The organism is Pseudomonas sp. 1912-s, assembly GCF_029269205.1.
In the GTDB taxonomy this organism is placed as follows: Bacteria; Pseudomonadota; Gammaproteobacteria; order Pseudomonadales; family Pseudomonadaceae; genus Aquipseudomonas.
In genome coordinates this window covers 168,380-226,050 of sequence record NZ_JARIXR010000007.1, presented here as the reverse complement: position 1 = coordinate 226,050, position 57,671 = coordinate 168,380, and the positions used below count along the sequence as shown (strand labels likewise).

At 61.3% G+C, this 57,671-nt stretch carries 49 protein-coding genes, 1 tRNA gene and 1 pseudogene (2 of these 51 running past the window's edge); 23 read left to right on the top strand and 28 right to left on the bottom strand.

The window, feature by feature from the left end; all coding sequences use genetic code 11:
• The 3 genes from P3C29_RS11825 to P3C29_RS11815 all read right to left on the bottom strand — a co-directional run.
• A protein-coding gene (locus P3C29_RS11825) for an NAD(P)/FAD-dependent oxidoreductase (RefSeq protein WP_169386331.1) crosses the window boundary here: on the bottom strand, positions 1-498 show its start. 801 nt of this gene lie to the left of the window's left edge; only the first 498 of its 1,299 coding nucleotides appear in the window; the start codon lies at positions 496-498; the stop codon falls past the left edge of the window.
• Between the two features lie 60 nt (positions 499-558).
• Positions 559-732 carry a DUF3094 family protein gene (locus P3C29_RS11820; protein ID WP_010174986.1) on the bottom strand — a complete coding sequence of 58 codons (174 nt, stop codon included), beginning with the start codon at positions 730-732 and terminating at the stop codon, positions 559-561.
• A gap of 89 nt (positions 733-821) precedes the next feature.
• On the bottom strand, positions 822-1,451 hold the full coding sequence (locus tag P3C29_RS11815; RefSeq protein WP_008437312.1) for a DUF1780 domain-containing protein: 630 nt from the start codon (positions 1,449-1,451) through the stop codon (positions 822-824).
• Between the two features lie 103 nt (positions 1,452-1,554).
• Between P3C29_RS11815 and P3C29_RS11810 the strand changes: the two genes are divergently transcribed.
• The 3 genes from P3C29_RS11810 to P3C29_RS11800 all read left to right on the top strand — a co-directional run bounded on the left by P3C29_RS11810 (position 1,555) and on the right by P3C29_RS11800 (position 2,989).
• Positions 1,555-2,022, top strand: coding sequence for an FAD/FMN-containing dehydrogenase (locus P3C29_RS11810; protein WP_275964591.1), 468 nt, complete (start codon positions 1,555-1,557; stop codon positions 2,020-2,022).
• Entirely contained in the window at positions 2,019-2,708 is a 690-nt protein-coding gene (locus P3C29_RS11805) for an energy-coupling factor ABC transporter permease (protein ID WP_010174991.1), read from the top strand. Before P3C29_RS11810 ends, P3C29_RS11805 begins: the two co-directional genes overlap by 4 nt.
• A gap of 65 nt (positions 2,709-2,773) precedes the next feature.
• Positions 2,774-2,989, top strand: a complete 216-nt coding sequence (locus P3C29_RS11800) for a hypothetical protein (protein WP_003215917.1) — start codon at positions 2,774-2,776, stop codon at positions 2,987-2,989.
• Here the strand turns inward: P3C29_RS11800 and yacG are convergent.
• Genes yacG through P3C29_RS11780 form a run of 4 tightly spaced genes read right to left on the bottom strand, consistent with a single transcriptional unit; the run spans position 2,986 to position 5,886 of the window.
• The gene (gene yacG / locus P3C29_RS11795) at positions 2,986-3,186 is read right to left on the bottom strand and encodes a DNA gyrase inhibitor YacG (protein WP_010174995.1); all 201 of its coding nucleotides are present in this window, start codon (positions 3,184-3,186) and stop codon (positions 2,986-2,988) included. The genes P3C29_RS11800 and yacG overlap by 4 nt on opposite strands.
• A complete protein-coding gene (gene coaE / locus P3C29_RS11790; RefSeq protein ID WP_275964590.1) occupies positions 3,183-3,806 on the bottom strand; it encodes a dephospho-CoA kinase in 624 nt (207 codons plus the stop codon). Before coaE ends, yacG begins: the two co-directional genes overlap by 4 nt.
• Positions 3,803-4,669 (bottom strand): A24 family peptidase, encoded by an 867-nt coding sequence (locus P3C29_RS11785; protein WP_275964605.1) that lies wholly within the window; start codon positions 4,667-4,669, stop codon positions 3,803-3,805. Before P3C29_RS11785 ends, coaE begins: the two co-directional genes overlap by 4 nt.
• Before the next feature lie 8 nt (positions 4,670-4,677).
• Positions 4,678-5,886 carry a type II secretion system F family protein gene (locus P3C29_RS11780; protein ID WP_275964589.1) on the bottom strand — a complete coding sequence of 403 codons (1,209 nt, stop codon included), beginning with the start codon at positions 5,884-5,886 and terminating at the stop codon, positions 4,678-4,680.
• A 201-nt stretch (positions 5,887-6,087) separates the two neighbouring features.
• On the opposite strand from P3C29_RS11780, the gene P3C29_RS11775 reads away from it, so the two are divergent.
• The 4 genes from P3C29_RS11775 (at position 6,088) to P3C29_RS11760 (ending at position 8,551) form a co-directional block, all read left to right on the top strand.
• Entirely contained in the window at positions 6,088-6,501 is a 414-nt protein-coding gene (locus tag P3C29_RS11775; protein ID WP_201126238.1) for a pilin, read from the top strand.
• Positions 6,502-6,587: 86 nt separating this feature from the next.
• Positions 6,588-7,997: an O-antigen ligase family protein gene (locus P3C29_RS11770; protein ID WP_201125397.1), complete on the top strand. Its 1,410-nt coding sequence runs from the start codon at positions 6,588-6,590 to the stop codon at positions 7,995-7,997.
• A 39-nt stretch (positions 7,998-8,036) separates the two neighbouring features.
• Positions 8,037-8,109, top strand: a tRNA-Thr gene (locus P3C29_RS11765).
• Positions 8,110-8,245: 136 nt separating this feature from the next.
• Positions 8,246-8,551: a DUF6388 family protein gene (locus P3C29_RS11760; RefSeq protein WP_010175007.1), complete on the top strand. Its 306-nt coding sequence runs from the start codon at positions 8,246-8,248 to the stop codon at positions 8,549-8,551.
• Positions 8,552-8,727: 176 nt separating this feature from the next.
• Here P3C29_RS11760 and nadC read toward each other — a convergent pair whose 3' ends face one another.
• Complete coding sequence (gene nadC, locus P3C29_RS11755; protein WP_275964588.1) at positions 8,728-9,576, bottom strand: carboxylating nicotinate-nucleotide diphosphorylase; 849 nt, start codon at positions 9,574-9,576, stop codon at positions 8,728-8,730.
• A 282-nt stretch (positions 9,577-9,858) separates the two neighbouring features.
• Here nadC and P3C29_RS11750 point away from each other — a divergent pair, with 282 nt between their 5' ends.
• The 5 genes from P3C29_RS11750 to P3C29_RS11730 all read left to right on the top strand — a co-directional run bounded on the left by P3C29_RS11750 (position 9,859) and on the right by P3C29_RS11730 (position 16,213).
• Positions 9,859-12,018: a DUF1631 domain-containing protein gene (locus tag P3C29_RS11750; protein WP_275964587.1), complete on the top strand. Its 2,160-nt coding sequence runs from the start codon at positions 9,859-9,861 to the stop codon at positions 12,016-12,018.
• A gap of 61 nt (positions 12,019-12,079) precedes the next feature.
• Positions 12,080-12,643, top strand: coding sequence for a 1,6-anhydro-N-acetylmuramyl-L-alanine amidase AmpD (ampD, locus tag P3C29_RS11745; RefSeq protein ID WP_010175013.1), 564 nt, complete (start codon positions 12,080-12,082; stop codon positions 12,641-12,643).
• Complete coding sequence (gene ampE, locus P3C29_RS11740) at positions 12,640-13,476, top strand: regulatory signaling modulator protein AmpE (RefSeq protein ID WP_275964586.1); 837 nt, start codon at positions 12,640-12,642, stop codon at positions 13,474-13,476. Before ampD ends, ampE begins: the two co-directional genes overlap by 4 nt.
• A gap of 154 nt (positions 13,477-13,630) precedes the next feature.
• Positions 13,631-15,661, top strand: a complete 2,031-nt coding sequence (locus tag P3C29_RS11735) for a methyl-accepting chemotaxis protein (protein ID WP_275964585.1) — start codon at positions 13,631-13,633, stop codon at positions 15,659-15,661.
• Between the two features lie 120 nt (positions 15,662-15,781).
• The gene (locus P3C29_RS11730; protein ID WP_029616075.1) at positions 15,782-16,213 is read left to right on the top strand and encodes a hypothetical protein; all 432 of its coding nucleotides are present in this window, start codon (positions 15,782-15,784) and stop codon (positions 16,211-16,213) included.
• On the opposite strand, the gene P3C29_RS11725 is transcribed toward P3C29_RS11730, so the two are convergent.
• Together P3C29_RS11725 and cra are read right to left on the bottom strand one after the other, a co-directional pair.
• On the bottom strand, positions 16,160-16,936 hold the full coding sequence (locus tag P3C29_RS11725; RefSeq protein ID WP_275964584.1) for a TatD family hydrolase: 777 nt from the start codon (positions 16,934-16,936) through the stop codon (positions 16,160-16,162). The genes P3C29_RS11730 and P3C29_RS11725 overlap by 54 nt on opposite strands.
• Before the next feature lie 5 nt (positions 16,937-16,941).
• Positions 16,942-17,937, bottom strand: coding sequence for a catabolite repressor/activator (gene cra / locus P3C29_RS11720; protein WP_201125390.1), 996 nt, complete (start codon positions 17,935-17,937; stop codon positions 16,942-16,944).
• A gap of 293 nt (positions 17,938-18,230) precedes the next feature.
• Here cra and ptsP point away from each other — a divergent pair, with 293 nt between their 5' ends.
• Genes ptsP through P3C29_RS11700 form a run of 4 tightly spaced genes read left to right on the top strand, consistent with a single transcriptional unit; the run spans position 18,231 to position 25,328 of the window.
• Positions 18,231-21,089, top strand: a complete 2,859-nt coding sequence (ptsP, locus tag P3C29_RS11715; RefSeq protein WP_275964583.1) for a phosphoenolpyruvate--protein phosphotransferase — start codon at positions 18,231-18,233, stop codon at positions 21,087-21,089.
• On the top strand, positions 21,090-22,010 hold the full coding sequence (pfkB, locus tag P3C29_RS11710; protein WP_275964582.1) for a 1-phosphofructokinase: 921 nt from the start codon (positions 21,090-21,092) through the stop codon (positions 22,008-22,010).
• Positions 22,011-22,021: 11 nt separating this feature from the next.
• Complete coding sequence (locus tag P3C29_RS11705; protein WP_275964581.1) at positions 22,022-23,731, top strand: PTS fructose-like transporter subunit IIB; 1,710 nt, start codon at positions 22,022-22,024, stop codon at positions 23,729-23,731.
• Positions 23,732-23,786: 55 nt separating this feature from the next.
• Complete coding sequence (locus P3C29_RS11700; RefSeq protein WP_275964580.1) at positions 23,787-25,328, top strand: alkaline phosphatase D family protein; 1,542 nt, start codon at positions 23,787-23,789, stop codon at positions 25,326-25,328.
• A gap of 61 nt (positions 25,329-25,389) precedes the next feature.
• Here the strand turns inward: P3C29_RS11700 and P3C29_RS11695 are convergent.
• Positions 25,390-25,668, bottom strand: a pseudogene (locus tag P3C29_RS11695) (endonuclease domain-containing protein); the annotation flags it as partial.
• Between the two features lie 350 nt (positions 25,669-26,018).
• Between P3C29_RS11695 and P3C29_RS11690 the strand changes: the two are divergent.
• The 3 genes from P3C29_RS11690 to P3C29_RS11680 all read left to right on the top strand — a co-directional run bounded on the left by P3C29_RS11690 (position 26,019) and on the right by P3C29_RS11680 (position 29,980).
• Positions 26,019-26,537, top strand: coding sequence for a sigma-70 family RNA polymerase sigma factor (locus P3C29_RS11690; RefSeq protein ID WP_201125385.1), 519 nt, complete (start codon positions 26,019-26,021; stop codon positions 26,535-26,537).
• The gene (locus P3C29_RS11685) at positions 26,534-27,487 is read left to right on the top strand and encodes a FecR family protein (RefSeq protein ID WP_201125384.1); all 954 of its coding nucleotides are present in this window, start codon (positions 26,534-26,536) and stop codon (positions 27,485-27,487) included. Before P3C29_RS11690 ends, P3C29_RS11685 begins: the two co-directional genes overlap by 4 nt.
• 78 nt (positions 27,488-27,565) lie before the next feature.
• Complete coding sequence (locus P3C29_RS11680) at positions 27,566-29,980, top strand: TonB-dependent siderophore receptor (RefSeq protein WP_275964579.1); 2,415 nt, start codon at positions 27,566-27,568, stop codon at positions 29,978-29,980.
• Between the two features lie 182 nt (positions 29,981-30,162).
• Here the strand turns inward: P3C29_RS11680 and P3C29_RS11675 are convergent, their stop codons facing one another.
• A complete protein-coding gene (locus P3C29_RS11675; protein ID WP_275964604.1) occupies positions 30,163-32,688 on the bottom strand; it encodes a sulfite reductase flavoprotein subunit alpha in 2,526 nt (841 codons plus the stop codon).
• A 135-nt stretch (positions 32,689-32,823) separates the two neighbouring features.
• Positions 32,824-35,118, bottom strand: coding sequence for a TonB-dependent siderophore receptor (locus tag P3C29_RS11670; RefSeq protein ID WP_275964578.1), 2,295 nt, complete (start codon positions 35,116-35,118; stop codon positions 32,824-32,826).
• A 219-nt stretch (positions 35,119-35,337) separates the two neighbouring features.
• Between P3C29_RS11670 and P3C29_RS11665 the strand changes: the two genes are divergently transcribed.
• Complete coding sequence (locus P3C29_RS11665; RefSeq protein WP_010175048.1) at positions 35,338-36,018, top strand: Fe2+-dependent dioxygenase; 681 nt, start codon at positions 35,338-35,340, stop codon at positions 36,016-36,018.
• A gap of 2 nt (positions 36,019-36,020) precedes the next feature.
• Positions 36,021-36,770 carry a tetratricopeptide repeat protein gene (locus P3C29_RS11660; protein ID WP_275964577.1) on the top strand — a complete coding sequence of 250 codons (750 nt, stop codon included), beginning with the start codon at positions 36,021-36,023 and terminating at the stop codon, positions 36,768-36,770.
• Between the two features lie 50 nt (positions 36,771-36,820).
• Here the strand turns inward: P3C29_RS11660 and P3C29_RS11655 are convergent, their stop codons facing one another.
• The 5 genes from P3C29_RS11655 to P3C29_RS11635 all read right to left on the bottom strand — a co-directional run bounded on the left by P3C29_RS11655 (position 36,821) and on the right by P3C29_RS11635 (position 41,843).
• Complete coding sequence (locus tag P3C29_RS11655) at positions 36,821-37,984, bottom strand: type III PLP-dependent enzyme (RefSeq protein ID WP_010175053.1); 1,164 nt, start codon at positions 37,982-37,984, stop codon at positions 36,821-36,823.
• 408 nt (positions 37,985-38,392) lie between these two features.
• Positions 38,393-39,550, bottom strand: a complete 1,158-nt coding sequence (locus P3C29_RS11650) for an ABC transporter ATP-binding protein (RefSeq protein WP_003215971.1) — start codon at positions 39,548-39,550, stop codon at positions 38,393-38,395.
• Positions 39,547-40,200, bottom strand: coding sequence for an ABC transporter permease (locus tag P3C29_RS11645; RefSeq protein ID WP_010175055.1), 654 nt, complete (start codon positions 40,198-40,200; stop codon positions 39,547-39,549). Before P3C29_RS11645 ends, P3C29_RS11650 begins: the two co-directional genes overlap by 4 nt.
• An 11-nt stretch (positions 40,201-40,211) precedes the next feature.
• Complete coding sequence (locus P3C29_RS11640) at positions 40,212-41,105, bottom strand: glycine betaine ABC transporter substrate-binding protein (RefSeq protein ID WP_010175057.1); 894 nt, start codon at positions 41,103-41,105, stop codon at positions 40,212-40,214.
• A 21-nt stretch (positions 41,106-41,126) separates the two neighbouring features.
• Positions 41,127-41,843 carry an ABC transporter permease gene (locus P3C29_RS11635; RefSeq protein WP_010175058.1) on the bottom strand — a complete coding sequence of 239 codons (717 nt, stop codon included), beginning with the start codon at positions 41,841-41,843 and terminating at the stop codon, positions 41,127-41,129.
• 331 nt (positions 41,844-42,174) lie between these two features.
• Here P3C29_RS11635 and P3C29_RS11630 point away from each other — a divergent pair, with 331 nt between their 5' ends.
• Positions 42,175-43,758, top strand: coding sequence for a peptide chain release factor 3 (locus P3C29_RS11630; protein ID WP_010175060.1), 1,584 nt, complete (start codon positions 42,175-42,177; stop codon positions 43,756-43,758).
• 168 nt (positions 43,759-43,926) lie between these two features.
• Positions 43,927-44,202, top strand: a complete 276-nt coding sequence (locus P3C29_RS11625; RefSeq protein ID WP_010175063.1) for a hypothetical protein — start codon at positions 43,927-43,929, stop codon at positions 44,200-44,202.
• Between the two features lie 113 nt (positions 44,203-44,315).
• On the opposite strand, the gene P3C29_RS11620 is transcribed toward P3C29_RS11625, so the two are convergent.
• From P3C29_RS11620 to P3C29_RS11575, 10 genes are all read right to left on the bottom strand, one after another.
• Complete coding sequence (locus tag P3C29_RS11620) at positions 44,316-45,287, bottom strand: peptide ABC transporter ATP-binding protein (RefSeq protein ID WP_003215987.1); 972 nt, start codon at positions 45,285-45,287, stop codon at positions 44,316-44,318.
• Positions 45,287-46,255 (bottom strand): ABC transporter ATP-binding protein, encoded by a 969-nt coding sequence (locus P3C29_RS11615; protein WP_008437263.1) that lies wholly within the window; start codon positions 46,253-46,255, stop codon positions 45,287-45,289. Before P3C29_RS11615 ends, P3C29_RS11620 begins: the two co-directional genes overlap by 1 nt.
• Before the next feature lie 10 nt (positions 46,256-46,265).
• Positions 46,266-47,177 (bottom strand): ABC transporter permease subunit, encoded by a 912-nt coding sequence (locus tag P3C29_RS11610; RefSeq protein ID WP_010175067.1) that lies wholly within the window; start codon positions 47,175-47,177, stop codon positions 46,266-46,268.
• Positions 47,178-47,187: 10 nt separating this feature from the next.
• Positions 47,188-48,198, bottom strand: a complete 1,011-nt coding sequence (locus P3C29_RS11605) for an ABC transporter permease subunit (RefSeq protein WP_003215992.1) — start codon at positions 48,196-48,198, stop codon at positions 47,188-47,190.
• A gap of 74 nt (positions 48,199-48,272) precedes the next feature.
• The gene (locus P3C29_RS11600) at positions 48,273-49,871 is read right to left on the bottom strand and encodes an ABC transporter substrate-binding protein (RefSeq protein ID WP_010175069.1); all 1,599 of its coding nucleotides are present in this window, start codon (positions 49,869-49,871) and stop codon (positions 48,273-48,275) included.
• An 81-nt stretch (positions 49,872-49,952) separates the two neighbouring features.
• Positions 49,953-51,350, bottom strand: coding sequence for an OprD family outer membrane porin (locus P3C29_RS11595; RefSeq protein WP_177043415.1), 1,398 nt, complete (start codon positions 51,348-51,350; stop codon positions 49,953-49,955).
• A gap of 172 nt (positions 51,351-51,522) precedes the next feature.
• Positions 51,523-53,127 (bottom strand): ABC transporter substrate-binding protein, encoded by a 1,605-nt coding sequence (locus P3C29_RS11590; RefSeq protein WP_275964576.1) that lies wholly within the window; start codon positions 53,125-53,127, stop codon positions 51,523-51,525.
• A 300-nt stretch (positions 53,128-53,427) separates the two neighbouring features.
• Positions 53,428-55,056, bottom strand: a complete 1,629-nt coding sequence (locus P3C29_RS11585; protein WP_010175075.1) for an ABC transporter substrate-binding protein — start codon at positions 55,054-55,056, stop codon at positions 53,428-53,430.
• Positions 55,057-55,314: 258 nt separating this feature from the next.
• Positions 55,315-56,916, bottom strand: a complete 1,602-nt coding sequence (locus P3C29_RS11580; protein WP_275964575.1) for an ABC transporter substrate-binding protein — start codon at positions 56,914-56,916, stop codon at positions 55,315-55,317.
• A gap of 100 nt (positions 56,917-57,016) precedes the next feature.
• Positions 57,017-57,671: the final stretch of a hypothetical protein gene (locus tag P3C29_RS11575; RefSeq protein WP_275964574.1), read on the bottom strand. It continues 2,066 nt past the right edge of the window; 655 of the gene's 2,721 nt are visible here — the last part of the coding sequence; the start codon falls outside the window, past its right edge; it ends in the stop codon at positions 57,017-57,019.

Here is a 57,671-nt window from a genome sequence, read left to right as displayed (position 1 = left end):
CACCACATCCGTCTGCCCGGCATGGGCCCGCAGATAGTGGTTGAGCAATTGCTGGTGGAAACGCTCGGCCTGTTTGCGGGTGTCGAGGAACAGGCAGTGCTGCGCCGCGCCCTCGGTGCCGAAGTCATTGGTGGTGCTGCCGACCGCGATCACCAGGCTGTCATAGCCCAGCACGCGTGCAGGCACCAGTTCTCGGCCTTCTTCGTCGAGGGTGGCGGCCAGCTGGATTTTTTTCTGCTCACGATCGAGCCCGCTCATGCGCCCCAGCTGGAACTCGAAGTGGTTCCATTTGGCCTGGGCAACATAGTTGAGTTCGTCTTCCGAAGAGTTCAGCGAACCGGCCGCCACTTCGTGGAGCAAGGGTTTCCAGATATGGGTCAGGTTGGCGTCCACCAGCGTGATGCTGGCGGTGCCGCGCTTGCCCAGAGTCTTACCCAGGCGGGTAGCCAACTCCAGGCCGCCGGCGCCGCCGCCGACGATAATAATACGATGGGTCATGGGGATATCTCGCAAGGCTAAAAGAAATCGGTGCGGTTACCCGAGCGAGCGCAAGGCAGCTCATAGCGTCAGGTAACTCAAAAGGCGGCTCAGCAAACCCAGGCCGATCACTGCAACCAGCACCACGGCAAGGAGCAGCCAGGGCCGGAAAGGCTTGCGCTCGACTTGGTTCTGGGACAGTTGCAGGTACTCTTCGACATGCTGTTGGTCGTCGGGGTTCAGGCGGCTGGTCATAAAGGCCTCGTCAGGTAGACGTTGCTGATGGGCGCCACGTTACAGTCGTGTGATTGGCGGCATTGCCAGAAGCATAGTCGCCAACCGGATCACAGGCTGATGCCCACATCAAACACTATGCTGCGCCCCAGATTGTTGCGCAAGAAGTCCGGAGCGTCCGGATGAGCAAACAATACGCGCGCAAACGTCGGGCCCACGAGGGACAGTGAGCGCCAGCCCTGGCGCAGGTACTCGGTGGGTGGCGGAAAATGGCTGTTGAGGTCCAGTACTTCGCGCTTGAGGCTGGCGAAGGCGATGAGGTCCAGCTCCCCCAGGTCCATCCCGCGCTCTTTATAGTTGTGCGCCTTCTTGCGCAGTGTGGGCGCCAGGCGCAGCAGGAATTCGTGAGCGGGAATGCGCCGGGGTTTGGCTTCTCGTCGAACCAATTGGCTCAGGGAAAAGGCGCTGCGCCGACGCAGCAGTTCGTCGCGCCACTCGTCGTTCAGGCGCCGGCCCTCATCGAGTACGAAAAACACCTCGAAACTGGCATCGCGAAACAGCACATCCGGCGGCTCTTGCCCGGCGGCGTGGAATTCTTCGGCGCGGTAGGGCACGTTCAAACCTTGCAACAGGCGCTGGCAGACCCAACGCTCACGCTCCCATTTGCGGGCATTGGACAGGAACGCATTGGCTTGTTCGGCCGCTACGGTGAGCAGGCGCAAATAATCTGAGTCATCCATGTCACCAGCTTAGCGTCCAAATGATGACCGCAGGAAGTCCCGCGTCAAAAGGTCGGTGTAGACTGGCTATTCGACAGTTTCCCCCTGGCATGAGGAATGTGCAGTGAAGTTTTTTGTGGTGCTGTTCTTGAGTCTTTTACCCGTGTGGGCCCAGGCCGTCGAGGTGGGTGAGAGTGTTGCACCCTGGACGTTGCTTGACCAGTTCGACCAGGCCTACACCCTGGATGACCAGGTGCAAACCTTGCTGGTAGCCCGCAGCATGGACGCCGCCAAAATCGTCGACGCAGCGCTGCAAGGCCAGCCTAAGGGCTATCTGGAGGCGCGACACACGGTGTTTCTCGCGGATATCCAGCGCATGCCGCGGCTGATTGCGAAGATGTTCGCGGTGCCGGCCATGCAGGCCTACAACTATCGGGTCATGCTTGATCGCGATGCGCGTATAAGCCCGCGCTATCCGGCGGCTGTGGATAAAGTACTGTGGCTGCAACTGGATCACGGCAAGTTGGTGGCACAGCATGAATACGACTCCGCCGCTGAGTTGCGCCAGGCCCTGGAGCAGGTGCAGCCGTGATCAGCGCCGCGGTGCTGGCGCCGGAAACCCTCAGCATCGGCTGGCTGCTGTACGCGCCGGTGGTGATGTGGGCGCTCCTGCGTTCGCCGTGGGTCGAGCTGTTTGCTGACCGACGGCGCCAGCATTTGCTGTTTGGCACGGTGTTCGCGCTGTTTATGTTGTGGCTGGTACGCCGGGATTTCGACACGGGGGTGTCCTACCACTTCATCGGCATGACCGCCGTGACCTTGCTGCTCGATTGGCCCCTGGCGATCGTCGGTGGCTTGGCCGCGCAGCTCGGCCTGGTGTTGCTCGGCCGCCAGGACCTGGCCGCCGTGGGCGTCAATGGCATGCTGCTGATCCTGTTGCCGGTACTGGTCACCGAAGGCTGTGCGCTGCTGGTGGAGCGGGCGAAGCCGCGCAATCCCTTTGTGTATATCTTCTGCTCGGGATTTTTCGCGGCCGCACTGTCGGCCTTGTTGTGCCTGCTGGTGGGCCTGGGGTTGTTGTGGTTCGACGGCCGTTTTGCGATGCCGGAGTGGATCGAGGATTTTGTCGGCTATTTGTGGCTGATCATTTTTCCCGAGGCCTTTATCAACGGCATGGTGATCAGCGCCCTGGTGGTGTTCTGCCCGGAGTGGCTGGAGACATTCAACCGCACCCGCTACCTCTCGGCGCCCTGGAAGGATGACGATCCACGGCCTTGATCCAGGTCAAATCCTGCACGCGCAAGTGGTCGCATGCTCTGCAAAATTTCCAGGAGCACGGAATCATGAGTGTGTACGAGTGGGCGCGGCAGGAGTTACGCAGAAGCCAGGACGCGGCGCAGGAAATCGGCTTTGACCCGGGCTTGACCCTGCGGGCGATGCTCAGTGCGGTGGTGCAGCAGAGCAAGGGCGTGCGCAGTTTTGAAGACCTGGCCGACGAGCTGCAATACCTTGCAGAGAATCTCGACGACCAGCAGGACTATGGCTTTATGCGGCCTTAGTGTTTGGGCTGAAAGTCTTCGGAGAACAGTTCGTCTTCGGCGTCCGGGCTGACCGGGATCTTGTGTTCTTCCGACGCCCAGGCGCCCAGATCGATCAGTTTGCAGCGGTCCGAGCAAAACGGGCGGTTGGGGTTGGTCGCTTTCCATTCCACGGGTGCACCGCAGGTTGGGCATTCGACGGTCAAGGGTTGGCTCATGATCGGCCTCCACGCAAAGTAAGGTAAAAGTGGTGCAGTCGCTCGACCTCGGCATGCAGCCGGGCCAGGTCCTGGTCATTGACCAGCACGTCATCGGCGTGGCGCAGGCGGTCTTCACGGGTGGCCTGGGCCTTGAGAATCGCCTGCACTTGCTCTTCGCTGATGCCGTCGCGCTGCAGGGTACGCTGAATCTGCAACGATTGCGGCACGTCGATCACCAGCACGCGCTGGGTCATGGTGTACTGGCCGGACTCGATCAGCAACGGTGACACCAGGATCGCGTACGGCGATTGGGCGCGCGCCAGGTGGCTGCGAATCTCCTCGGTGATCAGCGGGTGCAGCAACGCCTCCAGCCAACGGCGCTCGTCAGGCACTTCGAAGATCAGCTTGCGCAGCGTCCCACGGTTCAGTTGCCCGTCAGGCTGCAGCACGCTCGCACCGAAATGTTCGGCGATCTGCGCCAGGGCAGGGCGCCCGGGCTCGACTACCCAGCGCGCGGCGTGGTCGGCGTCAATCAGGTCCACGCCAAGCCGTACGAAGTGTTCGGCTGCCGCGCTTTTGCCACTGCCGATACCGCCAGTGAGGCCGAGAATCCAGGGTGTTGCAACAGAAGTGGTCATCTGAAACCGACAGACTGCAAATAGAAGTCGGTTATTTGACCACCCCAGAGCAATGCAATCCAGCCGGCAATTGCCAGATACGGACCAAAAGGCATTGGAGTGGAGGCTTGGGCTTTGCGCAGGCGCAATAGAACCAGGCCACCCATCACGCCCACCAGGGATGACAGCAACAGCGTCATCGGCAGGATTTGCCAGCCGCCCCAGGCGCCGAGCATTGCCAGCAGCTTGAAATCGCCGTAACCCATACCGTCCTTGCCGGTGATCAGCTTGAACAGCCAGAACACCGACCACAGGCTCATGTAACCGGCTACCGCCCCCCAGAGCGCATCGGGCAATGACACCAAAACGCCAACACTGTTGAGGATCAGCCCCAGCCACAGCAGCGGCAGCACCAGCGCGTCCGGCAGCAGTTGGTGATCGACATCGATCAGGCTCATCGCCAGCAGTCCCCAGCTCAACACCATCACCGCACCGGCTGCCCAGCCAAAACCGAAATGCCAGGCGACAACCGCAGAGATCAACCCGCACGCCAATTCGGTGAAGGGGTACCGCGCGCCGATAGGGTGATCGCAACTTGAGCAGCGCCCTTTGAGCAGTAAATAGCTGACCAGCGGAATATTCTCCCGGGGACGAATCGGGTGGCTGCAGTTCGGGCAGCAGGAGTTGGGCCGCATCAGGTTATAGGGGGCGGCAGCGGGCTCGGCGGGAAGGCCAAGGACTTCATGGGCCTGGGCTCGCCATTCACGCTCCAGCATCTTTGGCAGGCGCCACACCAGCACGTTGATAAAGCTGCCGACAATAAGCCCCAGCACCAGTGCGCCTGATACAAACACCCAGGGCTGATAAACAAGGATTTCAGTCAGTGGCGTGCTCAAAAGGCCGTACCGAGCTGGAAGATCGGCAGGTACATGGCGAGCACCAGAGCCCCGACGATGCCCCCCAGTACCACCATGATCAGCGGTTCCATCAGGCTGGTGAGGTTGTCCACCAGGTGATCGACGTCTGCCTCGTAATGGTTGGCGACTTTTTCCAGCATATGGTCGAGCGTGCCCGACTCCTCGCCGATGGCGGTCATCTGGATCGCCATGCCGGGAAACAGGCCGCTGACAGCCATGGATTCATTCAGTTGGGTTCCGGTTGATACGTCGTGGCGCATACGATTGATTGCCTGTTTGAACAGCCCATTCCCCGTGGCGCCTGCCACTGAATCCAGTGCTTGCACCAGCGGTACGCCCGCAGCAAAGGTCGTCGAGAGCGTGCGGGCGTAGCGGGCGACCGCCGATTTTTTCAGCAGTGTGCCTGCCACGGGTGCTTTCAACAAACTGGCATCGAGCCAGTGACGAAAGCCTGTCGATGAGCGATAGGCTTTGCGCAGGCCCGCAAAACTGGTGCCCGCGACCAGGATCAGCACCCAGCCGTTATGCCGCATGAACTCCGACAGGCTGATGACCCCGAGGGTAAAGCCCGGCAACTCGGCATCGACGCCGGCAAACAGACCCTGGAACTGCGGCACGACGTGAATCAGCAAGATTGCACTGACCAGGGTGGCGACTGCCAGAACGGTCGTGGGATAGGTCATGGCCTTTTTGATTTTGGCTTTCAACTGTTGGCTTTTTTCCAGGTGAATGGCGACCCGTTCAAGCAGTGCTTCGAGTGCGCCCGCCTGTTCACCCGCTGCAATCAGGTTGCAGTACAGCTCATCAAAATAACGTGGCTGTTTCTGCAAGGCGGCGGTCAGGCTGCTGCCGGCGGCGATCTCCTGTTTCAAGCCCTGAACCATGGCACGCAGGTGCGGGTTGTCGACGCCTTCGGTGATGATGTCCAGTGCCTGCAAAAGCGCGATGCCGGCCTTTAACAGCGTTGCCAGTTGGCGGGTGAAGAGGGCGATCTCTGGCGGCTTGACTGGCGCAGCAAGGCTTGGCCAGCCGGTGAATTTTTTCCGTATACGCCCGGGGCTGATCCCTTGTTGGCGCAACAGGGCCTTGATCAGCGCAGGATTATGGCCGCTGGTTTCCCCAGACACTTTGCGCCCTTTGCGGTTGACGCCTTCCCAGGCATAGATCGCTGAAACATCATTCATTTCGCAGTTCCGCACACAGACAGTGGAAGATTTATAGCTTAGTCAGGTGACGGATTCGGGCAGGGGCGTCTTGAGCGAAAAAATGTCAGTTTGTGCGTCTTGTACAGGATTGGTTGCGCGGGGGTGAGTACACTGGCGCGGTTACCGAGACGGGGTGCAGGATGCGCCTTGCGACAGGTTTTATTCTGGAGAGTGAATGTGATGCGTCAGAAAGGCTTTACCTTGATCGAGTTGTTGATCGTCGTGGCGATCATCGGCATTTTGGCCACCATCGGCCTGCCCATGTACACCAAGCACCAGGCCAAGGCCAAGTTCACCGCAGGGCTGGCTGAAATCTCCGCGCTGAAGGCGGGTTTCGAAGACACGCTGAACCAAGGCACGCCGCCAACCCTGGCGTTGATTGGCGGGACCAGTCCCACGGCCAACTGCAAGATTGACGTGACCGGCGACGTGGCCACTGGCACGGGTACGATTGCCTGCGAAATCCTCGATGCGCCCGCGCCGGTCCTGGGCAAGACCATCACCTTGACCCGTAGCGCCACGACCGGCTGGAAGTGCACCACCACGGCAGAAGACCCATTCGCTGCCAAGGGTTGTGCCTCCGGCGGCGCCTGATAGCAAGGTCGTCTACTGTTTACGCAACAATGGAGAGCGTATGCGTAAATCGCTCCCTATCCGCCACAAGGACGTAGAGGTTGCCGATGACGTTGTCCGTTCAGCAGCGGGGAAGCACATTCCTTGTGGTGGTTATGTGTTTGCTGACGCTGGCGATTTGCGCGCCCTTCAGCAGCCACGACTGGCAGCGTGTGGTGCAGATATCGGTGGCGCTGTGTGCGGTGGTGTATGGGCTTAGCTCACCACGGGCAAAGCAATGCGTCGATAGGCCGACAGCGCTCGGGGTGGCGCTGGTTGGGGTGATGGGCCTGGCTTCCGCCGTGTTGGCTCATCAGCCACTCTGGGCGTTTATCGAACTGGCGCTGCTCATCAGTTGCGGCACCATTGCCGTTGTTTTCAGCCGGGTCAGGCGCAGCGGTGATGAGTCGCTGGACCGTGTCCTGATTCTGTTCGTGTTGCTGCTGTGCCTGATCAAAAGTGTTCAATATCTTCACGTTGTCATTCTCGCCTTTACCAGTGGTGACGCGTTGGTAAACACCGATTTGCTGTTTTCCGGGTTTTCCAACAAACGCTTCTATGGTCAGTTCCAGACCTTTACCCTGCCGCTGCTGGCACTTCCCTTGCTGCTTTCAACGACTTCGCGTACTGCGCGGGCGATGGTGTTTGTGCTGCTCTGTGTCTGGTGGTTGATTGCGATCAGTAGTGGTACTCGCGGCACCTGGCTGGGTATCGGCGTTGCTGGCTCCGTTCTGGCGTTCCTGGGGCCGCAGGGGCGCCGCTGGCTGGCCTGGCAATTGGCAGCGCTGGCGTGCGGCTTGTTACTGTACTGGCTGGTGTTCACCGTGCTGGCAGGGCATTTGGGGATTGAGATTTATAACGATGCCGTAGACCGCCTGACGACCAGCTTGTCTGGGCGTGGGCCCATCTGGTGGCAGGCCTGGAACATGATTCTTGAGCGTCCCTGGCTGGGCTTCGGGCCGATGCATTTCGCCGATATTGCCAACGACATTGCCGCTCACCCTCACCAGGCCATTCTGCAGTGGGCCAGTGAATGGGGTGTTCCGTCCACGCTGTGTGTGATCGCGCTGGTTGCGTGGGCGGGTTGGGCAACCGTGGGCGTATTGCGTGAACGTGCGTTGTCGTTGGCGCCCGTGGATCTGCTGCGGCTGTGCCTGTTTGCCTCGCTGATTGGTGCGCTGACCCAGGCCCAGGTGGATGGGGTGATCGTGATGCCGGTTTCGCAACTCTGGCTGGCGCTGGTGGCCGGATGGCTGATGGCGTTGCATGTGTGGCGAGCTCCACCGGTCGCCCCGGCGCCGATCTTGTACAAGACCTGGATCGCGGCGAGTATCGTGGCCGTCGGCTTGCTGGTGTTTGTCGCGATTCGTGATGTGCCCCGCCTCACGGAGCGTAGCGAGCACTACATGACCCTGAGCAACGGTCACCTGCAGCCACGCTTCTGGGTGCAGGGTGTGATTGCCCTCGAAAAGCAGTGAGTTGCCGGACGTCCAATGCAGTGCTAGCTTTAGCCCACCGCCCGTGTAGCTCAGCCGGTAGAGCAGCGCACTCGTAACGCGAAGGTCGCAGGTTCGATTCCTGTCTCGGGCAAAAAGGCAACACAGTTTTCAGATGATCCCAGAATGGTTCTGAAGGCCAGACGAACCGGTATTCATGCCTGTTCTTTTGTATCTGCGCGACCTTGATGACCCAGATGCATCCCCATTCCTCGATCTAAGAGAACGACATGACCACACAAGAAATGACCCAGGAAGCGCGGCACGAAGCAGCCCTCAAAAAGTACGTCGCGGAGTCGCCGGAACTGCTGGATGAGATCAAGGACCTGAGCGCCGATGATCAAAGGGACCAGATCCAATGGTCATTTGAGGATGAGGCCGAGGCCCAGGGCTTGCAGCCATGGGAACTGACCCTGAAGTACACCTCCACCCCCGAAGAGTTCGAGGCTGCGCGCCTGGCGTTGCACAAGGAGGCCGCCGAGGTGCTGGGTGTCGACTGGAATGAGTATTGCGGGATGAATAACCTCGCGATCTGACACGTAACCGAGCGAGCTTTTGTGGTGAGGGGGCTTGTCCCCCGTTGGGCTGCGAAGCAGCCCTTAAACCTGCTCCCCAGTTCTTGCTGGCAGAATGCGGCGATCTCTTGGGGCTGCTGCGCAGCCCAGCGGGGGACAAGCCCCCTCGCCACATAGGTGTGCTCCTGCGGGTTACTTTACAGACTCAGCCGCATCGACAAATCCACCGCCTTCACATCCTTGGTCATCGCTCCGATGGAGATGTAGTCCACACCGGTTTCAGCGATGGGCAGCAGGGTGCTTTCGTTAATCCCCCCACTGGCTTCCAGCTTGGCTTTGCCGCCGTTCAGGCGCACTGCTTCGCGCATGTCATCCAGGCTCAGTTCATCCAGCATGATGATGTCGGCGCCCGCCGCCAATGCTTCGCGCAACTCCTCCAGGCTTTCCACTTCAATTTCCACCGGCTTGCCCGGGGCGATCTTGTGGGCGGCAGTGATGGCCTGGGCAATGCCACCGCAGGCCGCGATGTGGTTTTCCTTGATCAGGAACGCGTCATACAGGCCGATGCGATGGTTGTGGCAACCGCCGCAGGTCACCGCGTACTTCTGCGCCAGGCGCAGGCCTGGCAGGGTCTTGCGGGTGTCCAGCAGCTTGACCTGGGTAGACGCGACAAAGTCCGCCAAATACTGGGCGCGGGTGGCAACGCCTGACAGCAGTTGCAGAAAATTCAGCGCGCAACGTTCGCCACTGAGCAGCGATCGGGCCGGGCCTTCCAGGTGAAACAGCACCTGGTTCGGGCTGACGCGCTCGCCGTCGCGCACCTGCCAATGCACGGCAACGCGCGGGTCCAGTTGGCGAAACACCGCTTCCACCCAGGCCGTGCCGCTGATAACGGCGGCATCGCGGGTGATGATCGTGGCCTTGGCCAGGCGTTCGGCCGGGATCAGTTGTGCGGTGATATCCCCACTGCCGATGTCTTCCAGCAATGCGCGACGCACGTTGGCTTCGATTTCGGCGGTCAGGTCGGCTAGACGAAGATTGGGCATAACAGGCTCCACAAACAAAGTGCCTGGATTATAGGGGCAGGGCGGGCGTTAACCCAAGGCAGCAGGTGCCACTGACGCGGCTTGCGGTGCTCATTTACACAGCAATCACAGAGTTTGCTGGCGCAACAACCCCCATTTGCAAGATAATCTCGCGCCTTGCAATTGGCGTCATAGCTTTGACGTCACAGTGATAGTCCGATTTTCGCAGTGCTCCGGGGCGTTTTGCTCCGTGACTGCACCGATCTTTCACAACATCGAATACCGCCGTTTCAGGAGGCCAGGATGCACAATGACGGGAAGGTGGTGCCGATCAATAAGGCACGGGCGACGCCGTCGCCGCTTGCCCGCCTGCCGGTGGTGTTGCTCCAGGTCCGTGACAAGGCGGCACAGCAGCTCAAACAGGGGTTGCAGGAGCTGTTTGATAACGCTGACGACACCCTGTTCGAAATGGCCGACAAGACCCGCAGCAACGTCGACCACGGTATTTTCTTTGAAGCCATGCGCGATCTGCGCCTCAAGCGCAAGAATTTCGAGCGCGGTTTCATGGAGCAGCTCTACGAGGCGTTTGCCAACCTTGGCAATGTGGAGCGCGGCGAGCTGCAACTAATTCCGGTGGTGTCCTACACGGCGGTGCCCGGTGTCTCGGGTGACGAACTGGAAAAAGCCGTCGCTCTTGAGGCCATGCTGGGCAAGGTGCTGCGCCGGGACGGCTTGGCCCTGGGGCAGTTGACGGCCCGGCTGAGCGCGTTGCTCGACAAACGCCTGGATGATCGGGATAACCCCCTGGGCCCGGCGATGTTGTGCGCGTTCTTTCTGCAGGCGGGGCGCAGCCTTGGCGTGGAAATCCGGGTCAAGCTGATCATTCTCAAGCTGTTTGAAAAGTACGTGCTCAGTGACGCCGATCTGTTATACGGCGAAGCCAATCAATTATTGATCGCCACCGGCGTATTGCCTGAACTCAAGGCCGTGCCGTCACGCCGCGCCATTGCCACCGTGGATTTGCCCGAAGACGCCCCGCCCATCGCCAGCCATCCCGCCGACGACAGCGGGCAGGAAGTCTTCGCGGCCTTGCAGGAGTTGCTGTCTGCGGTGCGCGGCAGTGTGGCGCCCACCCTTGAGGCCAGCGCCGAGACCCAGCCAATTTCCACCCGTGACCTGCTGCGCCTGCTCTCCCATTTGCAGCAATATGTGCCTGCGCCCGAGGTCGAGGATGATTTCGACCTGCGCAACCAGCTTGAACAGCTGCTCACCCGGGTCAGCGTCAAGAGTGGCAAGTCGCGGGTGGTAGAGGACGCGGACGAGGATGTGATCAACCTGATCGCCATGCTCTTCGAGTTCATCCTCAATGACGGCACGGTGCCCGAGTCCCTCAAGGCGTTGATCGCCCGCCTGCAGATTCCGATGCTGAAGGTGGCGGTGCTGGACAAGAGCTTCTTCAGTCGTGCCAATCACCCGGCGCGACGCCTGCTCAATGAAATCGCCGCAGCAGCCATGGGCTGGAGCCGGCGCGATGACTATCAGCGCGACAGCCTGTACCTGCACATCGAGCAAGTGGTGCAGCGGTTGTTGAACGATTTTGTCGATGACCCGGCGATTTTTTCCCAACTACTGACGGAGTTCACCGCGTTTACCCATGACGAGCGGCGCCGCAGCGAGTTGCTGGAGCAACGCACCCGTGATGCGGAAGAAGGGCGCGCCCGTACCGAAATCGCCCGTCAGCGAGTGGCCGAGGCGCTCAATCAGCGGCTGCTGGGCAAAGTGCTGCCCGAGGTCGTGGTGCAGTTCCTGCAGCAGGCCTGGAGCCAGGTGCTGTTGCTGGCCTGCCTGAAGCATGGTGAACACTCGCCGCAATGGGCGGCCGGGCTGCGCACCATGGACGAGTTGATCTGGAGTGTCGGCCTGAGCGAAGACACCGAAGCCGGCCGGCACTTGCTGGAGCAGTTGCCAGGCCTGCTCAAGGCCTTGCGCGACGGCTTGAGCGGCGCGGCGTTTGACCCCTTCATCACCCGGGAATTTTTCACCCGGTTGCAAACCCTGCATGTCCAGTCATTCCGGGGCAATGCCGACGACCCGCCGTCGGTGTCGCAGATCGAGGTGCGCGAGGCGTTCGTCCTCAGCCCTGCAGCACCGGCTATTACGGTGAGCCTGCCGGAAGATGATCCCGACCTGCTCAAGGCCCGCCAATTGCGCGTCGGTTGCTGGGTCGAGTTCCAGGAAGACCCTGAAAACACCCTGCGCTGCAAGCTGACGGCGATTATTGCGCCGGGCGATACCTGCATTTTTGTCAATCGAACCGGCCTCAAGGTTCTGGAAAAAAGCCCGGTCGAACTGGCGTTGGAGTTCAAGCGCGGCGCGGTGCGAACCCTGGATGATGCACTGCTGTTCGACCGGGCCCTGGCCTCGGTGATTGGCAACCTGCGTCAACTTCATCGCGCCAAGTGATCGCAACCGGGCAGTGGAACGCGGCATACTGAGTCACCCCAGCCTCGTTCAAGGAACCTGTATGCAGTTGGACCCCGCCAGCGGTTGGTGCCAGGGCATTCGTCATTGCCCCTCGCCCAACTTCAACGAGCGCCCCGGTGGCGAGATTTCCCTGTTGGTGGTGCACAACATCAGCCTGCCGCCTGCGCAATTCGCCACCGGCAAGGTGCACGAGTTTTTCCAGAATCGTCTGGATGTCACGGAACATCCCTACTTTGAAGGCATTGCTGACCTACGGGTTTCTGCGCATTTTCTGATTGAGCGTGATGGCGCGGTGACGCAGTTTGTCTCGTGCCGGGACCGGGCCTGGCATGCCGGTGTATCAAGCTTCGAGGGGCGTGAGACGTGTAACGACTTTTCCCTGGGGATCGAGCTGGAAGGCACTGACGACCTGCCTTTCACCGATGCCCAGTATCAATCCCTGATTACCCTGACGCGCCAGTTGCTGGCGGCGTACCCGGGCATTACCCGCCAGCGCATTTGTGGCCATAGCGATATCGCCCCGGGACGCAAGACCGACCCCGGACCCGCTTTTGATTGGGCGCGCTTTCGCAGCGCCTTGCAGGATGGAGGACACGCACAATGAGTTTTCTGGTGTTGGTGCTGGCGGTATGGATCGAGAAATTCTCGGCCCTGCGCCAGCGTATTCAACGTGATGGCGGTTGGCTGCGGGAACTGGCCAAGCTGGAATCGAGCGCCAGCCTCGGCAAACAGCCCTGGCTGATCCTCGCGCTGCTGGTGCTGTTGCCGGTGGCCTTGCTTGCGCTGTTGCTGCTGGTGCTGGAGCCAGTGGCGTATGGCCTGTTGGCGCTGCCGGTGCACTTGCTGGTGGTGATCTACAGCCTGGGCCGTGGCGATCTATTGGCCGGGTTGGGACCGTTTCGGGATGCCTGGCGCCGGGGTGACCTGCAAGCGGCCGAGCATGTGGCCGAGCGCGACTTGAGCATCAGCGCCGACAGCGGGGAGCAGTTGCTGGAAAGGGTCCAGGGCCATCTGCTGTGGCAGGCCTACCAAAGTTTCTTTGCGGTGATTTTCTGGTATTTCCTCCTCGGCCCTGTAGCGGCCCTGGCCTACCGGCTGCTGGCGCTGGCGACCGAGAACAGCCAGAACCCGCTGGTGGCCGAGCGCGCCGGGCAATTGCGCCACGCGTTCGACTGGTTGCCGGTACGCCTGCTGGCGGCGAGCTTTGCCCTGGTGGGCAACTTTGTGGCGGTCGGCCGGGTGATGCTGCATGAGCTGCTGAGCTGGGACATCACGGCGGCGCAACTGGTGGACAAGGTCGGCCTGGTGGCCGCTGAAATCCCGYCGCCGGTGGTGGGGCCCGAGGGTATCAACAGCCTGGATCGAATCTGGGAATTGCTGCTGCGCGCCGCCGTGCTGTGGTACGCCGGCTTCGCCATCTGGACCGTGCTGCCCTGATCGGCATCGGCAGGCGCGAGCCACTCGCGCCTGCCGTTAACCTTAAGTTACAAACCTCCTTTTCGAATTGAGCTATACAGACAGAGCGCCAAATAGTGGCTATCTGCCGCCGCCCTGCGCCCTCAATAAAAATAAAAGAAAAGGGAGTTCACCTGTGAAGAGCTTGCTCTATCCCGCCGTCGCGTTCATGAACCGCCTGACCTTCGGCATGAAGTTCAGCCTTATCAGCGTGCTGTTCCTGTTGCCCATGCTGGCCACCAACTATTACCTGGTGCGCGACTCCTGGCGTGAATTCCAGGGCACCCGCGTCGAGTTGCAAAGCCTCGACCTGCTGACCAGCAGCCTGGCCCTGCGCCGCGACCTGGAGACCCTGAACAACCAGGTGCAGATCAACGCAACCCTCGGTCAGTCAGGCAAGGCCGGCGATATCGAAAGCAAGATCGGCGCCCTCGAACAGAGCCTGCTGCAGCGCCTGCAAAGCTTTCACGCCCTGTCCACCGACCCCGAGCAGGCCGCCGCCTTCGACGCCAAGCGCGATGAAATGGTCGCCGCCTTCAAGGCCCAACAACAGGAAACCTCGCTGCTCAGCAAAAGCGCGCTGATCGGCAAACTGCTCAACAAGGCGCAGATGCTCAGCCAGATCATCGCCAGCCAGTCGGGCTTGAGCCGCGACCCCCAGGGCGATCTGCGTCAACTCAGCGAACTGATCACCAGCGTCACCCCGCAAGTCACTCAAACCCTGGGCGAAGGCCGGGCGATGGGCGCGTATTCGTTGGGCCAGGGCTTTCTCAACTCATCTTCCAGCACCCGCTTTGATGAATTGCTGCAGCAATTGGAAAAGCTCCAGGCCGAATACGGCCTGAAACTGCAAGACGCCCTCGGCGCCAGTCAGCCCGCCCACGCAGCACTGGCGAGCCTGGCGGACGCGAGCCGGGCCAGCCTCAAGCAAGGCAGCGAGGTGTTCGAAGAACAGGTGGTGATGGCCGAAACCCTCGACGCCCCATGGCAAGGTTTCTACGACGAAGTCAGTGCATTGATGGCCAAGACCTATCAGCTAGACGAAGCCACCCTGACGTTTCTCGAACAACAACTGGAGCAGCGCCTGTCAGAAAACCGCACGCACATGATCGGATTGGTCGCGGCCCTGGCGTCGGTGTTTTTGCTGATCTTCTACCTGTACGCCGGCTTCTACGCGTCCACCCGCACCACCCTGCGCCGTCTCGGAGCGATGATGGACAAGGTGGCAGCGGGCGACATGACCGTGACGTTCGTCGCCCACAGCCGCGACGAACTGGGGGACTTGGGCCAGGTGTTCAACGGCACCGTGGCCAAAATCCATGACTTGATCGAGCGGGTAGGGCACACAGTCAACCAGGTCGAACACCAGGCCGGGCAAGTGGAGTCGGTCTCGACCAGCAGCAACCAGGCCGTGTCCGGCCAGCGCAGCCAGATCGAACAAGTGGCGACCGCCATGAACCAGATGTCGTCCACCGCCCAGGAAGTGGCGCGCAGCGCGGCGGCGGCGGTCAGCAGCGCTCATAGCGTCAACGATGAAACCGTCAGCGGCCGCGGCCTGGTGCAATCCCAGCAAGGCAGCATTGCAGCATTGGCTTCGGAGATCGATCAATCGGTGCGAGTGATCAACCAGTTGGCCCTCGACAGCCAGTCCATCAGCCGCGTGCTCGAGGTGATCAAGAGCATCGCCGAACAAACCAATCTGCTGGCGTTGAATGCCGCCATTGAAGCTGCGCGCGCCGGCGAGCAAGGGCGCGGTTTCGCCGTGGTGGCCGATGAGGTGCGCACCCTGGCCCGGCGCACCCAGCACTCCACCGAAGAAATCGAGCAGATGATCGCCAAGCTTCACAGCGGCGTCGGCGCAGCCGTGAAGGCCATGGGCACCAGCCACGAGATGGCCAATGGCACGGTGGGGCAGTCGGAAAAAGTCCAGCAGGCCCTGGAGAATATCCTCGGTGCCGTGGGCATGATCGTTGACCAGAACCAGCAGATTGCCGCCGCTGTCGAGCAGCAGACCGCCGTGGCCCACGACATCGACCAGAACATCGTCGAAATCAACCGTGCCGGTGAACACGCAGCGCAGGGCGCACACCAGACCGAAGAGGCCAGCCGGCAATTGTCGTTGCAAGTGATCGAGCTGAAGCAGTTGATCGGTGCGTTTCGGGTGTGAGGTTTGGCTGTAGGATTTCTTCGTAGGTGGCGTGGCACTTGTCTTGTTTTTGGCGTTGATCTTTTCCGGCTGCCAAAATGGGCGAGAATTTGTGCCATCCATTTTCGCGGAGGTTCGGTTATGACCGCTGCCATTGTCGGCGTCAGAGGGCATTGCGTTCTGTGCAAGGTGTCCTTTGAGCTCAAGCCCTGGCAACTCAACGCCATTGCCATCAACGAACCCTTTGAATGCCCGTACTGCCACAAAGGTGTGGAGCCGAGTTGCCCCAAACAGTTGAAGCAGTTCAAGTCCCTGGACAATCTTGGCCTGCTGCGTCCGAGCATGATCGTGCTGACCAGCGCGGCGCTGCTGGTGGCGCTGGTCGCCGAGTGGATAGGGCTGATCAGTGTGGCCGGGCAGCTCAACGTCTCGCTGATGGCGGTACTGATTTACTTCATGACGTTGCGCTATGCCCGTCACCGGCAGCGGATGACCCTGACACTGCGTGAGGTAAAACCCCTACCAATTGAACAGCTCGCAGGCATTGCGAGTGCTCGCCTCAGCCAACACTGAAGGGCTGATGCCCATGCGCTCCGCCAGTGCGGCACAGATGTCCGGCAGGTGTTCGGGGCTGTTGCGCTGGCCGGGGTACATCACGGGCGCCATGTCCGGTGAGTCGGTTTCCAGCACCACGGCTTCCAGCGGCAAGCGTGCAATCACCTTGTGCATGCGCAGGGCCTGGGGCCAGGTCGCCGCGCCGCCCAGGCCCAGTTTGAAACCGAGCTTGATGTACTCGCGGGCCTCTTCATGGCTGCCGGCAAACGCGTGAATGATGCCGCCCCGTGGCAGGCGAATGCGCTTGAGCGTGGCGATCACGGCGGCGTGGCTGCGGCGTACATGCAGCAGCGCCGGTAGCTGGAAATCCACCGCCAGCTTCAGCTGTGCTTCAAACAGCGCTTGCTGACGTTCGCGGTCCAGCTGTTCGAGGAAATAATCCAGGCCGATTTCCCCCACGGCGCACAGTTGCCGGTGGCCGCTCAGGCGGGTCAGCCAGTCGCCCAGTTCCGTCAGGTCGGCGGGGCGATGGTCATCGAGGTACACCGGGTGCAGGCCGAACGCGGCGAACAGACCCGCGTCTGTTTGCACCAGGTCCCACAGCCGTTGCCAATTCTGCTGATAGACCCCAAGCACCACCATCCTGCGCACGCCCAACTCGCGGCTGCGGCTCAGGACTTCACCGCGGTCGGCGTCGAAGTCCGGAAAATCCAGGTGGGTGTGGCTGTCGATCAGCTCCACACCGCTTACTCCGAGTGAATCCGCTGCTTGAACGTGCGGCCGATGGCATGCACGCCAGGCTGGTAGTGCTGCTCTTCAATGGCCGCCAGCGCCAGGCGCAGCGCGGTGTCGGCGATCAATTGATGCTGCTGGGCCATGGCATTCACCGGCAGCGGCAGGAAATCCAGCAACTGGGTGTCGCCAAATGTACCCAGGCGCAGAGGGCGGGATTTGAGCGGGAAGTCATGCAGTGCGTCAAACACCCCTTGCAGCAGGACGTAGGACGTCGTCACCAGTGCGTCAGGCAAATGCCCCAGGCTTTGCAGCAATTGCTCCATCAACTGTCGGCCACAGTCGCGACTGAAGGCCTCGCCCTGTTCGATCAGCACTTCACCGCTGAAGTCTTTCAGCGCTTCCTTGAAGCCGGCGGCACGTTCCTGGCTGATGCTCAGCTCTGGCCGCGCACCGATCAACACGATCTGCTTGGGCAGCGGTTGCAGCAGGCTGCTGGTCAACTGTTGGCAGGCCTGGCGATCATCACTGACCACCGAGCAAAACTGCGTAGACTCCATGACCCGGTCGATGGCGATGACCGGCAGGCCCTTGGCTTGCAGCTCGCGGTAGCTGTCGTCGCTGGCCGGCAGGCAACTGGCAACAAACAGCGCATCGCAACGGCGGGCTCGGAACAGTTGCAGCAATTGCCGCTCGCTGTCGGCGTCGTCGTCGGAGCTGGCGATCAGCAGTTGATAGCCGCGCGCCCGGGCGCCTTGCTCCAGCAGCTTGGCAATACGAGCGTAACTGGGGTTTTCCAGGTCTGGCAGGATAAAACCCAGGGTACGGGTGTGCCGGCTGCGCAGCCCGGCGGCCTGGGGATTGGGCGTAAAGCCATGTTCTTCAACCACGGCGCGCACCCGTTCGACGGTTGCGCTGCTGATCCGTTGCTGTTCGGCCTTGCCATTGATGACGTAGCTGGCGGTGGTCACAGACACACCGGCAATGCGCGCGATATCACTGAGTTTCAAACCGGGATTTCCTTGTTTTTTAGAGCTTGCCCCGACATTTTGTCCAATCGTAACCGATTACTGCAGCCGACCATTGTCGCAACTCAACAGCCGAGTGGCTCTTCAATCATGCGTAATTAACGCGTAACCTGCCATAAATTCTAGATTAAACGTTTCAGCAAGCGTATTTTTACGATTATCGCGACGAACGTGGTCCTGCCAACTGACCACTCAGTCAATTTATTCGAACGCCTTTGCACTGATTTATTCAAAATAATACCTAGTGCGCCCGCCGCACTAACTAGGAGAACGGCATGCTTGAGCTCACCCACGAGCAGATATCCATGGGCCAGACGGCTGTGGATAAGTCTGCTGCCTTGCAACTGCTCGCTGAAAAACTGGTGGCCGATGGCCTGGTCGCCGAGGGTTACCTCAGTGGCTTGCAAGCGCGTGAAGCCCAAGGCTCGACCTTTCTCGGCCAAGGCATCGCCATCCCCCATGGCACCCCCGAAACACGCGACCAAGTGTTTGCCACCGGCGTGCGCCTGCTGCAATTTCCCGAAGGTGTGGATTGGGGTGATGGCCAGATCGTCTACCTGGCGATCGGCATTGCCGCCAAATCCGACGAACACCTGCGCCTGCTGCAACTGCTGACCCGCGCCCTCGGCGAGACCGACCTGGGCCAGGCCCTGCGCCGCGCCAGCTCCGCCGAAGCCCTGCTGAAACTGCTGCAAGGTGCGCCGCAGGAGCTGGCGCTGGACGCACAGATGATCGGCCTGGGTGTGTCGGCAGACGATTTCGAAGAGCTTGTCTGGAGAGGCGCACGCCTGCTGCGCCAGGCCGATTGCGTGAGCAATGGCTTTGCCGCCGTGCTGCAACAAGTCGACGCGCTGCCCCTGGGCGATGGCCTCTGGTGGCTGCACAGCGAGCAGACGGTCAAGCGCCCCGGCCTGGCCTTCGTCACCCCGGACAAACCCATGCGTTACCTGGGCCAGCCCTTGAGCGGCCTGTTCTGCCTGGCCAGCCTCGGTGAGGCCCACCAGACCCTGCTCGAACGCCTGTGCGCCTTGCTGATCGAAGGCCGTGGCCAGGAGCTCGGGCGCGCCACCAGCAGCCGCGCCGTGCTGGAAGTGCTCGGCGGTGAGTTGCCGGCCGACTGGCCAAGCGTGCGCATCGCCCTGGCCAACGCCCATGGCCTGCACGCACGCCCCGCGAAGATCCTCGCGCAGTTGGCAAAAAGCTTTGACGGTGAAATTCGTGTGCGCATCGTTGATGGCGACGTCAGCGCGGTGTCGGTAAAAAGCCTGAGCAAGCTGCTGAGCCTCGGCGCCCGTCGTGGTCAGGTGCTGGAGTTTGTCGCGGAACCGGGCATTGCCGGTGACGCCTTGCCGGCCTTGTTGGCGGCGGTGGAAGAAGGCCTGGGCGAAGAAATCGAGCCACTGCCGGCGGTCAGCGCTCAACAGGCTGTGGTCGACATCGAACCGGTGATCAGCGCGCCAGTGTCCGGCAGCCTGATCCAGGCCATCGCCGCCGCCCCCGGCATTGCGATTGGCCCGGCGCATATCCAGGTGCTGCAACCGTTCGAGTATCCGCTGCGCGGCGAGTCGCCGGTGATCGAGCGCCAACGCCTGCACGCCGCGTTGACCGACGTGCGCCAGGATATCCAGGGCCTGATCGAACGCAGTAAATCCAAGGCCATCCGCGAGATTTTCATCACCCACCAGGAGATGCTCGACGACCCGGAACTGACCGACGAAGTCGAGACCCGTCTCAGGCAAGGCGAAAGCGCCGAAGCGGCCTGGATGAGTGTGATCGAAGCCGCCGCCAAACAGCAGGAATCGCTGCAGGACGCCTTGCTCGCCGAGCGCGCTGCCGATCTGCGTGACATTGGCCGCCGCGTGCTGGCGCAACTGTGCGGCGTCGAAACTGCCCAGGAGCCCGATGAACCCTACATTTTGGTGATGGACGAAGTCGGCCCATCGGATGTGGCGCGCCTGGACCCGGTGCGCGTCGCCGGCATCCTCACTGCCCGTGGCGGCGCCACCGCCCATAGCGCCATCGTCGCCCGTGCCCTGGGGATTCCCGCGCTGGTGGGCGCAGGCCCTGCCGTGTTGCTGCTGGCGTCCGGCACGCCGCTATTGCTCGATGGCCAGCGCGGCCGCTTGCATGTCGACGCCGACGCTGCCACCTTGCAGCGCGCCACCGTCGAACGCGACACCCGCGAACAACGCCTGCAAGCCGCTGCCGCGCAACGTCATGAACCGGCCCTGACCCGCGACGGCCACGCCGTCGAAGTGTTTGCCAATATCGGCGAAAGCGCCGGGGTGGCCAGCGCGGTGGAGCAGGGCGCCGAAGGCATCGGCCTGCTGCGCACCGAGCTGATTTTCATGGCCCACAAACAGGCGCCCGACGAAGCCACCCAGGAAGCCGAATACCGTCGCGTGCTCGACGGCCTCGGCGGTCGGCCACTGGTGGTACGTACCCTTGATGTGGGCGGCGACAAACCGCTGCCTTACTGGCCGATCGCCAAGGAAGAAAACCCGTTCCTCGGCGTGCGCGGCATTCGCCTGACCCTGCAACGCCCGCAGATCATGGAAGCGCAGTTGCGCGCGCTGCTGCGCTCGGCGGACAACCGTCCGCTGCGCATCATGTTCCCCATGGTCGGCAGCGTTGACGAGTGGCGCCAGGCCCGCGAGATGACCGAGCGCCTGCGCCTGGAAATCCCGGTGGCCGACCTGCAACTGGGGATCATGATCGAAGTGCCGTCGGCCGCCTTGCTCGCGCCGGTGCTGGCCAGGGAAGTGGACTTCTTCAGCGTCGGCACCAACGACCTGACCCAGTACACCCTGGCCATCGACCGTGGCCACCCAACGCTGTCGGCCCAGGCGGATGGCCTGCACCCGGCGGTGTTGCAACTGATCGACATCACCGTGCGCGCCGCCCATGCCCATGGCAAATGGGTCGGCGTGTGCGGAGAGTTGGCGGCCGATCCGTTGGCGGTTCCAGTGCTGATCGGCCTGGGTGTGGATGAGCTGAGCGTCTCGGCGCGCAGCATTCCCGAAGTGAAGGCGCGTGTGCGTGAATTCAGTCTGAGCGAGGCTCAAGGCCTGGCGCAAAAAGCACTGGCGGTGGGTTCACCCGCCGAAGTGCGAGCCCTTGTGGAGGCCGTGTAAATGGCAAGGATTTTAAGCCTGACGCTGAACCCGGCGTTGGACCTGACGGTGCGCCTGGCGCGCCTGGAGCCGGGTGAGGTCAACCGCAGCGAAGCGATGATCACCCATGCCGCCGGCAAGGGCGTGAACGTCGCCCAGGTGCTGGCCGACCTTGGCCATCAGGTGACCGTGGGCGGCTTTCTTGGCGAGGACAATCCCCAAGCGTTTGAGATGCTGATCGCGCGGCGTGGTTTTACCGATGCGTTTATTCGTGTGCCGGGCGAAACCCGCAGCAATATCAAGATCGCCGAACAGGATGGCCGGGTGACGGACGTCAATGCACCGGGCCCGGTGGTCAGCGAGCAGGCGCAACAGGCACTGCTTGAGCAACTGGCGCGGATCGCTCCGGGGTATGACGCCGTCGTCGTGGCTGGCAGCCTGCCTCGTGGCATCACCCCGCAGTGGTTCCAGGGCTTGCTGCAGCAACTGAAAAACCTTGGTTTGAAAGTCGCATTGGACACCAGTGGTGAAGCCTTGCGCGCCGGGCTGAATGCCGGCCCTTGGTTGGTCAAGCCCAACACTGAAGAATTGGCCGATGCCCTGGGTCATTCCACGGATGCAATCTGCGAGCTGCACCAGCTGGGTGTGGAACATGTGGTGGTCTCCGACGGTGCCGCAGGTGTGAGCTGGTATAGCCCCGGCACGGCGTTGCACGCCACGCCGCCCAAGGTCAGCGTCGCCAGCACCGTCGGTGCCGGGGATTCATTGCTGGCCGGGATGCTCCACGGTTTGCTGACCTTCGATGTGCCCGAAACCACCCTGCGTCGCGCCACCGCAATCGCCGCGATGGCGGTCACGCAAATCGGCTTTGGCATCACCGACGACGCACAGCTTGAGTCTTTGCAGAGCGGCGTCCACGTGCGCCCGCTGACAGAACAATAAGAGGGTTGGTCATGAAGTTAGCCATTGTTACTGCCTGCCCGAATGGCATGGTCACCAGCGTGCTGTGCGCCCGCTTGCTGGACGCCGCCGCACAACGTCAGGGCTGGAGCACCAGCGTCGAAGTGGTCGACGTGCAACACCCGGAACGCCAGTTGTCGGCGGCCACCCTTGAAGCCGCCGAGTGGGTGTTGCTGGTCAGCAGCACCCCGGTGGACATGCAGCGTTTTGTCGGCAAGCGCGTGTTCCGCAGCACGCCGGCCCAGGCGCTGCAGGATGTGGACGCGGTGTTGCGTCGCGGGGCCGAAGAGGCCCAGGTGCAGGTAGCGGAGGCAGCCCCCACCAAAAGTGCGCCGCGTATCGTGGCGATCACGGCGTGCCCTACCGGCGTTGCCCATACCTTCATGGCCGCCGAGGCGTTGCAGCAAACCGCCAAGCGCCTGGGTTATGACCTGCAGGTGGAAACCCAGGGTTCGGTGGGCGCCCGCACGCCGCTGAGTTCCGAAGCGATTCGTGACGCTGATGTGGTGCTGCTGGCGGCCGATATCGAAGTCGCCACCGAGCGGTTTGCCGGCAAGAAAATCTATCGCTGTGGCACCGGGATCGCGCTCAAGCAATCGGAAGCCATCCTCAACAAGGCCCTGGCCGAAGGCAAGCAGGAATCTGCCGCCAGCGGTGCCGCTGCCAAGCCGGAGAAAACCGGTGTCTACAAACACCTGCTCACCGGTGTGTCGTTCATGCTGCCGATGGTGGTGGCAGGCGGTCTGCTGATCGCCCTGTCGTTCGTGTTCGGCATTCATGCCTTTGAAGAAAAAGGCACCCTGGCCGCCGCACTGAAAACCGTCGGCGACCAGGCTTTCATGCTGATGGTGCCGTTGTTGGCGGGTTACATCGCCTACTCGATCGCCGACCGTCCTGGCCTGGCGCCGGGCATGATCGGCGGCCTGCTGGCCAGCACGTTGGGCGCGGGATTTATCGGCGGGATATTCGCCGGCTTTCTGGCCGGCTACTGCGTCAAATTCATCAGCCGCGCGATCCGTTTGCCCCAGAGCCTCGAAGCGCTCAAGCCGATCCTGATCATCCCGTTGCTGGCGAGTTTGTTCACGGGCCTGGCGATGATTTACCTGGTGGGGCCGCCGGTGGCGAAGATGCTCACCGGCCTCACGGATTTCCTCAGCACCATGGGCACCACCAACGCCGTGCTGCTGGGCATCTTGCTGGGCGGCATGATGTGCGTCGATCTTGGCGGGCCGATCAACAAGGCGGCCTACGCGTTTTCCGTCGGCCTGCTGGCGGCCCAGAGCGGCGCGCCGATGGCCGCGACCATGGCCGCCGGTATGGTGCCGCCGATTGGCATGGGCATCGCCACCTTGCTGGCACGACGCAAGTTCGCCCAGACCGAGCGCGAAGCCGGCAAGGCGGCGCTGATCCTCGGCATGTGCTTTATCTCTGAAGGCGCGATTCCGTTTGCCGCCAAGGACCCGCTGCGGGTAATCCCGGCCAGCATCGCCGGTGGCGCGCTGACCGGTGCGCTGTCGATGTATTTCGGCTGCAAGCTGATGGCGCCCCATGGCGGGCTGTTTGTGATGCTGATCCCGAATGCGATCAACCATGCGCTGCTGTACCTGTTCGCGATTGTGGCGGGGAGTTTGTTGACGGCGGTGGTGTATGCCTTGATCAAGCGTCCCGAAGTGGTCGAGCTGACGGTCGCGCCGGTGTCATAACCCGTTCATCCCTTCATGCTTAAGTTTCCCTTTTGCTGCTCAAGAGGGAACCTGCATGAGCCACTTCAACCTCGGCCGTCGCCGCGTGATGCAAGCCGTCGGCGCCGGCCTGTTGCTACCGGGCCTCGCGCCGGCGGTGATCGCCTCGGTCAAGGACCGCCCGCAGCTCACCGACGGCGTGCAGTCCGGCGACCTGCTGGGCGACCGCGCGATGATCTGGAGCCGCAGCGACCGCCCGGCACGGATGGTGGTGGAGTGGGACACCCGCAGCGTGTTCAGCAACCCGCGCAAATTCGTCTCGCCCCTGGCCGACAGCCGTACCGACTTCACCGCCCGTGTCGAACTCACCGGCCTGCCCGTCGACCAGGCGATTTTCTACCGTGTGCACTTCGAAGACGCCCAGACCGGTGTGGCCAGCGAACCCTGGTTCGGCCACCTGCGCAGCGTGCCGCAACAGCGCCGGGACATCCGCTTCGTGTGGAGCGGCGACACCGTCGGCCAGGGCTTCGGTATCAACCCGGACATCGGCGGCATGCGCATCTACGAAGCCATGCGCCTGCGCCTGCCGGACTTTTTTATCCACAGCGGCGACACCATCTACGCCGACGGCCCGGTGCCCGCCCAATTGACCACCGAAGACGGGCGTATCTGGCGCAACATCACCACCGAAGCCAAAAGCAAAGTCGCCGAAACCCTGAATGAATACCGTGGCAACTACCGCTACAACCTGATGGATGAAAACGTGCGCCGCTTCAACGCCGAAGTGCCGCAGATCTGGCAGTGGGACGATCACGAAGTGATCAACAACTGGTCGCCGAGCAAGCAGCTGGATGAGCGCTACAAGACCCGGGACATCAACACCCTGGTGGGCCGCGCACGCCAGGCCTGGCTGGAATATTCCCCCATGCGCCGGCAAAGCGCCGACCAGGGCGGGCGCATCTATCGCAAGCTCAGCTACGGCCCGCTGCTGGATGTGTTTGTGCTGGACATGCGCAGTTATCGCGGGCCGAACGACGACAACCTGGGTGGCGAAAAACCCTTCCTGGGGCGTGAGCAACTGGACTGGCTCAAGCGCGAATTGAAGGCCTCCCAGGCCCAGTGGAAAGTCATCGCTGCCGACATGCCGATCGGCCTCGGCGTGCCCGACGGCGAGGTGAGCCCCGGCGTGCCGCGCTGGGAGGCGATCGCCAACGGTGACCCGGGCCCGGCCCAGGGACGCGAGTTGGAAATCGCCGAATTGCTCGGGTTTTTGCGGGCGCAGCAGGTGCGTAACCACGTGTGGCTGACGGCGGATGTGCACTACTGCGCAGCCCATCATTACCACCCGGACCGGGCGGCGTTCCAGGATTTTGAGCCGTTCTGGGAGTTTGTCGCCGGGCCGCTGAATGCCGGGAGCTTCGGGCCTAATCCGCTGGATAAAACCTTTGGCCCGGAAGTGGTGTTCGAGAAGGCACCGACGGTGCAGAACAGCTCGCCGTTTGCCGGGTTCCAGTTTTTCGGCGAGGTGCAGATTGATGGGCAGACGGCGGAGCTGACGGTGATTTTGCGGGACCTGGATGGGGTGTCGGTGTTTGAGCAGAAGCTGCAGCCGGTATGAGCAGGATGTGTTCGAGGACGCCTGCCAGGTTGTGCAGGATGTCTAGGTTGCTGAAGCGCAGGACGTGGATGCCTTGTTGGTTGAGGTAGCGGGTGCGGCGTTGGTCGTAGGCGGTTTGGGTAGCGTCGTAGTGGTGGCCGCCGTCGAGTTCTATTGCCAGTTTTTGTTCGATGCAGAAGAAGTCGAGGATATAGGGCGGGTAGGGATATTGGCGGCGGAATTTGAGGTTGGCGAGTTGGCGGGAGCGTAGTTTTTGCCAGAGGATAAGTTCGCAGTCGGTTTGGTTGAGGCGTAGGTGCCGGGCGAATTGGCGTAGGGCGGGAGAAGGGCGGATGGGCATGGTTCACGTCCAGTGTGAGTTTAAGAGCCACCCCTCACCCTAGCCCTCTCCCGGAGGGGAGAGGGGACCGGACCGGGAATATTCGAGACATTTTGCGACGTGAACGCTCTGCTCTGAATCCCTAATCGCCTCAATCTTTCAGGTCGAACATTATCTGCGCACACTTCGGCCGGTCCCCTCACCCCTTGGGGAGAGGGTTAGGGTGAGGGGAGGCGATCTAAAACCGTGCATCGCCAGCGGAGCCACCTTAGTGACTCTTGTTACCAAATGAAATATATTCGCATTCATGTAGGTTCGCCCCCTCCAGGATGCCCCCATGCCCGCCAACTTTCAGCAGCCCCACCCCTGAGATGCCGTTGCTCGAATCCCCACGTAACCGCCTGCTCGGCCTGCTCTACAGCGACCATCACGGCTGGCTGCACAATTGGCTGCGTAAGAAACTCGGTTGTTCCCAGCGCGCGGCGGACCTGGCCCAGGACACTTTCATCCGCCTGCTGACCCTGGCCGAACCCGAGCGCTTGCAAGAACCCCGGGCCTTCCTCACCACCACGGCCATCCGCCTGCTGATCGACAGCGAGCGCCGGCGCAAGCTGGAACGCGCCTACCTGGCAGTGCTCGCCCACGAAAGCGCCGACGCCGCCGCCATCAGCCCCGAAGAACTGCATCAGCTCCTCGAGCTGCTGGAGTCAGTGGCGCGCCTGCTGGAAGGCCTGGCCGAAAAACCCCGCCGCGCCTTTTTGCTCAACCGCCTCGACGGCTGGACCCACGCCGAAATCGCCGAGCACCTGGGTGTGTCGAAAAGCATGATCAAGCAGTACATCGCCCAGGTCATGGTGCATTGCTACACCCTGATGTACGCAACGCCATGAACGCCGGCGAACCCACACCCGAACATGTCGCCGCCGCTGCGCAGTGGCTGTCGTTGCTGCACTCCGGTGAAGCCAGTGAGGACCAACGCCAGGCCTGCGATGCCTGGCGCGACGCCGACCCCGGCCATGCCCTGGCCTTGTCGCGGCTGGAGATCCTGTGGGGGCGTTTCGAGGGTCTGCCGGCGTCCCGTTCACGCAGGACCCTGGAACGGGTGCTGGCGCCCAGTCGTCATGCGCGCGTGGCCACCGCGCTGGTGCTGTTGATCGCTGCGAGTGTCGCCTGGCAAGGCGTGCGCCAGGCGCCGCTGTGGCTGGCCGACCAGCGTACCGCCGTGGGTGAACGCCGCAACATGATGCTGGAAGACCATAGCCAGTTGCAGCTCAACAGCGATTCGGCGGTAGACATCGAGTTCGACGGCCAGCGCCGCCTGATCGACCTGCGCCGCGGAGAGCTGTGGGTCGAGGTGGCCAAGGACCCGCAACGACCGTTTGTGGTGCGCACCGAGCAGGGCACGGTCACTGCCTTGGGCACGCGCTTCCTGGTGCGCCGTGAAGACGGCCAGACCCGCGTCACCGTGCTTGAGTCGGCCATCGCCGCCCAGCCGGCATCACCGTCGAGCACCCCGGCGCGGGTGGCCGCCGGGCAGCAGGCGACGTTGTACGCCGATCACGTCGAAGGCCTGCAAACCATCGGCAATGCCGACCCGGCCAGTTGGACCCGTGGCGTACTCAAAGTCGACGACCGGCCCCTGCTGGAAGTGCTGGATGAACTGGCCCGCTATCGCCGTGGCGTGCTGCATTACGACCGCCAGGCGTTGGTCGGTTTGCGGGTCTCCGGTTCGTTCCCGCTGGACAACACCGACGCTGCGCTCAACGCGTTGCAGACCAGCCTGCCGATTCGCCTGCAACGCTTTACCGACTGGCTGGTGCTGGTCAAGGCAGAAAAATAAATTCAGCGCTCACTGTCCCTCCAGCGTTTTCACCCGTCATGGCCTGGGAAAACCCAACAACTTCCAGGAATTGCCTCCATGACCCGCCCTGTTGTCTGGCTGCATCCGCTTGCGGCTGCGCTGTTTCCGATCTTCCTCGCCGGCAGTGTGCTGCCGGCTGCGGCTGCCCCCTCATCGAGCGCGCAAAGTCGTGTGCAAGCCTTCCACATCCCGGCCGGCGAGCTGGGCGTGGCCCTGGGCACGCTGGCTGAGCAAGCCGGCGTGGCCCAGGCGTTCGACCCGGCGCTGACCCGTGGCAAGCAGACCCAAGGCCTGGACGGCAGCTACAGCCTGGACATCGCCCTCGCGCGTTTATTGGCCGGCAGCGGACTGGAAGCCGTGCAGGCCGGTGCGACCTATCGCTTGCAGGTGATCCCCCAAGGCGACGGCAAATTGCAACTCGACAGCCTGTCGATCACCGCGCCGGAGGCCGATCAAACAACCTTCGGCGAAGTCGACGGCTATGTCGCCCAACGCAGCATCAGCGCCACCAAGACCGGCACGCCGATCCATGAAACCCCGCAGTCGATCTCGGTGATCACCCGCGAACGTCTGGAGGCTCAGGGCGTGCAGTCGGTGAACGAGGCGCTGCGTTATACGCCGGGGGTTTCCAGCTACGGTGCCAACAACCGCTCCGACTGGTACACAGTGATTCGTGGGTTCTCGCCGACCACCTACCTGGACAGCCTGCAACTGCCGACCACCACCAACCTCGCCAGTTGGATGGTCGACCCTTACATGCTCGAGCGCGTTGAAGTGCTGCGCGGGCCCGCCGGTGTGCTTTACGGCCAGGGCGATCCGGGTGGCGTGATCAACCAGGTGTCCAAGCGCCCGAGCACCGTGGCCGCCAATGAAGTGCAAGTGCAATACGGCACCGATGCGCGCAAGCAAATCAGCTTCGACAGCACCGGGCCGCTGGACGAGCAGGGCGTGTGGTCGTACCGCATGGTGGGCGTGCTGCGTGACCAGAACATTCAGGACACGCCGTGGCAGGACAAGCGCCAGTCCCTGGCACCGTCCCTGACCTTCCAGCCGGACGACGACACGCGCCTGACCCTGTTGGCGTCCTGGCTGTATGACGACAGCAACTCCGGCGACGGTTTCTACCCGGCCGCCGGGACCATCAATTTCAACCCCAACGGGCATATCCGTCGCGACGTGTTCCCCGCCGACAAGGCCTTTCAGAAGTACGAGAAGAAGCAGTTTTCCCTGGGCTACGAATTCTCCAAGCGCCTGAACGACACCTGGCAAGTGCGGCAGAACCTGCGCTATTCGCGCCTGGATCTGGACGACAATATGATCTACGGCACCGGTTTTGAACCCGGTTCCCTGACCACCATTTCCCGCGCCGCCGAGATCGACGATTTCACCTACAAGCGCTGGACGGTCGACAACCAGGCCCAGGCTGATTTCACTGCCGCAGGCATCGATCAGACGCTGTTGATCGGCCTGGATTACCAGCATCAGAACAGCAGCGAGCGTGACGTGGCCGCCGCCGCACCCTCGTTGAACCTCTACAACCCGGTGTTCGTGCCGTTCGATCCTTCGGTGTTCAACGACCCGCAGCAAAGCTCGCGTTACCGTCCGAATTCGACGCTGAGCCAGACCGGCCTCTATGTGCAGGACCAGCTCAAGCTGGATGATCACTGGCGCCTGACCCTGAGCGGTCGCTATGACTGGGCCAGCTCTGAAACCAGCGAGCATGTGTCCGGTACTCACGTCGAGCAAAAGGACGAGGCCCTCAGTGGCCGGGTAGGCGTGGTGTATGTGGCGGACAATGGCCTGGCGCCGTATGCCAGTTATTCCACCGGCTTTACGCCGAACTCGGGGATCGATGCCAACGGCAAACCCTTCGACCCCACCGAAGCCGAGCAGTACGAAGCCGGGATCAAGTTCAGCCCCAGGAACAGCAACGCCTCGGTCACTGCGGCGGTGTTCCAGATCACCCAAAGCAATGTGACCACGCCGAGCCCGCTGAACCCTAACTTCAACGTGCAGACCGGCGAGATCCGTTCTCGTGGGTTTGAGCTGGAAGGTACGGCCAGCCTGAGCCGTGAGCTGGACCTGATCGCCAGCTACACCTATCAGGATGTGAAGATCACCAAGGCCAACGACGTCAGCGAGGGCAAGACGCCAACCTTCATTCCGATCCCGCGCAACATGGCGTCGCTGTGGGCGGACTACACCTTGCGTGATGGGGTGTTGAAGAACTTCGGGGTGGGCGCGGGTGTGCGCTATGTCGGGGCCAACCCGGGGGCGGCGGACAACTCGTTGGAGGTGCCGTCGTATACGGTGTTTGATGCATCGGCGCACTACCAGACCGGGCCGTGGAAGCTGGCGCTCAATGTCACCAACCTGACCAACGACCAGTACATCTCCGGTTGCTACGACGCTACCCGGTGCCTGTTCGGCAACCCGCGTACGGCGGTGGCCTCAGCGACGTATCGCTGGTAACCGAATACCCAAGGCGAGCGGGCTTCCTGTGGTGAGGGAGCTTGCTCCCGATGGGCTGCGCAGCAGCCCCAACAAGGCCATCTCTGTACTTCCCGCAAGACCTCGGTTGCTTGGTTTTGGGGTTGCTTCGCAACCCAGCGGGAGCAAGCTCCCTCGCCACAACTAGAGCGTTCGCCGTTAGCTCAGTAAACATCCCGGCGATAGCGGCCCTGCTCGATCAACCGCTCAACCGCCTCGCTGCCCAGCACATCGTGCAGCACCTGATCCACACCCGCCGCCATGCCCTGCAGACTGCCGCAGACATATATCGCTGCGCCCTCGGCGATCCATTTACGCAGCACATCCGCCGACTCACGCAGGCGGTCCTGAACGTAGATTTTTTCGGCCTGGTCCCGGGAAAACGCCAGGTCCAGCATCGCCAGGTCGCCGCTGGCCAACCAGCCTTGCAGCTCGTCCTGGCAATGGTAGTCGTGGGCGATATTGCGTTCGCCAAACAGCAGCCAGTTGCGCTGCTGGCCGTCGGCAATCCGGGCCTTGAGCAGGCTGCGCAGCCCGGCCAGACCGGTGCCGTTGCCCAGCAGAATCATCGGTACCGGCGCGGTCGGCAGGTGGAAGCCACTGTTGCGTCGCAGGCGCAGGCTGATCGCCGAACCTATCGGCGCATGTTCCGTCAGCCAGCCGGACGCCACGCCCAGGCCGCCGTCGGCGTGACGTTCCTGGCGCACGATCAGTTCCAGCACGCCGTCGCTGGCAATCGAGGCGATGGAGTATTCGCGCATGCTCAACGGCACCAGCGCATTGACCAGTGCCTGGGCATGCAGGCCCACCAGATGCGCGCGATTGTCCGGCAGTTGGCGGCTGGCCAACGCCTGGTCGAGGGCCTGTGCCAGGCCGTCGATGACGACACCTTCGCTGCCGGCCAGCCCCAGGCCTTCGAGGAAATGCTCGATGGCCCACGGGCAATTGCGCGGCAGCACTTCCACCAGGTCACCGGCCAGCCAATCCCGGGGGGCGGGCGGGGTGAGCCCAAGCAGATAGACGCCGGAGCCACTGCTGTCGGGATTGAGCAAGGTGCGCTGGTTCAGCGTCCAGTTTTCATAGGTCGCGGTGGCCCAGGCTGCGGCGGGTGCATGGCCGGTCAGTTGGCCCAGTTGTTGTTGCCAGTGCAGCAGCGCATCGGTGTCGCCGCTGTCGACTTCCACCGGGGCGAACAGCGGGTTGCCGCCCTGGTTGGTCAACCAGAAATGCAGGCGCCGGGCGAAGCCGCAGAAGTGTTGATACTGACGGTCTCCCAGGGCCAGCACCGAGTAGTTCAAGCCCTTGAGGGACAGGTCCTGGCCGAGCACGCTGCGCTCGAAACCACGGGCGCTGTCGGGGGCTTCGCCGTCGCCGAAGGTGCTGACCACGAACAGCGCATGGCTCGACTGGCGCAAGTCTTCTTCGCTGACGCTGCCCAGTGACTGCACATTCACCGGCAAGCCGGCGGCCTGCAATTGCCCGGCGGTCTGCCAGGCCAGTTGCTCGGCAAAGCCGCTCTGGCTGGCAAAACCGATCAGCCAGGCCGGTGCGTCGCTGTGGTTGTCGGTCAGGCCTTTGCGTGCCTCACGGACCTGGTGCTTCTTGCGGCGACGGTCCAGGTACAACAGCCAGCCGGTGATGAAGAACAGCGGCATCAGCAGCGCGGTGAACGTCAGGATGATCCGCCCGGGCAGGCCGAAGTAGCTGCCGGTGTGCAGCGCATAGATGCTGGTCAGGATCTGTGCCTTGAAGCTTTTGCCGGCGTAGGTCTCATGGGACTTGACCTCGCCGGTGGCCGGGTCGAGGTTGATCTGGTTCAGTGCGCGGTCGTGGGGCGAGGTCTTCAGCAAGTAGTAGACGGTAGCCGGTTGGCCGGCGACCGCTGGCATGCGGATGTTATAGCCGCTCAGGCCTGGCCCGGCGTTGCTGTAGATGCTGCTCCAGATCGCGTCGTAATTGGCCACGGGCGCGGGGCCTCCCGGCGCCGGGCCGCGTTTGCGCACCCGTTCGTTCTGCGGGGCGTCGGACAGCAGTTTGGTCATGCCGTCGCTGTACCACTCGTAAGACCAGAACAGCCCGGTCAGCGCCGCCAACAGATAGAACAGCAGGCACCAGGTGCCGAACACCGAGTGCAGGTCCCAGTTGAAGCTGCGGCCTTTTTTACGCCAGTCCAGGGTCAGCCACGCGCGCCAGCTTGCCACCTGGCGCGGCCAGCGCAGGTACAGGCCCGAGAGGCAGAAGAACACCAGGATCAGCGTGCAGGCGCCGGTGATTTGCCGGCCGGTGTCGCCGATGGCGAGGAAGCGGTGCAGTTGCAGCACGAAGCCGAAGAAGTCCTGGCCGACCGGGTCGCCCAGGTAATCGCCGGTGTACGGGTCGAAGTAGCGCATCTGGCCGCGGCGTTCACCGGGCGGCGGGGTGAACCAGACCTTGGCGGCGTTGGTGCTGTCGGGTTGCACCGTGAGCATCGACACCACTTTGCCTTCCCGGGCTTCCAGCAGGCGCACCAGTTCAACGGGCGGCAGTACGCCGGCCGGACGCTTTTCCACCGTCAACACGGTCGGGTTCAGCGCCTCGATGATTTCGTCCTGGAACGACACCGTCGCGCCGGTGATCCCCATCAAGGCCAACACCAGCCCGGCGGTAATGCCGAAGAACCAATGCAACTGGAACAGGGTTTTCTTCAACACGTCGTACGGCCTCGTCATCAGGTTAGGTGGCTCACGGCGCGCATTATGCCGCGAGTATTCGAGAAAGATTCTTTTTTACATGCAAAAACCCCACGCATCCGATGCGTGGGGTTTTGTGCGGTGATGTGTATCGGTTTAGAAATGGAAACTGGTGGTCAGCATCGCCGTGCGGCCGGCGGCCTGGTTGGCGAAATGTGCCGAGTAGGCCTTGTCGTAGTAGGTCTTGTCGGTGAGGTTCTGCACGTTCAATTGCAGGTCCACGTTCTTGGTCAGTTTGTAGCTGGCCATGGCGTCGTAGCGGGTGTACGACGGCACGTAAACGGTGTTGCCGGCATCGCCATAGACTTCGTCGACATAGAATGCGCCGCCGCCGACGGTCAGTTTTGGGGTCACGTCATAGGTTGTCCACAGGCTGAAGGTGTTCTTCGGCGTGTTGGGCATTTGGTTGCCTTTGTTGGAGCCCGCGCTGATGACGCCGTTCCGGCCGTTCAAGCCTGGGTCCACCAGTTCGCTTTTCAGGTAGCTGTAGCCGGCGAACACTTGCCATTGATCGGTGAGCTTGCCGCTGGCGGACAATTCCAGGCCGTCCACACGGGATTCGCCGCCGTTTTCATAGGTCAGCGCGTCCACCAGGATCCGCGTGTTTTTCTTCTCGGTGCGGAACACCGCGGCGGTCAGGGACAGGCGATCGTGGAACAGGTCCCACTTGGTGCCCAGTTCGTAATTGACGGTCTCTTCGGGTTTCAGGTCGCTGGTGGCGGCACCGGCAGACAGCGGGTTGCCATCTGCGCCTTCGCCTACCAGGCCGCCGGCAGGCGAGGCCGAGGTCGCGTAGGAGGCATAGATGCTGCCGTTATCCAGTGGCTTCCAGACCAGGCCGGCCTGCCAGTTGAAGAATTGGCTGTCGTTCTTGATTTTGCTGCGGGCCTTGACGGTGGCGGTCGGCACCGCATTGGTGTTGGCCACGGTGTCGAAGGTGTCGTAGCGGAGGCCAACGTTCAGCAGCCATTGCGGGTCCAGTTCGATGGTGTCGAATACATAGGCGGCGCGGCTGGTGGCCTTGGTGTTGGTGCCGTTGTAGTTGCGCGCAATGCTGCCGGTCCAGGCATCGTCCGGGTTCGGATTACCCAGCGAGGTGCACTGGCCACCTTTGCCGGGCGCCGGGCAACCGGGGTTGCTGTTCGGGCTGACGGTGTAGCCGCTGTAGCGGGTTTCTTCGCCGGTGAATTCCAGGCCGGTGGAGTAGGTGTTCTTGAAGCCGAAGGCCTGGAAGCTGCCAAACAGGTCGGTCTGGTTGGTGGTGGTTTCGGTGGTGGATACGCGAGTGTTCGCGCGCCGCCACACGGTGCCGAACTGGTTGACGTTGTGCTGGCTGTCGTCCGGTTGGGTGACGATGTAGTCCTGGCCGGTGTTGCCATGGCGCAGGGTGTTTTTCAGCGTCATGTTGTCGTTCAGGTCGTGCTCGATGGAGAACGTACTGATGTCGGCGCGGGTCTTGCGGAAGTCGCGATCCTTGAGGCCGTAGAAGTTGTTGCTGTCGCCGCCGTCGGTGGGTTTGTCATGCACATGGGCAGCTCTGGCGCCGCTGTTGCTGTAGCCATACGGAATGCCCGAATCCGGCAGGTCGTTGCTTTCCATGTGGTAGTAGCTGAGGTTGACGCGGGTCGGGGTGCCCAGGCCGAAGGTCAGCGATGGGGCCACACCCCAACGGTCGTAGTTGACGGCGTCACGCCCGGCGACGTTCTGTTCGTGGCTCATCAGGTTCAGGCGGAACGCGGCACTGTCCAGGAACTGACGGTTGACGTCGAGCACGTAGCGACGGGTCTGGTCGGAGCCGTAGGTGAAACCACCGTTGGTGAAGTCCCGCGCCTGCGGCGTCTTGCTGACCAGGTTGAGGCTGCCGCCGGCCGACCCGCGACCACCGAAGGACGAGTTGGGGCCTTTGCTGACTTCGATCGACTCGATGTCGAAGATCTCGCGGCTCTGGCCGCCGGTGTCACGCACGCCGTCGAGGTAGGTGTCGCCCTGTGCGTCAAAGCCGCGAATGAACGGCCGGTCGCCCTGGGGGTTGCCGCCTTCACCGGCGCCGAAGGTAATCCCCGGCACGGTGCGCAAGGCATCCTGCAACGAGGTGGCGGCGGTGTCCTTGAGTACTTGCTGTGGCACCACGGTGACCGAGCGCGGGGTGTCGACCAGCGGCGCGGTGTACTTCTGCGAAGAGGCTTTTTCGACCTGGTAGGACGTGTTGTCCTGTTCCTGGCCGGTGATGCTGGTGGCCCCCAGGGAAATGCTGTTGCGCTCGCCTTTCTGCTCGGTGTCTTCAGCTGCTTGCGCCATTTGGGCGGCAGCGCTGGCGCTGATGGCAACGCCGATGGCCGAGGCCAGCAAGCGTGGTGAACTGGCAGGTGTTTTTATCGAAGTGCGCGGCATGAGTGTGTCCTTTCCCCAAGGAGGTGAGGCCGCGGAATATAGGGAGAACAAGACTTTATATCAATTGCGATACATTACTATTCGCACTGAATTTACGTTCTTTACACTTTTTGCTTACGGTTTTTACGATCTCGTTCGTCGTTTGGCTGGGAGTGGGGTTGTGCACAGTCAATAAGAATCACTACCATTGGCGCCTCACTGTTTTCAGGTAACGCCCCCATGCTGCTGCACATTCCCGGCCTGTTCTCTCGCGAGGAAGTGCTGCGCATCCGCGAAGCCCTGGCGGAGGCCGATTGGGCCGACGGCAAAATCACTGCCGGTCATCAATCGGCCAAGGCCAAACACAACCTGCAACTGCCGGAAGGCCACCCGCTGGCAAAGGAAATCGGCGCGGCGATCCTCGATCGACTGTGGAAAAATCCTTTGTTTATGTCGGCGGCGTTACCGCACAAGGTCATCCCTCCGTTGCTCAACTGTTACACGGCGGGTGGCAGTTTCGACTTCCATATCGACAACGCTGTGCGCCAGTCCAAAGGCAGCCACGAGCGCGTGCGCACTGACCTGTCCTCCACCGTGTTTTTCAGCGACCCCGACGACTACGACGGCGGCGAGCTGGAAATCCAGGACACCTTCGGTTTGCAACGGGTCAAGTTGCCGGCGGGCGATATGGTGCTGTACCCCGGCTCCAGCCTGCACAAGGTCAACGCCGTGACCCGTGGCGCGCGCTACGCCTCGTTTTTCTGGACCCAAAGCCTGGTGCGCGAAGACAGCCAGCGCACCTTGCTGTTCGAGATGGACGGGGCGATCCAGCAACTGAGCCGGGACGTGCCCGACCACCCGGCGCTGATCCAGCTCACCGGCACCTATCACAACCTGCTGCGCCGCTGGGTTGAGGTCTGACCGTGGGCTTTTTATTGCGTCGTGAAGAAGTCCTCAACGTTGAGCAATTGCAGAGCATGCTCGACGACTCCCCGGTGCGGGCCGCCCAGGCGATTTTGATCGCGGCGAAGGAGGGCGTGGTGGATGCCCAGGCGCTGCTTGGGCAAATCCTGCTGGAAGGGCGCGGCATCGAGCGCGATGAAGCGCTGGCGGTGCGCTGGTTCCGCATCGCGGCCCAAGGCGGGCACTGGATGGCGCGCAACATGCTCGGGCGTTGCCTGGAGCATGGCTGGGGTTGCACGGCGGATGCGGTGGCGGCGGCACGGGAATATCGTCTGGCGGCAGAAGGCGGCTTGGATTGGGGGTTGTATAACTATGCCAACCTGCTGGCGACCGGGCGCGGGGTTGCCGAAGACCAAGGCCTGGCGCTGGCGTGTTATCGACAGGCAGCGGAACTGGGCCATGCCAAGTCAATGAACCTGCTGGGGCGTTATCTGGAAGAAGGGCAGTTTTGCCCCAGGGATCTGGAGGCGGCGGTGGCGTGGTATCGCCGGTCGGCGCAAGGCGGGGATTTTCGCGGGCAGTTCAGTTATGCGGCGGTGTTGGCGGATCGCGGCCAGGTCGACGCGGCGCTGGAGTGGCTGCGCAAGGCGCTGGCGGGCGGGAATCTGAAGTTCTTGCGTGTGGCGCACAAGGCGTTGTCTGCCGCCAACGACCCGCAGATTCGGGCGATGGCTGTGGCCTACCAGCGACGCACCGCCGAGCTTTCCTGAACCCACAAAAAAACCCATGACGCGTCATGGGTTTTTTGTTTGCCGCCGGCTTACAGGTAGAACGATTTCAGCGGCGGGAAGCCATTGAATTCAATCGCGCTGTAGCTGGTGGTGTACGCACCGGTGGACAACCAGTACATCCGGTCACCAATCGCCAGGTTGAGCGGCAGGCCGTACTTGTAGTTCTCGTACATGATGTCGGCGCTGTCACAGGTCGGGCCGGCGATGACCACTTCTTCCATCTCGCCTTTCTTCTCGGTCCAGATCGGGAACTTGATGGCTTCGTCCATGGTTTCGATCAGGCCGGAGAATTTGCCCACGTCGGTGTATACCCAACGCTCGACGGCGGTGCGGGATTTACGCGCAACCAATACCACCTCACTGACCAGGATCCCGGCGTTGGCGATCAACGAACGGCCCGGTTCCAGGATGATTTCCGGCAGGTCGTCACCGAAGTCTTCCTTGAGGAAGCGGATGATTTCCTCGGCGTAGGTTTCCAGGCTGTTGGTACGGGTGATGTAGTTGGCCGGGAAGCCACCGCCCATGTTGATCAGCTTCAGGTGGATGCCGTCTTCTTCCTTCAGGCGCTCGAAGATCACTTTGACCTTGGCGATCGCCGCGTCCCACACGCTGATGTCACGCTGCTGCGAACCGACGTGGAAGGAGATGCCGTAAGGCACCAGGCCCAGGTCGCGGGCGAGGATCAGCAGGTCCATGGCCATGTCGGTCTGGCAGCCGAATTTGCGCGACAGCGGCCAGTCGGCCGTGGTCGAGCCTTCGGTCAGGATGCGCACATAGACTTTCGAGCCCGGGGCAGCCTTGGCGATGTTGCGCAGGTCGGCTTCGGAGTCGGTGGAGAACAGGCGCACGCCCTTCTCGTAGAAGTAGCGGATGTCCTTGGATTTCTTGATGGTGTTGCCGTAGCTGATACGGTCCGGGCTGACGCCGCGGTCCATGACCTTGTCCAGCTCGTAGATCGACGCGATGTCGAAGCTCGAACCTTTGTCTTTGAGCAGGTCGATGATCTCGACGGCCGGGTTGGCCTTGACGGCGTAGTACACCTTGGCGAATTCGAAACCGGCGCGCAGGTCATCGTAGGCCTGGCTGATCATCGCGGTGTCGATCACCACGAACGGGGTTTCCTGGGTATCGGCGAACGCCTTCATTTTGTCAAAAGTGGCGCGCGCGAAATAGTCTTCGACCTGGATCGACATGCTGGGAACTCCTACTGGCAAACTAAATTGATCAATGGGTGCAAATGAACGTCCTCCGTATCCCCACTTTGGTTCGCCTACTTCCCAAGGCATGTCGCCGAAAGCAAAAAGGCCATGGGATCAACCGCTTCCCTTGGCCTTGCTGTCTCGTCGTCAGTACTTGAGCCGGATGGATCGTTTCCAGCATGGACGTTCGGCGCGAACTTTAGGACGTGAGGGGCTATAGATCAACTAAAAATGTCGCGTTTTTGCACGCGTTCGTCGTGAGGCCGCGTGCAGCTACTTATGTAACCGACCGGTATGACGGATTGATGTTCCCCCGATGGGGCAATTTGAATGGGAAACTGCTGGTTAGCGAGGGCTTTTGTGGCGAGGGGGACAAGCCCCCTCGCCACAGAAGCAGATTTATCAGGCCAGTGCTGTCTCGGCCGGCGAAACAATGCTGGTCTTGCCCCCACGGGACTTACCGGAGCTCAAGTACTCGGCAATCGACTCCTGGGTCACTTCCCCGAGGAACACCCGCTCCGCGTCCATCACCGGCAACCACGAGCGGTTGAACTCGTACATGCGCGACAACAGGATGCGCAAATGCTCGTCATACGCCGCCGTGGCGTTGAATTCACGCAGGTACTGGCCGCAGGTACCGGTCTGACGATGCAGGTCGCGACGTCGCACATAACCCAGCGCCTTGTTCTCGGCATCGGTGACCACCACGTAGCGACGGTCCAGTTCGTCCATCTGCTCCAGGGCCTCCGCCACCGGCGTCTCCGGGCTGACCGACGGCGCGTTGTCCGCCGCATCCTCGGCTTTCACCAGCAACAGGCGCTTGAGGGTGCTGTCCTGGCCTACGAAGTTGCTGACGAATTCGTCGGCAGGGTGGGCCAGCAGGGTGTCCGGGTGATCGATCTGCAGCAGCTTGCCGGCGCGGAAGATCGCGATCTTGTCGCCCAGCTTGATGGCTTCGTCGATGTCGTGGCTGACCATGATCACGGTCTTGTTCAGCGCGCGTTGCATCTCGAAGAACTCGTTCTGAATCATCTCGCGGTTGATCGGGTCGACCGCACCGAACGGCTCATCCATCAGCAGCAGCGGGGCATCCGCCGCCAGGGCGCGGATCACGCCGATCCGCTGTTGCTGGCCACCCGACAGCTCACGCGGGTAGCGGTGCAGGTACTGCTTGGGCTCCAGCTTGATCATGCTCATCAACTCGCGGGCGCGGTCGTGGCATTTCTGCTTGTCCCAGCCCAGCAGCTTGGGCACCACCACGATGTTTTCTTCGATGGTCATGTTCGGGAACAGGCCGATCTGCTGGATCACATAGCCGATGTTGCGACGCAGGGTCACTTCGTCGAGGTCGGTGGTGTCTTCGCCATTGATCAGGATCTTGCCGGAGGTCGGCTTGATCAGGCGGTTGATCATCTTCAGCGTGGTGCTCTTGCCGCAACCCGACGGGCCGAGGAATACGCAAATCTCGCCTTCGTTGACGGTCAGGCTTACGGAATCAACGGCGGTGATGGTTTTGCCGTTGCTTTGGAAGGTCTTGGTCAGGTTTTGAAGTTCGATCATTTGAGCAGTCCTTTTGGAGTCAGCGTGCGTTGCAGCCATTGCAGAAGCAGGTCGGCGAAGATGGCCAGGAGACTGACCAGTACGGCGCCAACGATCAGCATCGACATGTCGCTGCGGCTGATGGAAGCCAGAATAAGTACACCCAGGCCACCGGCGCCGATGGTGGCGGCGATGGTCATCACACCAATGTTCATGACGACGGCGGTACGCACACCGGCGAGGATCACCGGCACGGCAATCGGCAGTTCGACCATGCGCAGGCGCTGGCCGAAGGTCATGCCGATGCCTTTGGCGGCTTCGCGGATGCCCGGTTCCACGCCGGTGAGGGCGAGGTAGGTGTTACGCATGATGGGCAGCAGGGAGTAGAGGAACACGGCGGTGATCGCCGGCATCGGCCCCAGGCCCTGGCCGAACTTGGAGTAGAACGGCAGCAGCAGGCCGAACAAGGCAATCGACGGCACGGTCAGCAGCACCGTGGCACTGGCTTGCAACGGGCCGGCGAGGGTCGGGAAGCGGGTCATCAGCACGCCCAGGGGCACGCCCACGACGATGGCCAGGATGACTGCGATGCCGACCAGGGTGATGTGCTGCCAGGTCAGTTGCAGGACGAGTGCCCAATCAAGATGGGAAAAGGCGTTCAGGAATTCCATGTCTTCTCCTCTTAGTTGATCGGATGCTGGCGCAGGAAATCTGCGGCCACAGCGGACGGGCTTTCATGGTCGACATCGACCCGCGCATTCAGCTGGCGCATGGTTTCGTCATCGAACAGCGCAGCCAGTGGCTTGAGGTCGGCGGCCAGTTGCGGGTGAGCGTCGAGGTAAACCTGACGCACCACGGGGGCTGCGGTGTAGTCCGGGAAGTAATGCTTGTCGTCATCCAGCAGCTTCAATTTGAAGGCGTTCAGGCGACCGTCGGTGGTGTAGACCAAACCGGCAAACACCTGGCCATTACGCAGCGCGGTGTACACCAGGCCGGCGTCCATCTGCCGGGTGTTCTTGCGGGTCAGGTTCATGTCGTACAGCTTGACCATGCCGGCCATGCCGTCGGAACGGTTGGCGAACTCAGTGTCGAGGGCCACCAGGCGTGTGCCCTTGGTTTTCTCGGCCAGGGCGCTGGTCAGGTCGCTGATGCTGTTGATCTGCGGGAATTCCTTGGCCACGTTCTCTGGCAGCGCCAGGGCGTAGGTGTTGCTGAATTTCGACGGGGAGAGCCAGACAAGGCCTTTTTTCGCGTCGAGTTCTTTCACCCGGGCGTAGGACTGTTCGCTGTCGAGCTTCTCGTCGACGTGGTTGTAGGCCACCAGCGACACGCCGGTGTATTCCCAGATCAGGTCCAGTTGCCCGCTTTCCTGGGCACTGCGCGCCAGGTTGCTGCCCAGGCCGCCGGTCACACGGGTGTCGTAACCCTTGGTGCGCAGGTACTGGGAGGTGATTTCGGCGAGCAGGGTCTGTTCGGTGAACACCCGGGCGCCGATGCGAATGACCGGTTTTTCAGCGGCTTGCGCAAACCCTGCGAACAGCAGGACGCAGCTCAATATCAATGTCAGTTTTTTCATGTGAATTCCTTTGCCAAAGCCTTAAGACGGACGCAACCCGCGTTCCAGCCAAAGGCGGCTGGCCATGGTCACCAGACCGTCGAGCAGCAAGGCCAGCAGCGCGGTGCACGCGGCGCCGAGCAACAGTTGCGGCTGATTGTTCAGGGCGATGCCGGGGAAGATCAGGCTGCCCAGGCTGTTGGCGCCAATCAGGAACGCCAGGGGCGCGGTACCGACGTTGATCGCCAGGGCCACGCGCACACCGCCGATGATGATCGGCACGGCGTTGGGCAGCTCGACGCGAAACAGCACCTGGCGCGGCGTCATGCCGATGCCGACGGCGGCTTCCTTGAGGGAACCTTGAACGTTTTTCAGGCCTTCATAGGTGTTGCGCACGATGGGCAGCAACGAGGCGAGGAACAGCGCGAAGATCGCGGGGCCGCTGCCGATGCCAAGGACACCGAGGGCGATGGCCAGTACGGCCAGGGGAGGGACGGTATTGCCGATGTTGAAGATCTGCATGAAGCGTTCTGCGCGCCCGACCATAGTCGGTCGGCTTAGCAGAATACCGGCGGGAATCCCTACGATCAGGGCGGCCAGCATCGAAACAAGGACGAGGATCAAGTGAGCTTGCAGGTAAAACAACAAATCGTCGCGGTACAGTTCGATCGTGTTGATGCCGATCCAGTGGACCAGCAGGGCCAGGAGAGCGACGACAACCGCTCCTCCTATCAGCCCTTTGCCATAGCGAATAGCCACAGGCGGACTCCTTTTTTCTTTTGTCGGCGAACACATTTCCGAGCGGCAATGCCATTCCTGGCTGTCGGCGAATGTGGTCGCGAATAGCAGCTCGCCACTACCGGCAACGCGGTATGCGGTCGAGCCATGAGCGCAGCCTCGTCAGGCTAACTTGCTGATTTTTCAGCCCCTGTTACGAGTGCGGTAGCAGGGGAGTGGACGTCTCTACCTTTTAAAAGGTTCCATACTTGGCAGCAATTAGCCACCCCCAATGGGGTGAACGGTGGTCCGTCACCCCGGGTTTGCGCTATACTCGCCGCCCTTTTTTGACTCACCTGCCAGGCGATTTCCCATGACCCACCAGGCCGCCGAAGTCGCGAAACGCCGCACTTTCGCCATTATTTCCCACCCCGATGCCGGTAAAACCACCATCACCGAGAAGCTGTTGCTGATGGGCAAGGCGATCGCGGTAGCCGGCACGGTGAAATCCCGCAAATCCGACCGCCATGCCACCTCTGACTGGATGGAAATGGAAAAGCAGCGTGGTATTTCCATTACCACGTCGGTCATGCAGTTCCCGTATCGCGACCACATGATCAACCTGCTCGACACCCCGGGCCACGAAGACTTCTCCGAAGACACCTACCGCACCCTGACGGCAGTGGACTCGGCATTGATGGTCCTCGACGGCGGTAAAGGCGTTGAGCCACGGACCATCGCGCTGATGGACGTCTGCCGCCTGCGGGACACGCCGATTGTCAGCTTTATCAACAAACTCGACCGTGACATCCGCGACCCGATCGAACTGCTGGACGAAATCGAAGCCGTCCTGAAGATCAAGGCCGCGCCGATCACCTGGCCGATTGGTTGCTACCGCGACTTCAAGGGCGTGTACCACCTGGCTGACGACTACATCATCGTGTACACCGCCGGCCACGGCCACGAACGTACCGATGTGAAAATCATCGAGAAGCTCGACTCCGACGAAGCCCGCGCCCACCTGGGTGACGAGTACGACCGGTTTGTCGACCAGCTGGAACTGGTGCAGGGCGCCTGCCACGAGTTCAACCAGCAGGAATTCCTCGACGGCCAGCTGACGCCGGTGTTCTTCGGTACCGCCCTGGGCAACTTCGGTGTCGATCACGTGCTGGACGCCGTGGTCAATTGGGCACCCAAGCCGCTGGCCCGTGTCGCCAACGAGCGTACCGTGGAGCCGGTGGAAGAGAAGTTTGCCGGCTTCGTGTTCAAGATCCAGGCGAACATGGACCCCAAGCACCGCGACCGTATTGCCTTTATGCGCATCTGCTCCGGCAAATACGAAAAAGGCATGAAGATGCGCCACGTGCGTACCGGCAAGGACGTGCGCATCGGCGACGCCCTGACTTTCTTCTCCTCCGAGCGTGAGCAACTGGAAGAGGCGTTTGCCGGCGACATCATCGGTTTGCACAACCACGGCACCATCCAGATCGGTGACACGTTCACCGAAGGCGAAGTACTGGGCTTCACCGGTATCCCGCACTTCGCCCCGGAACTGTTCCGCCGCGTACGCCTGCGTGACCCGCTGAAATCCAAGCAACTGCGCCAGGGTTTGCAGCAGTTGGCTGAAGAGGGCGCGACCCAGGTGTTCTTCCCGGAACGCAGCAACGACATCATCCTCGGCGCCGTCGGTGTGCTGCAGTTCGATGTGGTGGCCAGTCGCCTGAAAGAGGAATACAAGGTCGAATGCTCCTACGAGCCGATCACCGTGTACTCCGCGCGCTGGATCGATTGCAGCGATAAGAAGAAGCTGGAAGAGTTCAAGATCAAGGCCGTGGAAAACCTCGCGATCGACGGCGGTGGTCACCTGACCTACCTGGCCCCGACCCGGGTCAACCTGGCGCTGATGGAAGAGCGCTGGCCGGATGTGAAATTCCGCGCGACCCGCGAGCATCACTAAGGGTTGGCAATATAAGAGAGGGCGAAGCGGTGATGGCTTCGCCTTTTTCTTTGGCTGCTATCCGGCTTGTTTCATTGGCGAAAACTTCAGTTCGGGACTAGCTTGAAGCAAGGCGACGGCGGACAGCCGTCGTACGCAATTCAACTCCTGACTGGGCGGAATTCGACCATGAGTATCTTTCAACGTGTGGTGCTGTTGCTCAAAGTGCTGGTGATGTTGTCGTTGGGTATGTCTTCCGCGTGGGCCACAACGGCTGTGCAAAGCCATGGCACCGGGTTTGTGGCGGCGAAGACGGTGCAGGCGGGTGGCTTGCAGCTGGCCAAGAGTGAATCCGAGCCTGGTGACGAGAACCAGGGCGGTTCCAAGGACGATGACGACGCCGAGAACCCGGACAATGACGGCGAAGACAGCGACACCTACAACGATGGCGACAGCGATACGTAAGTAACGCAGGCAAAAGAAAGCCCCGCTTACCGGACAGATGCGCTATCCGACAAGCAGGGCTGTAGAACACTGGAATGCTCTGGACTCACCCTCCAGAGCATTTTTTTTGCACGTCAGACCACAAATTGCTCCGCGTAATGGCAAGCCACCTGGCGGTTGTCGAGTGGTCGCAGCACCGGTTCATCGGTGCTGCACAGCTGGGTCGCGTACGGGCAGCGCTTGTGGAACGCGCAGCCGGATGGCGGGTTCAACGGGTTGGGCAACTCGCCGACGATTTTGATCTTCGGTTTGTTCGGGTCCGGATGAATGGTCGGGGTCGCCGACAGCAGCGCCTGGGTGTACGGGTGCAGCGGGCGTGCGTAGATGTCTTCCTTCGGACCGACCTCCACCGGGCGGCCGAGGTACATCACCATCACGTCATCGGCGACGTGTTGCACCACCGCGAGGTTGTGGGAGATGAATACGTAGGCGGTGTTGAATTCCTGCTGCAGGTCCATGAACAGGTTCAGCACCTGGGCCTGGATCGACACGTCCAGCGCCGAGGTCGGTTCGTCCGCTACCAGCACCTTGGGTTGCAGCATCATCGCCCGGGCCAGTGCGATCCGCTGGCGCTGGCCACCGGAGAACATGTGCGGGTAGCGCTGATAATGCTCAGGGCGCAGGCCGACTTGCTTCATCATCGCCTGGACCTTTTCCCGACGCTCGGCGGCGGACAGGTTGGTGTTGATCAGCAGCGGCTCGCCCAGTTGGTCACCGACCTTCTGGCGCGGGTTCAACGAGGCGTACGGGCTCTGGAACACCATCTGCACGTCTTTGCGCAATTGCTTGCGCTGGGCCTTGTCGGCCCCGGCAACTTCTTGCCCTGCGATTTTCAGCGAGCCGGAAGACGGTTCTTCAATCAGCGTCAGGGCGCGGGCCAGGGTGGATTTGCCGCAACCGGATTCGCCCACGACCGCGAGGGTCTTGCCGGCTTCCAGTTCGAACGACACACCATTGAGCGCACGCACCAGCGCGTGGCCCTTGAACAGGCCACGGGACACTTCGTAGTGACGGGTCAGGTCGCGGGCGGTAAGTACGACGGCCATTACGCCACCTCCTGATTCAGCGGGTAGAAGCAGCGGGCGAGGCTGTTGCTTTTCGGGTCAAGGCCAGGACGCTGGGCGCGGCAGGACTCCTGCACATACGGGCAGCGTGGCGACAGCAGACAACCTTGCGGGCGGTCATAACGGCCGGGAACAATACCCGGCAGCGTGGCCAGGCGCGTGGCGCCCAGGCTGTGCTCGGGAATCGCCTTGAGCAGCGCTTCGCTGTACGGGTGCGCCGGGATGTCGAACAACTGTGGCACCTGGCCAACTTCCACGGCCTGGCCGGCGTACATCACGCACACGCGCTGGGCGGTTTCAGCCACCACCGCGAGGTCGTGAGTGATCAGCACCAGGCCCATGTTCTGCTCTTTCTGCAAGGCCAGCAGCAGGTCCATGATCTGGGCCTGGATGGTCACGTCGAGTGCGGTGGTGGGTTCATCGGCGATCAGCAGTTTCGGCTCGCCGGCGATTGCCATGGCGATGGCCACACGTTGGCTCATACCACCGGACAGTTGGTGCGGGTAGGCATCCATACGGCTGGCTGCGCCCGGGATTTCCACCTTTTCGAGCAGTTCGATGGCACGCTTGCGCGCTTGCTTGCCGGACATTTTCAGGTGCAGGCGCAGCACTTCTTCGATCTGGAAACCCACGGTGTAGCTGGGGTTCAGTGCAGTCATCGGGTCCTGGAACACCATCGCCAGGTCTTTGCCGACGATCTGCCGACGCTGACGGTTGCTCAGCTTGAGCATGTCCTTGCCGTCGAAGTTCAGGGCGTCGGCGGTGACGATGCCGGGGTGCTCGATCAGGCCCATCAGCGCCATCATGGTCACGGATTTACCCGAACCCGACTCGCCCACGATCGCCAGTACTTCGCCTTTGTCGACGGAGATGTCGAGGCCATCGACCACCGGCACGGCGGTCTTGTCGCCGAAGCGGACATTGAGATTCTTGATTTCTAGCAGTGACATGGGAATCTCCTCAGGCGGCGTTCTTGAGTTTCGGGTCCAGCGCATCGCGCAGGCCGTCGCCCATCAGGTTGATTGCCAGCACGCTGAGCAAAATGGTCAAGCCAGGCAGACTCACGACCCACCAGGCGCGTTCGATGTAGTCGCGGGCCGAGGCCAGCATGGTGCCCCACTCAGGGGTTGGCGGTTGTACGCCAAGGCCCAGGAAGCCCAGGGCCGCGGCATCGAGAATCGCCGAGGAGAAACTCAAGGTGGCCTGAACGATCAGCGGTGCCATGCAGTTTGGCAGCACGGTGACGAACATCAGGCGCGGCAGGCCGGCGCCGGCGAGGCGGGCGGCGGTCACGTAGTCACGGTTCAGTTCGCCCATCACCGCCGCGCGGGTCAGACGGACATAGGACGGCAGCGACACGATCGCAATCGCGATCACGGTGTTGATCAGGCCAGGGCCGAGGATCGCGACAATGGCCACAGCCAGCAGCAGCGATGGCAGGGCCAGCATGATGTCCATCAGACGCATGATGGTTGGGCCGAGCAGGCGCGGGAAGAAACCGGCGAACAGACCCAGCAGGATCCCCGGGATCAACGACATCACCACCGACGACAAGCCGATCAGCAAGGACAGGCGCGAGCCCTGGATCAGGCGCGACAGCAGGTCACGGCCCAGTTCGTCGGTGCCCAGCAGGAACTGGATCTGCCCGCCTTCCAGCCAGGCCGGAGGCGTCAGCAGGAAGTCACGGTATTGCTCGCTCGGGTTATGCGGAGCCACCCAGGGGGCGAAGATGGCGCAAAACACCACCAGTAACATGAACAGCAGGCCGGCAACGGCGCCCTTGTTCTTGGAAAAGGCTTGCCAGAATTCTTTGTACGGGGACGGGTACAGCAGGCTTTGATCGACTGCTACCGCGGGAGTAGGTGTGGTCATGGTCATGATCTCAGCGCTGGTGACGGATGCGTGGGTTGGCGAAGCCGTAGAGGATATCCACCACGAAGTTCACCAGAATCACCAGGCAGGCGATTAACAGGATGCCGTTTTGCACCACGGGATAGTCCCGTGCGCCAATGGCTTCGATCAGCCATTTGCCGATGCCGGGCCACGAGAAGATGGTTTCGGTCAGGACCGCACCGGCCAGCAGCGTGCCGACTTGCAGGCCGACCACGGTGAGTACCGGGATCAAGGCGTTACGCAGGCCGTGGACGAACACCACGCGCGCCGGCGACAGGCCCTTGGCCTTGGCGGTGCGGATGTAGTCTTCGCGCAGCACTTCAAGCATCGACGAACGGGTCATCCGCGCGATCACGGCCAGCGGGATGGTGCCGAGCACGATGGCCGGCAGGATCAGGTGGTGCAAGGCATCCCAGAACGCGTCCGGCTCGTCAGCCAGCAGGGTGTCGATCAGCATGAAGCCGGTGCGCGGCTCGATGTCGTAGAGCAGGTCGATCCGCCCGGACACGGGCGTCCAGCCCAGGCTCACGGAGAAGAACATGATCAGGATCAGGCCCCACCAGAAGATCGGCATCGAATATCCCGCCAGGGAGATGCCCATCACCCCATGGTCGAACAGGGATCCTCGCTTCAAGGCCGCGATCACCCCGGCTAACAGCCCCAGGATGCCGGCGAACAACAGGGCGGCCATGGACAGTTCCAGGGTCGCCGGGAAAAGGGCGGTGAATTCAGTCCACACGCTGGTACGGGTGCGCAGGGATTCGCCGAGGTCGCCGTGGGCGAGCTTGCCGACATAATCCAGGTATTGCGCGTAAAGCGGTTTATTCAGACCAAGGCGTTCCATTGCCTGAGCGTGCATCTCGGGGTCGACTCGTCGTTCGCCCATCATGACTTCGACGGGGTCGCCAGGGATCATGCGAATCAACGCGAACGTCAGCAAGGTGATGCCGAAAAACGTGGGGATCAATAACCCCAATCGGCGGGCAATAAAACTAAACATCTTGTTGTGTACCTCAATCAGCCGGTTAGGCAGGTTCGGCACCGTCAATGTCGACGGTGCCGAGCGTTTCTTATCTACTTCACCTGGGTGGTGGCGAAGTTATTTGTAGTCAGAGGGCTTTGGGTATAACCCTCGACGTTTTTACGCATGGCGGTAAACATTTTCGGGTAAGCCATGGGAATCCATGGTTGGTCCTTGTCGAAAACGTCCATGGCTTGTTCATAGAGTGCAGCGCGCTGTGCGGGTTCAGCGATAGCGCGTGCCTTGTCGATCAAGTCTTGAAACTCTTTGTTACACCAGCGGGCGTAGTTTTCGCCGTTTTTCGCTGCATCGCAACTCAAGTTCGGGGTGAGGAAGTTATCCGGGTCCCCGTTATCCCCCGCCCAGCCGGCGGAGACCATGTCATGTTCGCCATTCTTGGCGCGCTTGAGCATTTCGCCCCATTCCATGACCTTGATGTTCACTTTCAGGCCGATTTGCGCCAGGTCCGCCTGCATGCGCTGGGCGCCGAGCATCGGGTTGGGGTTGGTCGGGCCGCCGCCGTTGCGGGTGAACAGGGTGATCTCGGTGCCTTCCGGTACGCCGGCTTCCTTGAGCAGGGCGCGGGCCTTGTCCAGGTCACGTGGCGGGTTCTTCAGCTTGTCGCTGAAGCCCAGCAAGGTGGGCGGGTAAGGCCCGGTGGCGTCGACTGCGTTGCCTTTGCCGTACAGGGACTCGTTGTAGCCTTTCTTGTCGAACGCGATGTTGATCGCGTGACGCACCCGCGCGTCGCTCATGTACTTGTGGGTGGTGTTCATGGCGGTGTAGGCGGTGGTCATCGCCGCCAGTTCCGCGACCTTCAGGTTCGGGTCGGCCTTCATGCTCGGCACGTCATCCGGTTTTGGGTACAGCGCGATCTGGCATTCGTTGGCCTTGAGCTTTTGCAGGCGCACGTTGTTGTCAGTGGTGATGGCCAGGATCAGCGGGTCTGCCGGCGGCTTGCCACGGAAGTAGTCCGGGTTGGCCTTGAAGCGCACTTGGGCGTCTTTGGCGTAGCGGGTGAAGATGAACGGGCCGGTGCCGATGGGCTTGGCGTTCAGGTCATCGGTCTTGCCGGACTTGAGCAACTGGTCGGCGTATTCGGCGGAGTGGATCGAGGAAAACGCCATGGCCAGGTCGGCCAGGAACGGTGCTTCAGGGCGGGTCAGGGTGAAGACCACGGTGTGGTCGTCGGTCTTCTCTACGCTCTTGAGCAGTTCCTTGAAGCCCATGCTTTCAAAGTACGGGTAGCCCACGTTGGACTTGTTGTGCCAAGGGTGTTTCGGGTCCAGCTGGCGCTGGAAGCTCCAGAGCACGTCGTCGGCGTTCAGGTTGCGCGTGGGTTTGAAGTAGTCGGTGGTGTGGAACTTGATGTCGTCGCGCAGGTGAAAGGTGTAGGTCAGGCCATCGGCACTGATTTCCGGCAGGTCCTTGGCGAGCGCCGGGATCACTTCGGTGGTGCCGGGCTTGAAGTCCACCAGGCGGTTGAACATGGTTTCAGCCGCGGCGTCAGCGGTGACAGCCGTGGTGTACAGGACCGGATCGAAACCTTCCGGGCTGGCTTCGGTGCAGACGACCAGCGGTTTGGCCGAGATGCCGACCGCGACGCTCAACAGCGCAGCGGCAATGGCAGCTTGTAACGGGAGCATTTTCATCTAAGAGCCCTCTGCAATCGATTGGACCAGACAAGCGTAGGCGGCAGGCTCATCCTGAGCCCGCCGCCTACCTGGCGCTGATTAAAGAATGTTGAACGGAATGGTGGTGACCAGGCGGAACTCACGGATGTTGCCGTCAGCCTGGTTGGCGCTGGCACGGTGAGTCACGTAGGTACCACGGATGGTCGTGGCCTTGAGCGAGCCGCTCTGGATCGCGTAAGCCGCGCCCACGCCGTATTCCTGGTGAGTCTCGCCGTCCATCAGACGCAGGTCGCTACGCGCCACGCCGGATTCGCCGTAGGCAGTGCCGGTGTAGTGAGTACCGTCGATGCCCCAGCCGCGCGCCGAGTAGACGTTGAATTTCAGGCCTGGCACGCCGTATTCGGCCATGTTGATGCCGTAGGCGATCTGGAAGGATTTCTCGTTCGGTCCGTTAAAGTCGGAGGTCAAGGAGTTGGCCAGGTAGATGCCGTTGGTTTCGTGCAGGTAGTCGAAGTACTCGTTACCGTTGATGGCCTGGTAGGAGAAGGTCAGGCTGTGGGCTTGGTGAGTCAGGCCCAGGGACAGGGAGTAGGTATCGTTGTCGATATTCCCCATCAGCTTTTTACCGGTATCGGTAGTTTTGTAGTAGTTCAGGCCGGTGGTCAGGGACAGGGTCTGGCTGTCACCCAGCTCGTGGGTAGCGCCGAAGTAGTACTGGTTCCAGAAGTCTTCGACGTTGGCGGCGAACAGGCTGGTCTTCAGGCTCTTGAACGGCTGGTAGTTAACGCCCAGGGTCTTGACCTTGTCGGTTTCCTGGCCATTGCCGTATTCGGAACGGAATTTCGACAGGCTCTGCTCGGTCCGTGGCGAAACGCGGTCAAACACGCCGCCCTGGAACGACAGGTTGCTGAACTCTTCACTGTTGAAGCTCACACCTTCAAAGCTTGAAGGCAGTGCACGGTTGCCGATGGTGTCGACGATGCCGCTGCTGAAGTTCTGGCGACCGGCGGTCAACGTGGTGTTCGAAACACGGAACTTGACGTTGGCCAGGCCCAGTTTGCTCCACTGGCCTACAGCATCGCCATCGGAGTCGGCCAGGGTACGGTTGGAGCCACCCTTGATGTCGCGCTTGCTACGGTCCAGGACCAGAGCGTTGTAGACCGCTACCTCAGTGCTCACGCCCACGGTGCCTTGGGTGAAGCCCGAGGTGCCGTTGAGGATGGTGCCCTGTACCCAGTTGGTACGGTTGGCGTCGGTTTGTGTCACGTTGTGCTTCTCGTACGAGAAACGCTGACCACGGAATTTGTTCTCGCTGGAGAACCAGTTACGGGTTGTACCGCCCAGGCTGAATCCATCGATAAAGCCTTTGGCCTCGCTTTGGGCGCTGGTGCCGGCCAGTGTGGTTGGAACGAAGTCCTGGCTTGCAGGTTCAGCGTAGGCGGTGGCCGTGATGCTGCTGATGGCCAGGGCCAGTAGCGCGGTGCTGCTCAGTTTCATGGGTGAAGCTCCTTTGGTTCTCTTTTTTAATGCCGGTCTTTTTAGGTGAACCGGCTATTGGGTGTGTAACTCTTTCAAGCCTTTGCAAACGTTTGCCCTGGGGTAAAACCCGAAATAAGGCTGCACGTTTGCAGCAAGGTGAATGCTCACCCTGCGCAATCCGGTTATCTTTTTATGGGGTGATACTGACGCCCGAGAAAACGTTGCGGCCGAAGGGGCTGACTTTGAAACCTTCGACTTTGGCGCTTAACGGCTGGTTGACCGTCGAGTGGGCGACTGGCGTGATTGGCACCTGTGCTTTAAGCAGTTGCTGCGCCTGTTTGTACAGAACAGTCCTTTGTTCGCGGTCGGTCACGACCTTGGCTTGCTTGATCAGCTTGTCGTACGCCGGGTCACACCACATGGAGTAGTTGTTCCCGCCGATGGCGTCGCAGCTGTAGAGGGTTCCCAGCCAGTTGTCCGGGTCACCGTTGTCGCCGGTCCAGCCAATCAGGCTGACATCGTGCTCGCCATTCTTGGTGCGCTTGATGTACTCGCCCCATTCATAGCTGACGATCTTGACCTTGAGGCCAATCCTGGCCCAATCGCTTTGCAGCATTTCAGCCATCAGCTTGGCGTTGGGGTTGTACGGCCGTTGCACCGGCATCGCCCACAGGGTGATTTCGGTACCTTCCTTCACGCCGGCGGCCTTGAGCAGTTCCTTGGCTTTTTCCGGGTTGTAGGCGGCGTCCTTGATGGTGTCGTCGTAAGACCACTGGGTCGGCGGCATGGCGTTGACCGCCAGTTGCCCCGCGCCCTGGTACACGGCGTTGAGAATGCTTTGCTTGTTCACCGCCATGTCCAGGGCCTGGCGCACTTCGAGCTGGTCGAAAGGCTTGTGCCGCACGTTATAGGCGATGTAGCCCAGGTTGAAACCCGGCTTGGTCAGCAGTTGCAGGTTCGGGTCGGCCTTCAGGGCTTCGACGTCGGCCGGGCGTGGGTGCAGGGTGATCTGGCATTCGCCGGCCTTGAGCTTTTGCACCCGCACCGACGCGTCGGTGTTGATCGCAAAAATCAGCTGGTCGAGCTGCACGCGGCTCGGGTCCCAGTACTGTTTATTGCCGGTGTAGCGGATCTGCGAATCTTTCTGATAACGCTGGAACACGAACGGCCCGGTGCCGATCGGCTTCTGGTTGATGTCGCTGGGCTTGCCGGTCTTGAGCAAATGGTCGGCGTATTCAGCCGACAGGATCGAGGCGAAGCTCATGGCGATGTTCTGGATAAACGCGGCGTCGACCGTGTTCAGGGTCATCACCACGGTGTGCGGGTCGGTTTTCTCGACCTTGGCGATATTCTTGTTCAGGCTCATCCCGTTGAAGTACGGAAACTCGGTGGGGTAGGCCTTGCGGAACGGGTGTTCGGGGTCAAGCATGCGATTGAAGGTGAACAGCACGTCGTCGGCGTTGAAATCACGCGTCGGCTTGAAGTCCTTGTTGCTGTGGAATTTCACCCCTTCGCGCAGGTGGAAGGTGTAGGTCAGGCCGTCTTCGGAAATATCCCAACGGGTTGCAAGGCCCGGTACGACATTGGTCGCGCCTTTTTCAAACTCGGCCAAGCGGTTGTAGATAGGCTCGGCGGCGTCGTTATCGGTGGCCGTCGTGTATTGCGCGGTGTCGAAGCCAGCCGGGCTGCCTTCGGAGCAAAACACCAGGCTCTTTTTCTCGGCAGCCTGGCCCATCGAGGCCACAGCCAACAGGCTGGTGCCAAATATCGCGGATAGAACGGTGGTATGGCGCATGACAATCCCGATCCTTGTTTGTTGTTTTCGTCAGTGAGCAATCGCAAGGCCTTGGCCCAGCGACAACACTGATCCCACAACGGCAGTTGCCTCACAGAGACGAAGCGTCTGCCGTGCCACGACGTTATGGGTCGGGAGCCGGGCAGTAAATGCAACGAATCTGACAGACCTTGTAGGCAACGGAGCCGCGATTCGCAGTTCGCTGCCGTAGGACGGCAGCGTGTGCGGAGGTGGTCTGTTTCCTACGGTCTTGGCGGATGCAATAACGGCGACGTTATGAAACGTCGCCGCCAGAGACCCTTACTTGCCGCTTACGCTCACACCGTAGAAGGAGTTCAAGCCAAACGGGCTGATCTTGAAGTCCTGCACGTTGTTGCGCATGGGTTGATACACCGTCGAGTGCGCGATAGGTGTCATCGGGACTGCATCTTTGAGGATATGTTGCGCCTGCTTGTACAGCTCGGTGCGTTTGGCTACGTCGGAAGTCGCCTTGGCTTCTTTCACGATGCCGTCGAATTTCTTGTCGCACCACTTGGAGAAGTTGTTGCCGGCCAGGGAATCGCAGCCGAACAGCACGTTCAGCCAGTTGTCCGGGTCACCATTGTCGCCGCTCCAGCCAATGATCATGGCCTGGTTCTCGCCGCCTTTGGAACGCTTGATGTACTCGCCCCACTCGTAGCTGACGATGTTCACTTTCAGGCCGATCTGTTTCCAGTCGTTCTGCAGCATCTCAGCCATCAGCTTGGCGTTCGGGTTGTACGGACGCTGGACCGGCATCGCCCACAGGGTGATCTCGGTGCCTTCCTTGACGCCGGCTTCCTTGAGCAAGGCCTTGGCCTTGGTCACATCAAACGGGGCGTCCTTGATGGTGGTGTCGTAGGACCATTGGGTAGGCGGCATGGCGTTGACGGCCAGTTGGCCTGCGCCCTGGTAAACCGAGTCGATGATCTGCTGCTTGTTCACCGACATGTCCAGAGCCTCACGCACGCGCAGGTCGGACAGTGGGTTCGGTGCGGTCTGGCCCTTGAGGACCGGCATGACGTTGTAGGCGATGTAGCCCAGGTTGAAACCGGCCTGGTGCGGCAGTTTCAGGTCCTTGTCTTCACCCAGCGCCTTGAGGTCGGCCGGACGCGGGAACAGGGTTACCTGGCATTCGTTTTTCTTCAGCTTCTGGATGCGCACCGACGGGTCGGTGGTGATGGCGAAGATCAGGTTGTCGATCTTCACGTCTTCAGGCTTCCAGTAATCCTTGTTGCCGGTGTAACGGATATTGGAGTCTTTCTGGTAGCTCTTGAACACGAACGGACCAGTGCCGATTGGCTTCTGGTTGATGTCCTGTGCCTTGCCTTCCTTCAACAGTTGGGCGGCGTATTCAGCCGACTGGATGGAGGCGAAGCTCATTGCCAGGTTCTGGATAAAGGCGGCGTCCACGGTGCCAAGGGTGAACTTGACGGTGTGGGCATCGACTTTCTCGATGTTCTTGATGTTGGTGTCCATACCCATGTCCGTGAAGTACGGGAACTCGGTTGGGTAGGCTTTGCGGAACGGATCATCTTTGTTGATCATCCGGTTGAACGTGAACAGTACGTCGTCAGCCGAAAATTCACGAGTTGGCTTGAAGTACGGGGTGGTGTGGAACTTGACGCCTTCACGAAGGTGGAAGGTGTAGGTCAGGCCATCCGGGGAAACGTCCCAGGTGGTGGCCAGCCCAGGAACAACAGCGGTGCCGCCGCGCTCAAACTGGGTCAGACGGTTGAACATGGTCTCGGCCGAAGCATCGAAGTCTGTTCCGGTGGTGTACTGGCCTGGATCAAAACCGGCCGGGCTCCCTTCGGAGCAGAACACCAGGTTGCTCGCCGCTTGGGCGAAAGGTGCAGCAGCCATTAAACCGGCGCTGACTAATAACGGAATGACTGCGTGTTTAAGCATGTTGGCCTCATGATTTGTTGTCATTTTTGGTAGTGAGGGCGACCTCGTGAGTCGACCTGCGGATACTTATGCAGGGCCCATACCCAATGCAAGATGTTGAGAGCCTACAACGGCTAAACAGTGGTACGAACGTACACGAATGTCGCATATGTGTAAGTTCAGACACATTTACGCACTTTTGAGGGTTTTTTTCGGTGCGAGACGCGCACCAGGAATGCCCAACCGAGGCGTCTGGCGCACTCGGTTGGGGCGTGCCTGTTACTTATTCAGACTGACGCCATAGAACGGTGTGAGTCCAAATGGACTGATTTTGAAATCCTGCACTTCCTTTCGAAGGGGCTGGAAAACCGTCGAGTTTGCAATAGGCGTTATAGGTACTTGTTCCTTAAGGATTTTTTGCGCCTGTTGATACCACTTGATGCGCTGCTCGCGGTCGCTGCTGACCTTAGCCTGCTGCACCAGCTTGTCGTAGGCGGGGTTACACCATTTTGCATAGTTGCTGCCCTTCACCGCAGCACAACTGTAGAGCACGCCGAGCCAGTTATCCGGGTCACCGTTGTCGCCGGTCCAGCCGTAGATCATCACGTCGTGCTCGCCGGCTTTGGCGCGTTTGATGTATTCGCCCCACTCATAGCTGACGATATTGGCCTTGATGCCGATTTTCTCCCAATCCTGCTGGATCATCTGCGCCGACATGCGGGCGTTGGGATTGGAAGCGCGTTGTACGGTCATCGCCCACAGGTTGATGGTGGTTCCTGGTGCAACCCCTGCTTCTTTTAGTAGCGCCCGCGCCTTGGCCGGATCGTAGGGCGCGTCCTTGATGGTGGGGTCATAAGACCACTGCGCCGGAGGCAGCGCGTTCTGCGCCAATTGTCCGGCGCTCTGGTACACCGCCTTGATGATGGCCGGCTTGTCGATGGCCATGTCCAGGGCCTGGCGTACCTTGAGCTGGTCCAGGGGCGGGTGGGTCACGTTGTAGGCGAGAAAGCCCAGGTTGAAGCCGGCTTGCTGAAGAACCCGCAGGTTGGGGTCCTGCTTCATCACGTCAATGTCGGAAGGGCGCGGGTAACCGCTGACCTGGCACTCGCCGGCCTTGAGCTTTTGCAGGCGCACCGCAGCGTCGGGGGTGATCGAGAACACCAGGTTGTCGAGCTTCACATCCTCGGGCTTCCAATACTGTTTATTGGCGCTGTAGCGAATCTGCGAATCCTTCTGGTAACGCTTGAACACAAATGGCCCGGTGCCCACCGGCTTCTGATTGATGTCGGCGGCCTTGCCTTCCTTGAGCAGCTGCGCGGCGTATTCGGCGGACTGCACCGAGGCGAAACTCATGGCCAGGTTCTGCACGAAGGAGGCATCGACGTTGTTCAGGTTGAAGCGCACGGTGTGTTCGTCGAGTTTTTCGACGCTCTTGATCGTGGTGTTCAAGCCCATGTCGGTGAAGTAGGGCGACTCCGACGGGTAGGCCTTGCGGAACGCATTCTCGGGGTCGAGCAGGCGCTGGAAGGTGAACAACACGTCATCGGCGTTGAAGTCGCGGGTCGGGGTGAAATAGTCGGTGGTGTGGAACTTCACGCCATCGCGCAGGTGGAAGGTGTAGGTCAGGCCGTCTTTGGACACGTCCCAACTGGTTGCCAGGCCCGGTTCGACTTCGGTGCCGCCGCGCTTGAACTGGGTCAGGCGGTTGAACACGGTTTCGGCGGAGGCATCAAAATCGGTGCCGCTGGTGTACTGGCTGGGGTCGAAGCCGGCGGGGCTGGCTTCGGAGCAGTAGACCAGGGTGCTGGCCGCCTGGGCCATCGGCATAAATGCCAGCAGGCCGGCAGCGAGGAGAAGCGGTTTAAAGGCGATTCTTTCCATGGAGACCCCTGAGATGGCAGCTGAACACTGCCCAAACGAAAACGGCGGTTACCGAGGTTACCGCCGTTCAGGCAGCAGCAGATAGAGGGGCGAGTGCTTGTCAGTCCAGGTTTGGTGTGATTTCGATACGAGTAGGCGCAGAAGGATCTATCTCATAACCGTCGCTATCAATTTCATTGCTGCTTCGTAGGGTGATTGTTCTTGACGCTTTTACATTCAGGTCGGTAATAGGATCAAGTTCACCATTGTTTTCGTCGAGTTTGGTCAGTAGGAAATCGGATTTTGCGGTGACAGTGGTTACATCACCTGCAGGGTCATAATTGATGTAGTAGTGCGGATCACGTCCGCTGGCAAAAATGGGGCCTTTGAATCGGGATGTTTGAAATTCATCCGGGGCTGCGCCCAGCAACCATTGATTGGAAACTTCAGAAATTTTTGCCCTGAGCGCAGGATCAGGAATGACCTTTTCAAACTTCTCGATGTTTTGTTGTATGACGGCATCCAGCTCGGCGTTTGACAGTTTTTTGCCTTGTTCAAGTTCCAGAGCCTGTACCTGTTTGCCAATGTCAATTTCCAGCTGGATACCGTCCGGTGTTTGTAGGGTGAACTTGCTGCGATTGATATCTTTAATAAACTGCTCACTGTAATCACTCGTACCGAACGTCGAGGCAGTGGCGGTTGGGTGCGTCGTGGCCTTGGCCGGATCCTCCTCGGCTGTCCAGGAAATCTGCGGGATGCTCTGACCTTTGTCGTCC

Bases quoted from the DNA above. Each gene is read 5' to 3' on its own strand.
- P3C29_RS11820 (WP_010174986.1), bottom strand. From the start codon at position 732: ATGACCAGCCGCCTGAACCCCGACGACCAACAGCATGTCGAAGAGTAC.
- P3C29_RS11815 (WP_008437312.1), bottom strand. From the start codon at position 1,451: ATGGATGACTCAGATTATTTGCGCCTGCTCACCGTAGCGGCCGAACAA.
- P3C29_RS11800 (WP_003215917.1), top strand. From the start codon at position 2,774: ATGAGTGTGTACGAGTGGGCGCGGCAGGAGTTACGCAGAAGCCAGGAC.
- yacG (WP_010174995.1), bottom strand. From the start codon at position 3,186: ATGAGCCAACCCTTGACCGTCGAATGCCCAACCTGCGGTGCACCCGTG.
- coaE (WP_275964590.1), bottom strand. From the start codon at position 3,806: ATGACCACTTCTGTTGCAACACCCTGGATTCTCGGCCTCACTGGCGGT.
- P3C29_RS11780 (WP_275964589.1), bottom strand. From the start codon at position 5,886: ATGAATGATGTTTCAGCGATCTATGCCTGGGAAGGCGTCAACCGCAAA.
- P3C29_RS11775 (WP_201126238.1), top strand. From the start codon at position 6,088: ATGCGTCAGAAAGGCTTTACCTTGATCGAGTTGTTGATCGTCGTGGCG.
- P3C29_RS11770 (WP_201125397.1), top strand. From the start codon at position 6,588: ATGACGTTGTCCGTTCAGCAGCGGGGAAGCACATTCCTTGTGGTGGTT.
- P3C29_RS11760 (WP_010175007.1), top strand. From the start codon at position 8,246: ATGACCACACAAGAAATGACCCAGGAAGCGCGGCACGAAGCAGCCCTC.
- nadC (WP_275964588.1), bottom strand. From the start codon at position 9,576: ATGCCCAATCTTCGTCTAGCCGACCTGACCGCCGAAATCGAAGCCAAC.
- P3C29_RS11750 (WP_275964587.1), top strand. From the start codon at position 9,859: ATGCACAATGACGGGAAGGTGGTGCCGATCAATAAGGCACGGGCGACG.
- ampD (WP_010175013.1), top strand. From the start codon at position 12,080: ATGCAGTTGGACCCCGCCAGCGGTTGGTGCCAGGGCATTCGTCATTGC.
- P3C29_RS11730 (WP_029616075.1), top strand. From the start codon at position 15,782: ATGACCGCTGCCATTGTCGGCGTCAGAGGGCATTGCGTTCTGTGCAAG.
- ptsP (WP_275964583.1), top strand. From the start codon at position 18,231: ATGCTTGAGCTCACCCACGAGCAGATATCCATGGGCCAGACGGCTGTG.
- pfkB (WP_275964582.1), top strand. From the start codon at position 21,090: ATGGCAAGGATTTTAAGCCTGACGCTGAACCCGGCGTTGGACCTGACG.
- P3C29_RS11705 (WP_275964581.1), top strand. From the start codon at position 22,022: ATGAAGTTAGCCATTGTTACTGCCTGCCCGAATGGCATGGTCACCAGC.
- P3C29_RS11700 (WP_275964580.1), top strand. From the start codon at position 23,787: ATGAGCCACTTCAACCTCGGCCGTCGCCGCGTGATGCAAGCCGTCGGC.
- P3C29_RS11690 (WP_201125385.1), top strand. From the start codon at position 26,019: ATGCCGTTGCTCGAATCCCCACGTAACCGCCTGCTCGGCCTGCTCTAC.
- P3C29_RS11685 (WP_201125384.1), top strand. From the start codon at position 26,534: ATGAACGCCGGCGAACCCACACCCGAACATGTCGCCGCCGCTGCGCAG.
- P3C29_RS11680 (WP_275964579.1), top strand. From the start codon at position 27,566: ATGACCCGCCCTGTTGTCTGGCTGCATCCGCTTGCGGCTGCGCTGTTT.
- P3C29_RS11670 (WP_275964578.1), bottom strand. From the start codon at position 35,118: ATGCCGCGCACTTCGATAAAAACACCTGCCAGTTCACCACGCTTGCTG.
- P3C29_RS11665 (WP_010175048.1), top strand. From the start codon at position 35,338: ATGCTGCTGCACATTCCCGGCCTGTTCTCTCGCGAGGAAGTGCTGCGC.
- P3C29_RS11655 (WP_010175053.1), bottom strand. From the start codon at position 37,984: ATGTCGATCCAGGTCGAAGACTATTTCGCGCGCGCCACTTTTGACAAA.
- P3C29_RS11650 (WP_003215971.1), bottom strand. From the start codon at position 39,550: ATGATCGAACTTCAAAACCTGACCAAGACCTTCCAAAGCAACGGCAAA.
- P3C29_RS11645 (WP_010175055.1), bottom strand. From the start codon at position 40,200: ATGGAATTCCTGAACGCCTTTTCCCATCTTGATTGGGCACTCGTCCTG.
- P3C29_RS11640 (WP_010175057.1), bottom strand. From the start codon at position 41,105: ATGAAAAAACTGACATTGATATTGAGCTGCGTCCTGCTGTTCGCAGGG.
- P3C29_RS11630 (WP_010175060.1), top strand. From the start codon at position 42,175: ATGACCCACCAGGCCGCCGAAGTCGCGAAACGCCGCACTTTCGCCATT.
- P3C29_RS11625 (WP_010175063.1), top strand. From the start codon at position 43,927: ATGAGTATCTTTCAACGTGTGGTGCTGTTGCTCAAAGTGCTGGTGATG.
- P3C29_RS11620 (WP_003215987.1), bottom strand. From the start codon at position 45,287: ATGGCCGTCGTACTTACCGCCCGCGACCTGACCCGTCACTACGAAGTG.
- P3C29_RS11615 (WP_008437263.1), bottom strand. From the start codon at position 46,255: ATGTCACTGCTAGAAATCAAGAATCTCAATGTCCGCTTCGGCGACAAG.
- P3C29_RS11610 (WP_010175067.1), bottom strand. From the start codon at position 47,177: ATGACCACACCTACTCCCGCGGTAGCAGTCGATCAAAGCCTGCTGTAC.
- P3C29_RS11605 (WP_003215992.1), bottom strand. From the start codon at position 48,198: ATGTTTAGTTTTATTGCCCGCCGATTGGGGTTATTGATCCCCACGTTT.
- P3C29_RS11600 (WP_010175069.1), bottom strand. From the start codon at position 49,871: ATGAAAATGCTCCCGTTACAAGCTGCCATTGCCGCTGCGCTGTTGAGC.
- P3C29_RS11595 (WP_177043415.1), bottom strand. From the start codon at position 51,350: ATGAAACTGAGCAGCACCGCGCTACTGGCCCTGGCCATCAGCAGCATC.
- P3C29_RS11590 (WP_275964576.1), bottom strand. From the start codon at position 53,127: ATGCGCCATACCACCGTTCTATCCGCGATATTTGGCACCAGCCTGTTG.
- P3C29_RS11585 (WP_010175075.1), bottom strand. From the start codon at position 55,056: ATGCTTAAACACGCAGTCATTCCGTTATTAGTCAGCGCCGGTTTAATG.
- P3C29_RS11580 (WP_275964575.1), bottom strand. From the start codon at position 56,916: ATGGAAAGAATCGCCTTTAAACCGCTTCTCCTCGCTGCCGGCCTGCTG.